Here is a 55048-nt window from a genome sequence, read left to right on the forward strand (position 1 = left end):
ACTCCCACCCGATGGCCAAGATGCAGGTCTTGGAGTACCTCGAGGTCACGGGCCGGGCCCAGATGGACCCGCTCGAGCCCGGCGAGTACGCGCTCGTGGTGGAGGTCGACGGCCACCTGGCCGGGCGCCTCCCCCTCACCGTCCGCGCGGTGGAGAGCGGCGACCCCTTCAACCCCGCCACGATCTCCGCCTTCGACGGGCCGTGGCGCACGCTCGGCTATTTCTCGGTGCGAGCGGACGAGACGGGCGGGGTGTCGGACCGGCCCGCCGAGTTCACGTTCTGGATCGACCCGCACGACGCGGGCGGGGGCGACGCGCAGGTCCGAGTCGAGCTCGTCCAGCGGGGCGACGTCGTCGGGTGCGTGGGGATGGGCGCCGGGGACGGGCCCCAGGCCTACCCGGGCCGGTTCGTAAAGCGCACCGCGCAGTTCCGAAAGCGCGCGGGCTGCGACGACGACACGCCCAACCTCCCCTCCTGGGGGGCGGACGGGTGGGAGCCCGGAACGGTCGTCCGCGTGGTCGCCGAGGCCGACGGCCGCGTGATCCAGACGTACCCCGTGCGTGTCGACGAGGCCGGCCGGCTCGCCGCCCACCCCCGCAGCGCCCTGGACTACGAGCCGCGCGCCGACTTCCTCACGCCCCGGACCATGACCGGGAGTGGCGGCACCCTCAGCTTCGTCGACCACGTCTTCTGGGTCGAGGCGGAGTAGCCCGTTCATCCTCCCTCCAAAAAAATCCTTCCTCCCATGCGCACGTCCCTTCTCGCCGCCGCCCTCGCCCTCGGCGCGGCGGCCCTCGCCCCGTCTGCCGACGCCCAGCGCAGGCCGCCGCCCCGCGATTCGACCGACCGTGTCGAGCGCCGCGCCGACGAGCCTCTCCGCTCGCGCCAGGTCCGCCGCCCCCGGTTCCGGAGCGAGCAGGGCGCCCGGGACCACGCCCGTCGGACACGCGAGGCCCGCCGCGACACGACCGACCGTGCCCGCCGAGACCGGGCCCCCCACCCCCGTGGCCAGCGCGCGCGCGCCGGGCGCCCCAACCGCACCGGAGCCCTCCTCGACACGCTCGCGCTCGGGCACTCGGAGGCGGCGCCCGGGGACGCCAATGCTCGGCGGGGGCGCCAGCAGGCCCGACGCCAGCGGCGCGGGGGCCCGCCTGACCGGGACATCTCGACCATGCAGGACATCGTGCCGCGGACGGGCCAGGACACCCCGCCCGACGAGGGCGGCTACATCATCGACGACTGGATCTGGGGCGCGCAGGACGCCGACCGCGAGCCCCGCCCGGAGGCCGACGGCCAGGCCGCCCGGACCCAGTCCCCCCCCCCGCGTGCGGGCACGACGACCGTCAGCGGCCGACGGATCGGGCAGAACCCCGCCGGCCCCGGCGGCGCCCCGCCCTCGGCCGACGACTACGACCGCGCCGACCCCCCCAACGACAACCGCCCCGACGGCTACGAGTACGGGGTCGGCTACGTCGTCTCCGGGCCCACGACGCCGACCCTGATCTCGGGGGCCGGCGGCCCCGACCAGATCGACAAGGAGCCCGGCAACGGGGCCATGCTCTACCTCGTCGGCGGGGCCGAAGAGGCCGACGCCCCGTGCGCCTTCCTCTTCGGCTGGGCCCGCTGGAACGACCCCCGCAATGGCCGCCAGCAGTACTTCGAGACTACGACCGACCGCTGCGACGACAAGGGCCCCTGGTGGAGCTCGGGCTGGACTGGTGACATCTATGAGTCGAAGTACTTCTCACGAGAAGAGGGCCATCCCGATCCTTTCGAGCCGTCCGGCGACGACGCCCGGCACGTCGCGGGTGTCCCAGCCCGGGAGTTCGACGTCGCCCCGACCGACCCCCAGCCTATTCGGGCCGCCCACGCCGTCCAGGCGTGCCTCAACCGGGCCGGCGACCGTCTCAAGGGGCTCCGCATCTGGGGCGCCCACGTCGGCCGGGCCGAGCCGGGGTCGGTCGAGCCGGACGGCGCGCTGTTCGGCGAGTTCGAGCGGCCGAACTGCCACGAGTGGGCGGCCAAGCGGTCTTGCCCCGAGGGGGAGGTGGCCATCGGGGTCACGGTCCACGGCGACGAGGGCCGCGAGTTCGAGGCCAGCGGCGTGAGCCTGACCTGCGCCGCCCCGCGCCCGATCGACCTCGCGTTCCCGATCTACGAAGACTGATGCGCGCGCTCCTCCTCGCCCTTGCGCTCGCGGCGGGGTCGGCGTGCGCCCAGCCCGTTGGCCCCGCCCGCCTCGGGCCCGATGCGGCGTACGCCCCGGCCACGCCTCACGCCGTCGCCCACGTCGACGGGCTGGCGGTCGACTCGGGCCGGGTCTACGGCGCCCGGCCGATCCCGTACCGCGTCTACTACCCCGAGGGCGTCGACGGCCAACTCCCCGTCGTGGTCTGGTCCCACGGCGGGGCGCCCGGCAAGCGCGACCCCGCCACGAGCGGGCCCGTGTGGGGCCGCGTCCTCGCCGGCGCCGGCTACGCGTCGGTCCACCCCGCCCACGGGCCGCTCACGCGCGCCGAGCGCGAGGCCCAGTGCGCGGCCATCGGGGTCACGGCCTGCGAGACGTTCAAGTTCAACGACTGGCAGCGGCCGCGCGACCTCACGTTCCTCCTCGACCACCTCGCCGCGCTCGACCCGGCCGCCGCGCCGTGGGCCGCCCGCCTCGACCTCTCGCGGCTCGGCGTCGTGGGCCACTCGGCCGGCTCGGGCGCGACGGCCACGCTCGCCGGGGCCGTCCGCCGGTGGGAGGGCGCCACGCTCCGCCACGCCGACGACCGGCCCCTCGCCTTCGGCCTCCTCTCGCCGCAAGGCCGGGGCGACGGCGGCTTCTCGGAGGGCTCGTGGGCCGGCATCAGGCGGCCGGTCTTCTTCGCGAGCGGGAGCGAGGACGGCCCCACGCCCGAGGCCCGGCTCGACCCGTTCCGTGGCGTCTCGTCGGACGTCGCGGTCCACTACTGGGTCGAGCACCCCGGCGCCCAGCACACGCTCTTCGAGCTCAAGGAGCGGGCGTGCCTCCGTGCCACGCGCGACCAGCGCGTCTGCCGAGCCCTCGCCGAGCCGCTGGCCCAAGCCGTCGTCGGCTTCCTCGACGCCTACGTCCGCGGCGACGCCGGGGCGCGGGTCTGGCTCGACGCGCTCGAGCCGTCCCCCACCAGCGCGGCGACCGTCCTCCGGCGGTAAGCCCCCGTCGCCGGCAGCTCTTCGCCCAGCACACACAGGCCCACCCCACCGAGGTCCTCCATGTCACGCATACCCATCGCTTCTCTGACCGCCGCCCTCCTCGCTCTCATCCTCGTCCCCCTCCTCACTGCATGCGGTGGAGGGGACACCGCCGACGTGGCCCCCGCGGCGGCGGCCGACCCCGGATCCTGCGCCTACGTCGACACCGAGGCGCTCGCCTCCCGCCTCGGCGGCACGCCGACGACGGCGCCCGGCCTTGACGGCGCCTGCACCCTCACCCTCGACGGCACTGACCTCGCCACCGTCACGGTCGCCGGCTTCGACCCGGCAGCCTACGACGCCTACGTCGCCGAACTGGCCGACGCCAACAACATCGGCAACACTGGCGTCGAGGGGAAGCTGTCCGACGACCGCTCCGTCGCTCGGGTCGGCGACCACCTGATCACCGCCGAGCTCCTTGGCGGCGACCGCACGTTGCCCTTCTGGATCGACGTCGTCTGGGCCGAGGTCGCGGAGGGCTGACGCACGAGGGGACGGCGGCCGACGCGACCGTCGGCCCGGGCGTCGTGGGGCAGTCCCGGGAAGCCACGTCGGCGCGGCCCCCCGGATCCGTGGGCTTAGCCGACGACCTCGCAGGACTCGAGGTCGACTCGGTCATGCTTGACGTGGCTTGACCACCCGACGCTGGGCGCGACGCGCCCACGGACGGTCACGGCCGGCGCCGGGTCGCCGCCCGCGACCGCGTCGTGGTCGATGTCGGGGCCGGAGCAGATGACGAGGGCGTCGCCGTCGGCCACGTCGAGCCGCGCCGGGCGGTCGCCGATCCCCTCGGACGCCCGCTCGAGCGAGCCCGTGACCGTCGCGACGCGGCCCCGCCACCGGCGGACCCGGTCGATCACGTCGCCAACGGGCTCGCCGTCGTCGGCGCCGACCGCGACCTCGCAGTCGTCGAGGCGGTGCTGGTCGCGGTCCAGTCCCTGGAGGCGGCCTCGGAGCACGACCGGTGTGGTCGCCCCGGCCGTGTCGGACGGCGCCTCGGGAGGCATGCAGCTGACCTCCGGGAGGTCGGAGGCCGTCTGGTTCGGCTCCGCTGTAACGGCGGTGGGCCACCTCAGGGCCCCGCCCGGGATCGGGTTGTGGACGTACCCCCTCACAGCGATCTCGCCGAACACGGCCCGGAGAGAGTCGACGAGGGCCGCCGCTGGGATCGCCTCCCCGCCCGCAACCGGCGGGGCGTCGGAGAGGGGGAGGGCGTCGGGGTCCGAGCGGTCTCGGGGAGCGCGTTCGGTGGCCGGGGCCTCGGCGGAGGGGGCGGGGCCGGCGTCGCTGCCGCACGCGGCGACGAGGAGGGCAAGCGGGACGAGGAGGAATCGCATAGCGGGGGTGAGCGGTGGACCCCTTCCTGCCCCGTCCAGGGCCGGGTCGGATCACGCCCCACCGACGCCCCCCAACTGGGCGGCCGGCGTCACACGGCGAGCTCGCAGTCGACCGCCTTGAGTGCTCCCGTCTTTACGCCGCCCAGGCCGCCCGCCCGGGGATCGACCCGAGCCCGGAGCGTGACGGTCGGCCGCTCGCTCATGAGCGCGAGGTCGCGGGGCCCGACGCCCTCGGGGAGGTAGTCGGCCGCAGGGTGCGGGCCGTAGCACCGCACGAGCGCGTCCCCTTGGCCCACGTCGACCTGGGTAGGCCACCCCTGGCCGGTCACCTCGAACGCGCCGCGGAGCTCACCCCGCAGAGTCACGTCCCGCCCCCCGGCCCACTCCCGGACGCGTCCGACATAGGCGCCGACGGGCTCCCCGCCGTCCCCAGGCTGGATCTCGCAGTCCGTGAACCGGAGGGTTCCCTCCTCGATGGCCTGGAGGTCCCCCCGAAGCGTGAGCGGATAGCCGGTCCGGTTCGCGATCGGCTCCCTGTTGACGGGGCACCGGACGCCCCCCTCGTTCTCGCCGCCGGGGTAGACCGTCACGAAGACGTCGAGGGTGTCGCCCGCCCTTTCCGACGGGTACCCCGTAACGGCGACGTCGGAGAACAGGGCACGGACCGTGTCCACAAGCGCCGCGACGCCGACCACGTCGCCCCCGGCGATCGCCGGCCCGAGCGACGTGAGCTGTGCGGGCGCCGCGTCAGGCGGGGGCGGGTCGGCGGGAGCGCCCCCGTCTGGGGCACAGGCAGTGAGGGTAAAGACGAGGGCGAGGGACAGGGCGAGTCGCACGGGTGCGGCGGGAGCATGGGTATCCATCCCGCCCCGTCGGCCCGGGGCGCGGATCACGTATCTGCCACCCGCTGCCTCGTGCCGGGCGCCGAGGGGTCTGGCCGCGCCCTGTGCCGAGGGGATGCTCTCGCATGCGACCCCGAACGGGACGCCGTCCCGGTCTCAGCAGGACGCCCTCCACTTCCGTCTGCCCGACCGGGCGCCTCTCGGGCGTCCGCTCAGGCGCTTACTCGGCGGCCCCGCTGTCGGCGAGTCCCGCCCCCGCCCGGCGCACCTGCCAGCCCCGCGCCGTCCGCGTCGCCGGCAGCGGCCCCAACCCAACAAGCCCCCGCCGGTTCACCGCTGGACCGTCCCGAACCGACGCCCCGCTGCTGGTCCCCGCCATCCTGCCGAGCGCCGAGCCCGGTCCCCCGCCCACGGCGGCATACATGGAGGTCGCCGGGGTGTGCGTTAAGGAGTCGGTGGGCCGGGCAGACCCGGGCGGCCGGCCCACCGAGATGTCGCGTTGCGTGGGGGCGTAGGGGGGAGGTGAACTCGCGGTTGGCGGCCATGAACGAGACCGTGGACCTGTACCGTGACGTCTCCGCACGTACACAGTCAACCCCCGACGGGACCTCGGCGCATTCGTCTCCAAGAGGGGATCCGAGTTGAGCTGTCAAAAGGGGGGCCCGTCCCGAACGCGTGACGGCCGTTCTCCAGAATCGTCGATTCTGAGCCGCATCGGAGGTCAAAGGTCGGCCGCCGGTGCCCGCGCCCCCCACTTCCGTCCATAGGGGGACACCCCGTTAGGACTCCGGCCCGTAGCGCGGGCTCGTGCCAGTGGTGGCATTGGCCGGTTCGACACCTTTCAGGTTACGGCAATCCGACGAGACGGGCCACGTCCCGACCCCCACACCCCTTACCGCCGACTCGGACGCCTCGGTTCCGAGCCCCGGGAGGGGTCTCCTCAGCCCTCCTTCCGAGGGCGACGAGGGTCGGGCACTCCGCCCGACCGCCCGCGCTGTGGAGCGCGGGCCGCCGCCGACCCCGGCGGCTTCCCCACCCGCACGTGCCCGCCCCGGACTCCCCCGGCCGAGGTGCGCGCGGTCACTACACCGGCCGAAGGGCCGAACGTCATGACTCATTCACCACCCCGGGACGAGGTCCGCCCCGCCGACCCGGTCGCCGACCCGTTCTCGGGGCCGGCCGTCCCGCTCCTCCGCCTCCGACGGCCCGGCCGTGAGGCCATCCCGCCCGAGGCCTGCCTCCTCGGCCCCCGCTGCCTCGTCTGCCGCTGGCGCCGCGAGGGGCTCCTCGACGTGGAGCCGGAGCGTCGGGCCGCCTGAGGCCCCGGCGCGTCTCGCGCCACCCACCCGCTGGCAGGGCCAGCGCCGTCGGACCCCTCCGGCCCCCTCCGCCAGGGCTCGCCTGGCACCCGCCCGCACGTCCGCGGGCGGCCCCACGAACGGCGACCGGCCATCCGGACCGAGTCGCCCCAGCTACGTCCACGAAGGACGACAACCATGAGCTACCACACCACCCTTCCAGGCTACGGCGACGCGTGCCTCTGCGGGAGCTACGGCCCCTGCCGCTGCGCTCCGGGGCCCGACGTCGACGCCTACTACGAGGCGTCGTACGAGGCCGGCTACGACCACTGCCTCGCCGACGGATACTCCGAGCGGCCCCTCACCGAGTGGGTCTACCGAACCGGGTACCGCGTCCGCTACGAGCGCGACGCTGACGGTCAGCAGCGCGTCTCGCACGTCATGACGGCCCTCCGGTTCGCCGAGTTCACGTGGCGGCATTACCACCGGACCGAGGCCGCCTACGGCGTCTGGTTCGAGCGGCAGTACGGGTTCGACCTCGCGAGCTAGCTCGCCGGCTTCGACGACGCCGGGGCCGGCCTGCCGAGCGTGGTCGACGACCCCGAGCGGCACGCGCTCTGCGCCGAGGCGCTCGACAGCTACGAGCCCGCGCCCGACCTCTACGACGAGCGGCTCGGCCCGTGGCCGGCCCCGGCCGAAGTCGACGACTGGCTCCTGTTCTAGCGCAGCGCTAACCACGCGGTGTAGCCACCCACTGCGGCGCTCGCCGCGACGGGCCATGGCCCAGGACCACACGGTCCGAACACACTGACGCCCGCCCCGGAGCTCCCGAGGCGGGCGTCGCCATGTCTGGCCGGTCGGCCAGATCGCCGAGCCGGGAGGGTCCCGGCCGGCTGCCGGCGACCGCGCTGTCTCTAGCAGCACGGCGCCATCACCACGACCGGGGGAGGCCCCGATCACGATGACCAACCACACCAACGTACACACCACCCCCACGACCGTCCACGACGACGGGGCCCGCAACACCGAGTCCGGCATGCGGATCGCGCCCGACGAGGCCCGCGCGGCCGAGGTCGCCGCCCAGGCCGGCCGCTGGCTCTCCCTCGCGACGGAGAGGACCCGGATGCGCCCCGAGACGCTCCTCGCGAAGGCCCTCACCTCGGCCACGTTCAGCGCGGTCCACCGGACCTCGTCGCTCGCCGTCCCATCGAAGCTCTCGGGCAAGTCGCGGCACCAGCGCGCGCTGTGGGCCCTCGTCCGGGACCCGGCCGAGCCGTGGGCCCCGCTCACCGTTGACGTCACGTCCGAGACGATCACCGCGAGCCTCGGCGACGAGGCCCTCGGGACGCTCCTGTCGAAGCACCTCGGGTGGGTCCGCCCGCTCGTCCCGTTCGGGCTCACGGTCCACCTCGCCCGCGTGACGGGGAGCGAGACCGGGGGGTACACGCTCGGGGCCAACGTCGTCCTCGGCCACGTCGGGCGCGCGCTCGACCGGCTCCTCGACGCGCTCGGTGAGGCGGGCGGCCCGTCCGTCGGTGGCGACGGCGCGACCGCCGAGCCTCCGCCTGCCTCGCTCGGCCTCGTCGTCCGTCCCGAGGCCGACGTCCTCCGCCCGGGCTACGACGCCCAAGACGTCGTGCTCTACCGGCGCGTCGACGGGACCGCCTGCGCCTCCGTCGACCACGTCCCCCGTCACAGGCCAACGGGGATCGAGTGGGGCTACGCGGGCTCCGGCCCGGCCGACCTCGCCCGGTCGGTCCTCCTCGCGCTGACGGACGAGGCCACGGCGGAGGCGCTGTACCAGGCCTTCAAGGCCGACGTCGTCGCTCGGGTCCCGCAGGCCGGTGGCGTCCTCCGCGCGACCGACGTCCGGGCCTGGGTCGCCGCCCAGACCGACCGCCCGACGGCCGCCAAGCTCCCCCATCCACCGACCGAGAGGCCGGCGCCCCACCGTGGGGCGCCGGCCTCTCTCCATTCCAGACCGACTCATGAACAAGATCACGACCGCCCCGAACCAGCTCGCTCTCGGGCTCACCACTCCCATCATGTCCATGGCCCAGCGCGACGCGCGGCCCAACCGCCAGGCCCGGCTCGACGCCGCGAAGGCCGTCCTCGCCCGCGGCCTCGCCGGCGTCCGCGACGACCCGAAGGCGCTCGCGGCCTACCTCGCCTTCCGCGCCCGCTTCCACGACTACAGCCCCCGGAACACCATGCTCATCTTCCTCCAGCGCCCGACGGCGAAGTACTGCATGGGCTTCCGCTCGTGGACCAAGCACGGGCGCCGGGTGCTGAAGGGCGAGCGGGGCCTGACGGTCCTCGCGCCGATCCTCCGTCGGCCTACGGAAGGCGATGTCGCGGCCGGGCACGACCCCGACGACCGGGTCCCCGTCGGCTTCCGGACGACGACGACGTTCGACTACGAGCAGACGGAGGCCGTGTCCGACGACGCCCTCGTCTAAACGCCGCCGATCCCGAGGCTCGACGCCGCCGGGCCCGAGGGGCTCCTCGCGAGGCTCGAAGCGGTGGCAGAGAGCATCGGGTGCGCGGTCCACTACACCTCGCTGGGCTACGCCGACGGGTGGTACCGGGAGGCCGACCGGACCGTCTGCGTCCGGGCCTCGCTCTCGCGGGCCGACCGGTGCTCGGTCCTGTGCCACGAGCTGGCCCACGCGGTCGCCCACACCGGCGACCGGGGGACGAGCCGTGCCGCGAGGGAGCTCCAGGCCGAGGGAGCCGCGTACGTCGCGCTGGCCGCGCTCGGCCTCAACACGGCCCGGGCGAGCCTGCCCTACCTCAAGAGATGGGGCGACGACGACCGGATGGCCGCGGAGCTCGACGCCGTCGACCGGATCGCCAGCCGGCTCCTCGCGCTCGTCGACGACGCGGCCGAGACCGCCCGCTAGGCCACCCGACACCGGGCACAGCGCCCGGCCATTCATACTTCTTGACCACCGACCGACAGGCCGGGCTCCCACCGCGGGGCCCGGCCTGTCATCGTTTCCGACAGACCCATGACCCCGAGCCACACCTCCCTCTACGCGAACACTTGTTCGCCCTCCAGGCGCCCCGAGCCGACCGGCCTCGGCCACACGCTCGACCTGTTCACCCAGCCCGCCGACCGTCCGCGGCTCGACGTCCCCGTGTTCTCTGTCCGCCTCGTCCGAGAGCGGAGCCACGAGACGGCCGTCGTCCGGACGCCGGCCAACGCGGCCCGCCTGTGCTGCGAGCTCCTCGACGGGTACGACCGGGAGGTCTTCCTCGCCGTCGCGCTGTCCACGGCGTCCCGAGTGATTGGCGCCCACGTCTGCCACGTCGGGACGGTCGACGCGAGCGTGGCCAGCCCCCGGGAGGTCTTCCGCTTCGCGATCCTCTGCAACGCCCGGAGTGTCCTCGTCGCCCACAACCACCCGAGCGGTAGCCTCGAGCCGTCGCGGGCCGACGTGGCCGTGTCGAAGCAGCTCAACGCGGCCGGCGAGGCCGTCGGGGTCGGGCTCGTCGACTCGCTCGTCGTCGGGTACGCCGGGGCGTACACGTCGCTCACAGAGCGTGGGCTCCTCTAGCGAGCCACGGTAGATCCAGCGCGCGCCGGACAGGCGGCCTCCCGCTCACCTCCCTCGACGGCGTACGGGAAGACGCGGGGCAGGGAGTTAGCGGACGCTGTTTCCCGGACGGGTTGCTGAACGGAATCGGCCGCACCAGGGCCGGTGAGGGTGGACTGGCGCAGCGCCGGCGAAAGGGGCCGTTAACCGGGCGGCCACCCCAGGTCTCGGACGTAGGCCTCCGCGAGCCCGGCCGCATCGCCTCGTCGACTACCACAGCGGTGCCAGCCGCGTAGCTTTGATCGTACCGCCACCGGCCGCAGGCCGCTGAACGCCAGCCCGTCGTCCCGCTTGCGAACGAGTTGACAGCCCCCACATGACGTCCATCGCGAACGTGTTTACTCGAGCCCGGGCTGGAGCGTTGCTGATGCTCGTCAGCGCCGGGCTCGCCCTCGTCGGCGCGGTCCTGGCCGCTCGGGCGGGGACGCGTTTCGATGCGTGGTACTGGATGCCCGTCGTGTACGGAGCGGTGATGGTGGGGGGCCTGGTGTGGGGGGGCATCCGGCAAGGCTACTCGGGCGAGGCCGTCCCGCCCCCACCTCCCTCCGGCGACCCGACTCGGGACGTGACCGCCTGGGTCGACCGGTGGAGCAGCGGGTACGGCCTGCCGCCCTGGCAACGCGTCACCGGAGCGCTCGCCACGATCCTGACGGCCGTCGCCGGGTTGATCATCGCGGCGGCGACGGGGGAGGTCTTCCTCGAGATGCCGTTCAGCTGGTGGGCGATCGGGATGGGCATCCTGATCGTCGTCGGTGCGGTCGGGCTCACGAAGGCGCTGCCGAAGCGAGACGGTTGATCGGAGGGAATAGAGGGACGACAAGCACGCGCTGAGCCCTTGGGCGGCAAAATTGCGACCGGTCGGCGCGTTCGTCTGAGGCGGGCCGTCGGCACGTGTGACGATTCCGGGCCTCGTGCGAACCACGGGAACACCCGCCCACGCTCCCGTGCCCCGACTCCAGACCGCGCTCGCCCTCCTGCTCTTCGCCGGCCCCGTCGCCGCGCAGCCCCCGCCCCCCTCCGGCGAGCTGCTCCTCTTCAACGCGCGCCTCGTCGACCCCCGCACCGACGCGGTCCGGACGGGGGCGCTACTGCTCCGAGGGGACACGATCGCCGCCGTCCTTGACGCTCCGCCGGCGGAGTACGACGGCCCCGACTCGACGTCGCAGGGCGCGCCGTGCTCCCCGGCCTCCTCGACCTCCACGTCCACAGCTACGGCAACCTCTCGCCGTCGGGCGTCGAGACGCTCGGCACCGAGGGGGCCGCCCGGCGGATGCTCTACGCTGGCGTGACCGGGTTCCTCGACCTGTTCGCCGACGAGGACGCCATTTTCGCCCTCCGCGACCGCCAGCGCGCCGCGACCGGGCCTGAGAGACGAGACGCCGCGGACGTCCACGCCGCTGGACCGCTGCTCACCGCGCCCGGCGGCTACGGCACGCAGATGGGCCTGCCCACGCGGACCGTCGCGACGCCGGACGAGGCGCGGCGCGTCGTCGCGGCGCTCTCCGAGCGCCGCCCGGACGTGGTCAAGCTGGCCTACACGACAGAGACCGGCTCGTTCGCGTCGATGGACCGGCTGACGATGGAGGCCGTCGTCGAGACCGCACGCGCGCTCGATCTGCGGACGGTCGTCCACGTCGACTCGTGGGCGAGCGTGGTCGATGTCGCCCGGGCGGGCGCGTCGGCCGTGACGCACCTCCCTCCGGCCCCCGTGCCCGACGCCGCCGTGGAGGCGATGCGGGCGCACGGCACCGTCGCCATCCCGGCCCTGGCGGGCGAACTCGGGCTCTCCGACCTCACGACCCGCTCGTGGCGCGACGCGCCGTTGCTCGCCGCCGTCGCCTCGCCCTCGGTCGTCGCGGGGTACTCGGCCCCGCCCGGGCCCGGCCTCGAGTCCACGGTCCTGGGGCAGCGTGAGGAGCGGGCCGCCCGCCTCGCCGCCGTCCGGGCGCTGCACCGGGCGGGCGTCCCCGTCCTCGCCGGGACCGACGCGGGCGCTCTCGGGACGGTCCAGGGGTTCTCGCTCCACCACGAGCTGGCGCTCCTCGTCGAGGCGGGGCTGACGCCCCGCGAGGCGGTGGCCGCGGCCACGACCGAGGCGGGCGCGTTCCTCGGTCGGCGGGTCGGGCTCCGGGTCGGCGACCGCGCCGACCTCGTCGTCCTCGCCGCCTCGCCGCTGGACGACGTGCGCCGGACGCAGGACGTCGAGCTCGTCGTGTCGCACGGGCGCGTGGTCGACCGCGAGGCCCTGCTCGGCCCGCTCCCGGCGGAGCCGCTGACCGGCCCCCTCGTGGACGACTTCGCCTCGGACACCCTCACGAGCGCGCTCGGGACCGCGTGGCGCGTCGTGACCGACGAGGCTCTCGGCGGCACCTCCGCCGCCGAGGTCTCCGTCTCGGGCGGCGTGCTCCGCGTCGAGGCGTCCCTCCGGCCGGGCTCGGCGGGCATCGGGTTCGTCGAGCTCGTCCTCCCGCTCGACGCCGCGGGCGCCATGCGCGACGTGTCCGGCTGGGACGGCGTCCGCCTCCGTCTCCGCGCGCTGAGCGGGCCGCTCGCGCTCAAGCTCCAAACCGCCGACGTCGGCAACGTCGACTACCACGCCGTCGTCCTGGAGCCGAGCGCGACGGCGCAGGAGCTGACCCTCCCGTTCTCCGGATTCCGTCAGCTCTGGTCGGAGCAGGTCCCGTGGACGGGTCGCCGCGTGCTCGCCGTCGCGCTGTCGTCGGGGGGGATGGAGGCGGCCGAGGTCGCCTACGAGGTCGAGGCGGTCGAGTGGTACCGTGACGACCAATGATCCTCTCCGTGCTCTTCTCCCGCTCTCCGGGCGACTCCCCGCAGGCCCGGTTCGAGGCCCTCCTCGACCGGCACTCCGGGATCGTCCGCAAGGTGGCGGCGACGTACTGCCGCTACCCCGAGGACCAGCGCGACCTCGCCCAGCAGATCACGGAGCACCTGTGGCGCGCCTTCGGGCGCTACGACCCCGACCGGCCGTTCTCGACGTGGGCCTATCGGGTCGCCCTCAACGTCGCCATCTCCCACGTCCGGCGGGCCGCCCTCCGCGACCGGACCGTCGAGTCCTACGACGCCCTCGACCACGAGCCCGTCGACGCCGCGACGCTCTCGGCCGACGACGACGACCGCGTCCGCGCCCTCTACCGCGTCGTGGACCGGCTGGGCGCGTTCGACCGCGCGCTCCTCCTGCTCCACCTGGAGGGCTACCGCAACGGCGAGGTCGCCGACGTCCTCGGCCTCTCGGTCACGAACGTGGGCACGCGCCTGAGCCGCCTCCGCAAGCAGATCCGGGCCGACCTCGCCCCCCGGCCGCCCCTCACCGACCGCACCCCCCTCCCATGACGCTCGACGACCTCAAACTCGCCCTCGACGAGATCGACCGGCGCCTCGGCGCGAGCGAGGCGGCGGACCGCGCGCAGCGCGCCCAGGCCTCGCTCCGGCGCTCGCGCTCCGCGCTCGGCCCGCTCCGGTGGTCGCTCTGGCTGGAGGCGGCCTTAAGCGGCGCCGCGACGGGATTTCTCGCCTGGTTTCTCGCCGTCCACGCGGCGTCCCCGTGGCCCGCGGTCGCGTCGGCCGTGCTCCTGCTGGCGCTGAGCGCCGCGTACCTGATCGCGACGGTCCGCCAGCTCGAACGACTGGGCCGGCTCGACCCCGCCGCGCCGGTCGTCGAGGTGCAGGGCCATCTCGCGGCGCTGAACGCGCTCCGGAGCCGGGTCGTCCGGAACGTCCTGCTGGCGGCCCCGCTCGTCTGGCTCCCCGTCGTCGTCGCGGCCGAGTGGGCGGCCGGGGTCGACCTCGTCGCCGGGACGAGCCCCGCCTGGGTCGTCGCCAACCTCGCGCTCGGCGTGGCCGTGCTCGGCGGCGGCCTCTGGGTCGCTCACCGCCGGCCCGAGTGGGTGGCGGCGTCGCCGTGGCTCCGCCGAACGGCCGACCACCTCGCCGGGCGGAGCCTCCGCCGGGCACGCGAGCACGCAGACGAGGCGGCCGCCTTCGAACGGGACCTCGGCAGTTGACGGAGGAGACGCTTCCGCAATGATGACATGTCGCACGGATCCCGAAGGTCCCCCGAGTGGATCGGCCACTCGGGCGCGAACGGCGCGATGGCCCTTTACAGCTCCGAACGCGACCTGTACGTCGTGGGGGCGCTCAATCAGCTCGACGAGCCCGCACGGACGTCCTCCCTGATGCCGAAGGTCGTCGCCGCCGCGGCGTGAGGGGGCGGCGCGCCGCCCCAGGTCACGGGCTCCGCGGAGTGGGGTGCGGGGCCGCCGTCGCCCTCCGCCTCCGGCACGTCCACCGCGAACAGCGCCACCGGCCGCTCCTTCCCCCGGAGCACCTGGTCGCCGACCGGCCGGAGAGTCCACCCGTCCGTCTCCTCGAGCCGCGCCGCTAGCGCGTCGCCCACGAGGACGTCCTCGCCGAGCGGTTTGCAGAGGGCCTGGATACGGGCCGTCTGGTTGAGCACGTCGCCGGTGAACACGATCTCCTTCTTCAGGGCGCCGATCTCGCCCGTCGTCACGTCCCCTGTCTGGACCCCCGCCCGGAGGTCCGGCGCGACGCCGAACTCTCTCTCGAACCAGCCCGCCCGCGCCCGGAGCGCCGCCCGCATCGCGAGCGCGCACCGGACGCCGTTGGCGTCGCGGAGCCCGGCCTCCTCCGGCCACGACACGACGATCTCGTCGCCGATGTACTGGTACACCTCGCCCTCGTGCCGGACGACCGCGTCGGCGAGGGCGTCGTAGTACGCCCGGAGGAACTCGAAGTACCGGGCGTGGCCCAGCCGCTCCGTGATGGCCGTCGAGGACTTCATGTCGGAGAAGAGGAACACGCGCCGCTCCCGCTTCGGCGTGTGGTACCGCCCCGTGAGGAAGTTGGTGAGGACGCGGGCGCCCAGGTGCTCGCTGATCTCGGCGTAGAACAGCGAGACGACGAGGGACGCCGTGATCTGGACGCCCGTGCTCAGGCTCTCCATGCTGACCGCGAACGCCCCGAGGCGGTCCCAGACGCGGGCGTCGGCCAGCCCGGTCCCCATCTCCATCGCCGCTGCGATGGGGTAAAGGACGACCACGACGACGGTCAGGAACGCGACGTAGAACAGGGTCTTGCCGACCAGCTTGGCCCCGAGGCTCCTCGCGGCGAAGGCCCGGTTCAGGAACAGCAGTTCGACGACCCCGACGAGGCACCCGACAGCGAACGACGCCAGGCTGGCGAAGACGTAGATCCCGGCGTCGAGTTGGATGCCCTCGTGGGAGTCGGCCGAGAGGCTCCCGACCGCCGCGTAGTTCGAGACCGAGAACACGTGGTCCACCAGGAGCCAGATCACCCCGAAGGGGGCGACGCGGCGGACCGTGCGCCGGGCGTTGGGGGAGAGTCGGGTGCTCATGTCACGTCGCCCGCCGAGGGCTGGCGTAGACGTCGGGGGCATCGCGCGGCGACGAGCACAGCGACGACCGCTCCGAGAGCCTCGGGGACCGGGAGAGCGGGGGGACGACGAGGCGGGACATGCGACCGGAGGGCGTGCGGATGCGTCCGGCCCACGCGGTCTCTGTGCTGTGGCGGAGAGCGTCCTGCGGTGGAATAAACGGAGACCGTGCGGAAGAGCGCGCGAGAGACCGCCCCGGCGTGGGATGTCGCCCCGGACCCCCTACGGGAGCTGAAGGATGAACGTCGAGCCGTCCGCCTCGACGCTCTCGACCGTGAGCGCGCCACCGTGGCCCTGGACCACGATGTCGTGGGCGAGCGAGAGCCCGAGGCCGATGCCCTCGCCCGGCGGCTTCGTCGTGAAGAACGGCTCGAACACCCGTGCCCGGACGGCCTCCGGCATCCCGGTCCCGTTGTCGGCGACGCGGATCTCGACGCCCCCGGCGTCCCGCCGCGTCGAGACCGTCACCGCCGGGACGTACCCGTCGCCCTCGGCCTCGGCCCGCTGGCGGACGGCGCCGAGCGCGTTGTCGACGAGGCTGACCACGACGCGGTCGAGATCCTCCGGGACGGCCTCGACCGCCCCGGCGTCGGGGGCGAGGTCGAACACGAGGGCCGGCCCGGGCAGGGGGCGGCGGGCCGTCGCGGCGTGGAGGGCGCGGGACGCCGACTCCTCGACGAGCCCGTTGAGGTCGACCCGCCGCCGCCGGCTGGAGCCACTCCGGGCGTGCGCCATCATCGCCTGCACGATGGCGTCCGCCCGGCGGCCGTGCGCCTCGATCTTGGCCACGTTCTCGCGGAGGTCGCCGAGGAGGGCCGCCCGCGCGCCGGGGTCGCCCTCGGCATCGACCTCATCGAGGAGGTCTCGGGACACGCTGGCGAAGCCGGTGACGAAGGTGAGCGGGTTCTTGATCTCGTGGGCGATCCCGGCTGTCAGCGCCCCGAGCGAGGCCATCTTCTCCTGCTGGACGAGCCGGTCCTGCGCCCGCCGGAGGTCGGCGAGGGACGCCTCGAGGCCGGCCGCGTACTGGTCGGCGCGCCCGCGGGCCGCCTCCGCCTCGCGCCGGGCCGCGTCGAGGTCGGCGGTGTGGCGGCGCTCGGCCGTCACGTCGCGGACGACGGCGACGACCTGACCGCCGCCGGCGCCCTCGTCGAGCGGGAGGAGCCGGGCCTCGAAGTCCCGACGCTCGTCGCCGAGCGGGAGCGTGTACTCGATCCCGACCGGCTCGCCCGTCCGGGCCACCTCCGCGAGCGCGTCGGCCGTCAGCGCGCCGACGTCCGGGGGCAGGACGTCCGGCATGGGGCGGCCGAGGAACTCGTCCGGGGGCGCGTAGAGCCCGAACTGGCGGCCGGCCCGGTAGTCGCGGATCGTCCCGTCGGCGTCCATCCGGAAGTAGAGGTCGGGGAGCGCTCGGAAGACGGCCTCGAGCTCGCCCGTCCGCTCGCGGAGCGCCCGCTCGGTCGCCTTCCGCTCGGTCACGTCGAGGAGCGCCGTCGCGAGCGCGGGCTCGGCGTCGAACGCCAGCGGTTGGACCGTGAGGGCGACCCACCGCGTGGCCCCGTCGGCGCGCCGGATCCGGAGCTCGTGGTCGCGGACCTCGCCCCGCTCGCGGACCGCGTCGAGGACGCGGGACCGGTCGGCCGGGTCGGCGTAGAAGTCCGGCGTTGTCCGCCCCGCGAGCCCCCCGGTCTCGACGCCGACCAAGGCCTCGAGGCGGGCGTTCGCGTAGAGGACCGCACCGTCGGCGACCCGACTGATGAGGAGCGGCGTCGGGCAGGCCTCGACGATCGCGCGGAACCGGACCTCGGCCCGCGCCAGCTCGGCCGTCCGCTGGGCGACGCGCTCCTCCATCTCGTCGTAGGCCCGCCGGAGCGCGTCCTCGGCCTCGACCCTCTCGGTCACGTCGTGGCACACGCCGAGCAGCCGGACGGACCCGTCCGGGTCGCGGAGCACCTCGCCGGCGCTGTGGAGGACGCGGACGGCCCCGTCGGGCCGGACGACGCGCTCCTTGAACGCGAACGTGTCGCCCGTCGCGACGGCCCGCTCGACCTCTGCTCGGACGCGGGCCCGGTCGTCGGGGTGGACGCGCTCGAGGTAGGCCGCGAAGCTGGCCCCGAACGCGCCGGGCTCGAGCCCGTAGATCCGGTACAACTCGTCCGACCACGTCACGCGGTCGGCTGCGGCCTCCCACGTCCACCACCCGAGCCCGGCGAGGCGCTGGGCCTCGGCGATCAGTCGGTCCCGGAGGGCGGGCGGCATCGCGCGGACGTAGCTCGCGTCACGTGGGGCGGTGCCCCGGACGGCGGCGCCACGAGGAGGCACGGAGGGGGACAGGGCTCGGGGCATGGAAGTGGCCGTCAGCGGGCGAAGGTCACGCGCCGCGTGAGCACGTGGGGTCGGCGGCGGGTGGCCCGAGGGCGAGGGCGGGAGACGAAGCGAGGAGAACGGCGGCCGCCGCGAGGAGCGCGCGGATCGCCGGAGGCGTACGGAAGCATATGGGGGTGAGGGCACCGCGCGGAGCGCGGGCCGTCGGGCCGACGGCAGGCGTGCGGCGGCGTGCCGGACACGGTCCCACGCTAGGCCGGCGCCGGGCACGCTGGCATGGGCGCCGCCGCCCATTTCCGCCGCGCTACCCGGCCAGCAGGCGCGCCGCGATCGCCTCGCGGCCTCGCCCCGTGAGGTCGAGCTTGGCCATCGCGCTCTCGACGTGGTGCCGGACCGTGTGGGTCGAGACAAACAGCCGCTCGGCGATGGCCTCGTTCGAGAGGCCCTCGGCTACAAGGAGCGCGACCTCGGCCTCCCGCCGCGTGAGCCCCAGCGACTGGCGGACGGCGTCGGCGGACGGGAGCGCGGCGGCGAGGCCGCGCGGCTCGACGGTGACGAGGAACGCCTCGCCGTGCCCCAGCGCCCCGGCCGGGAGGAGCGCCGCGCGGAGGGCGTACGCGGCCCGGGCGGTCCGGGCCTCGGCCGTCGGCGGCGTCACGGCCGGGGCGTCGGCGCGGCGGGCGAACGCGAGGGGCCGGAGGCGCGCCGCCAGCGCGGCGAGGGCGACCTCGACGTGGGGCGCCTCCGGGTCGGCCGCCAGCAGGGCCTCGAGCGCGCCGTTCCGGTGGAGCGGGGCGCCGTCGGCGCTGAACGCCGCGAGCGGTTCCGAGACGGCGTCGAGGGCAGCGCGGCTCGCGCGCAGCCGCGTGTGGGCGTCGAGCCCGGCCTTGAACGCCGGGAGCAGCACGCGGAGGGCCGGGAGGTGGTCCGTCGGGTCCGGCTCGCGGTGGAAGGTATGCGTGCCCAGCATGTAGCTCCCCTCGGGCCGCGCGACGAAGAGGGCGTGGGTGTCGCCGGCCCTCAGCGGGCGGAGCACCTCATCGTGGAACATCGACCGCCACGCGACGCCGCCCCCGCCGAGGAGGTGGTCGGCCGTGTGCATGTTCCAGACCTCGACCCCGCGTCGGACGAGCGCGCGGTGGAAGAGGGGGAGGATGGGGTCCGGCGACGTGCCCCCGCCCAGCCAGGCGGCCCCCGTGAACGGCTCGATCAGGTCGCCGAACTGGGGGTCCAGCCCCGTGTATGCGACGAGCCGCTCCTGCCCTGGGAGGTAGAACGTCGCGCTCTCCGCGCCGACGACCTCGCAGACGGCCCGCATCGACGCCTCGCGCCAGTCGTCGGCGTGGTCGAAGGCGAGCGGGGCGAGGAGGGCCCGGTTGGCGGCCTCGAGCCGAGCGAGGTCGGCCGCGGAGAGGGGGAGCGCCATGGCGGACGTGCCCAGGACTGCGGCGAGCACGACGCGGGAGCTTACAGCGTGGGCCCTTATGCTGCAATACGTGGGCGGCGCGGACGGGCGGTTTCCTCGGCGCCCGCCCGGCGGCCGGTCAGGGGCCGCCGGGCAAGGCTCCACGGGCCCGCTAGCGCGCGCGGTCGAGCCGCCGGGTCACCGGGCCGCCGTCTCCCGTGAGCCGGGCGAGGTACGCCCCTGCCGGGAGCGACCCGACGGCCACGGGGACCGCCACGCGCTGGCCCGCCGAGACCGGCCCCTCGTAGAGCGTGGCGACGCGCCGGCCGAGCACGTCAAACAGCTCCAGGCGGACGGTCTGCGCCCGGTCCGACGAGAACCGGAGCGTGGTCGTGGCGATGGAGGGGTTGGGGAAGGCCGGACCGAGGACGAGGGCGCCGGCCTGCGGCACAGGCTCGGCCGGCGTCGCCACGCCGCCCTCGTACCGCGCGAAGTAGTTGAGCCCGGAGACGCCGCCGATGCTGCTGTACCCGCCGCCGGCGTAGAAAGCCGCGCCGTCGACGGCGATCGCCAGGACCGTCCCGTTGCCGACGCCGCCCGCCAGCGGCTCCCAGGTCGCACCCGCGAGGCGGGCCACGCCCATCACCGCGACGCCGCCGGCCGTCGCGAAGCTGCCGCCGATGTAGAGCTGGCCGCCCCCATCGAACGCGACGTCGCGGACGGCCGTGCCCGCCCCGGACTCGCCCGCGACGCCGCCGGCCACGCCGGCCCACGCCGAGCCGTCCCACCGGGCGAGGTGTTCCACGGTGCCGCCGTCCATCTCGGTGAAGTAGCCGCCGGCGTAGAGCTCGCCCGTCGGGCCCACCTCCAGCGTGTAGACCACCGCGCCGACGGTCTGCGTGCCGCCGCCGAGCGCGCTCCAACTCGTGCCGTCCCACTTCGCGACGTTGTTCGCCGCCACGCCGCTGACCGTCCGGAAGGAGCCGCCGACGTAGAGGTTGTCCTCGGCGTCGAGGGCGAGCGAGTAGCCCGTGTTGTTGAGGCCCTGGCCCCCACCGGGCACGGTCCACGCCTGGCCGTCCCATTGGAAGATGGCCCGTGGCGAGCCGCCGCCGACGAGGTTCATCCCGCCCGTCACGTAGACCGTCCCCTCGCTGTCGACGACGAGGTCCTCGGGCGGGTTGTTGAAGCCGGGGCCCATCGCGGCCCAGCTCGTCCCGTCGTAGCGCGCCACGCGCGTGGCGGCGACGCCGCCGATCTGTGTAAACCGGCCGGCGGCGTAGAGCGTGCCGTCGGGGCCGATGCCGAGGGCGAAGATCCAGTCGTTGGCCCCGCCGAGGGAGGTCCACGTGCTCCCGTCCCACCGGGCCACCATGTAGTTCGGACCCGTCGAGACGGAGCCGATCGAGGAGAAGCCGCCCGCGATGTAGACGTCGCCGTTAGGAGCGATTTCGATGTCGTGGACGGTCTGAGGGACGGGGGCGCCGACGACGGACCAACTGCCGCTAGCGTGCGGGGGGGGGGGCGCTCGACGGAGAGCGCGGGCGGACCGGCGGACGGGGCCGCGAGGGCGGACGTGGTCAGGAGGCCGGCCCAAAAGAGTGCCGCGAGAGTGGGCAGAACAAGGCGTTGCATGACGAGGGGGGAGTTGGGGCGGATTGGGCGCGCGACAGGCGCCAGTGGAGGCAAGCTGGGAGCGGGGCGCCCGGGCCGCATAGGCGGGGCCGCCCATTTCCGCGCTCCCGCCCGTCGCGGCCTCAGCCGGCGGCCGAGTCGGCGGGCGCAGCCAGCCGGTCGAGGTGCTGCGGGACGAAGTCGAAGTAGGGCGTCGCCGGCTCGGCGTCGGGCCCGACGGGGCGCGGCGCGAGCTCGCCGGCCGGTCCCAGGGACCGGACGAACCGGTAGACCGCCCGGGCGTCGGCGTCGCTGAGGGCGCGGACGGCCGGCCACGGCATCGGCGGGAGGCCGCCGGCCTGGAGCCGTGCGACCCACTGGTCCTCGGTCAGCTGGTGCGTCGTGAGACGGAGGTTCTTGGCGTAGCTCGTGCCCCACGGCCCGCGGAACCCGACGGGCGAGCCCATCAGCCACAGCGAGTCGGGGAGGGCCCCGTTCGACTCGACGTAGCCGACGGCGTGGCAGTCGTTGCACCCGCCGACCTCGACGAGGTAGCGGCCGGCCTCGAGGTCGCTGGCGGCGGCGACGGCCGGGGCGTCGGACGTGGGGGCCGCCTCGGATCGGCACCCGGCGAGGAGGATCGTGCAGGAGAGGGCGACGAGGTGGAGTCGGGAGGTCATGGGAGGGCGGGGAGGGGCCCGGCGGCTAGCCGAGCAGGACGAAGGGGACGGCGCGGGAGAGCGACCCGGCCTGGAGGCGGAGGCGGTAGAGCCCGGGTGCGAGGGCGCCGCCGGGGAGCCGGGCCAGGTGCGGCCCGGCCGCGAAGGCGCGGTCGGCGAGGCAGGCCACTTCCTGGTCGAGCGCGTCGCAGACCACGAGGCGAACCGGCGCGGCGGCGCCGAGGGCGAACCGGGCGACGAGACCGACGTCGGCCGACGCGGCCTCGACGTCGAGCGCCAGGTCGGCCGGCGGGCGCTGCGCCGGGGCCGAGCGCCGGGCGCGCCACAGAACGCCCTCGGCCCCGAGCGCGAGCAGCCACCGCCGCGTCCGCGCGAGGCCGACGGGGACCATCGGGAGCCGGCCGCCGACGTCGGCCCAGGTGGCCCCGCCGTCGGCCGAGACGACGAGGGCGGGCGGCCCGTCGGCGGCCCCGTAGAGCGCGCCGGCGGCCCCACCGAGGAGGTGGAGCGGGCGGGCGGCTGCGACGCCGTCGTACACCTCGGCCCAGACGAGGACGGGGCCACCGCCGGGGACGGCCCGGTACAAACGACCGCCGACGGCGGCGTAGAGCGCGTCCCCAGCGGCCGCCAGCGTCACGCCCGGCACCTGGAGCGGGAGCCCCACGCCGGCCGTCGACCACGACCGTCCGCCGTCGGTGCTCCGGCTCACCCCGAGCGCGTGGGCCACGACGAGGCCGCCGCGCCCGGCCGAGGCCGCGAAGATGCGGAGACGCTCGCCGTCGAGCGGGAGGCCGCGCCCGGCAGCCTCCCACGCGATCCCGCCGTCGGCCGAGCGGAACACGCCGGACCGGGCGGTCCCGGCAATCGTCACGGCGCCGCGCCCGGCGAGCGCCGTCACGACCACGCCGAGGGGGGCCGGCGGTACAGGCGCCCACGCCCGCGCGGCCGCGACCCGGACGACGCCGCGGGCCGTCCCGGCGAGGACGGCGTTGTCGAGGTGGAGGAGGCCGGCCGACAGCGATGCGAGCGCGCTCGGTCCCGCACTCCACGTGGCGCCGCCGTCGTCGGAGCGCGCGAGGCGGCCGTCGTCGAGGGCCGCCACGGCCAGCGCGTCCCGCGCGGCCACGGCGCGGACGGCGTCGGGCAGGTCGACCGGGGTCCAGGGGGCGGTCATCGGAGCATCGAGGGGGACGACGTCCCGCTGGCGGTCGTCGCCAGCGGGGCGCGAGGCCGATCTGCTAGGAGGCCTGCCGGTAGACCATCCCACCCACCTCGACCCGGAAGGCGTCGGCCTCGACGTCGTAGCGGACCGAGTAGGTCGTGGGATAGTAGCCGGCCGCGGCCCACGCCGCGGGCTGCGCGAGCGCCTCTTCGTGGACGACCCCGCTCGCTCGGAGCGACTCGAAGAAGGCCCTTGTGATCATGGGCTCGACGAAGATCATCCGGCCGCCGTAGCTCCCGTAGAGGACGACCTCGGAAAAGCCGGGGCCGCCGGGCGCGTAGGTCGGGTCGGCGCCGTCGAGCCAGTGGAGGCCCATGGCCGGGACGACGGTGCCGGTCGGGTCGGCGAGGTAGCCGGCCGGGACGTAGCGGGTGTCGGGCGTGCGGGCGCCGTCGGCGAAGCCGGGGCTCCCGGGCATCCACGTCGTCCGCTCGTCGGCGGGTACGGTGTAGAAGTGGACGTCGAAGTGGGGCCGCGTGAAGAGGCCCTCGGGCTCGTGCCCGTTCGCGTTCCAGTCCAGCGAGACGTGGTCGGTCACGAGGCCGGCCTCGCGCGCGGCGGCCGGGACCGGGAGCACGTGCATGTGGTCCATCTCGTGACCGGGTCCGCCGGGGTGGGCCGGGAGGCCCGAGAGGGCGTCGCCGGTGAGGAGCACGCCGATGGCCGTGGGCGCGCCGTCGGCGTCGAGCGTCACGTAGGTCCGGGCCGAGCCGTCGCCGATCGAGACGGGGTCGCCGTAGAGGGTGTGGTCCTGGGGCGCGAGGCCGGCGACGGCGGCGAGGGCCGCGAGGAGGCCGCCGGCGAGGGCGGCGAAGAGGAGCGTGCGGAGCGTCATGGGAGGGCCCGGTAGTGGGCAGACGGTGGGCGAGCGGACCGACGCCGCTCAGGGCACACGCTAGCCGACCGGGCCGGCCCACCGCATGGGCGCCGCCGCCTATTCTCGGGGGGCGCCGACCGCGCCGACGGGGTCTCCTGCACCTCCACGGCGCGTGGGCGGTCGGCCCGACTGCCCGCGGCTCGGCCCGGGCGCGACGCGGTAGCGACTCTGGACGAGGCCGCCCGGGGACGCCTCCGTCTCGACGTGCTGGAGCCGGACGTCGCCGCCGGGCGGCCCGAACGTGGGGATGCCCGACCCCGGGAGGGCGGGCACACGGGTGAGGACCATCTCGGTCACGAGCCCCCCGCGCAGGAAGCCCTGGGTGGTCCGCCCGCCGTCGAGGTAGACGCGGCGGACGCCCTCGGGGCCGAGTCCGTGGAGGACGTCGGCGGGCTCGTCCGCCCGGACCGCGACCGTCCTCCGCAGCGCCTCGGGCACGTCAACGCCGCAGTGGCTGAGGACCACGACGCGCGTCTCGCCGTTCGGCCACGCGTCGAAGCTTCGGACGGTCTCGTAGGGGTGGCGGCTCATGACGAGCGCGTCTACCGTCGCCATGGAGGCGGCGTAGCCGTAGTCCTCGCCCGCGGCGAAACCGGGGAGCCCGTCGAGGCCGCCGTCCTCGCGCGCGACGTAGCCGTCGAGGCTCGTGACGATGTAGACGGCGGCCTCGGGGAGCGCGTCGGGCATGCGTCAGGCGGGGGCGGGCGGGGCAGCCTCCAGCTCGCCCCCGTACACCTCCCGCATTACCTCGGCGAGGTCGCGGAGGGCGCCGGCCCCGTCGCCGTCGAAGCTCGACCCGTGCATGACGGCGAGCGTTTGCGGCTGAAGCTCGGCGAGGCCGTGGAGGAGCCGCTTCGTGTTCGGCGTGTACGGGACGTAGTCCATGAGGATGCCCTCCGGGTCGGCCTGGTAGGCCAGGAGCGCCTCGCGCGAGCGGCCCACGACGTCGGCCGTCGTGATCGGCTCGACGGGGCCCGTCTGGTGGAAGAGGTCCGAGCAGAACAGGGTCCGCCCGGTCTCCTCGAAGAGCACGCCGGCGTCCCAGCCGTGCGGGAGGTGCGGCGTCGGGAGGAAGCGGAACCGGTGGCGCCCGGTCTCGAGCGGCTCGTCGGCCGGGAGCGCGCGGGGCGCCCGGGCGGCGAAGTCGGTCAGGTTGAGGAGCGTCCCGCGCACGCCGCAGACGGCCTGGGCGTTGGGCGCGATGCCGAGCCAGTCGTTGAGCGCGCCCCACTCGTCGGCCTCGAAGTGGCTCCCCGAGATCCAGCGGAGGCCGGCGGGGTCGAGGACGCTCCCCACCGCCTCACGGACGGCCGGAAACATGGCCCGGAGGCCCGTGTGGTACAGAAGCGGCTCGTCGTCGCGGACGAGGAAGTGGTTGAACTGGAGGTCGATCTCGGGGGCGAACACCGAGATCCGGAAAACGTCGGGGGCGATCTCGTCGACGGTCCACATGGCAGCGGGGGCGCCGGGCGTCGCCGGCGACGTGTGTGGGGGGGCGGGACGGACCCTCTCGGCCCGCCCCGGGGCGGGGTCAGGCCGTCGCCAGCGGCGGCTCGACGGGGATGCGCGCGGCGTTCGCCGCCAGCCACTGGCGGAACGTCTGGAGGTCCGGATTCAGCAACCGGCTCCCCTCGACGCTCCGGGCCGAGCAGAAGTCGTCGTTCGCGTCGTGCTTGACTTGGAACATGTTGCCCAGCTCGTCGGCGCCGGGGAAGCCCAGGACGCGGTACGCGTCGGGCGGGACGGCGTGGTAGCGGACCTCTTCGCCGAGCGCCTCCGCCAGCGCGGCGGCCATCTCGGCGCCCGTCGGGTGCTCGCCCGCCACGCCGACCGTCGCGCCGACGTACCGCTCGGGTTGGCGAAGGACGCCGTAGGCGCACCGGCCGATGTCCTCGGCCGCGATGCCGGGCAAGGGCCTGTCGCCCATCGGGAGGGTGAGCGTGAGCACGCCGTCCGCGCCGCGGCGCGGCTCGACCCCGAAGCCGATGAGGTTCTCCCAGTAGAACGACGTCCGGAAGAGGGTGACCGGGAGGCCGCGGCCGGTGAAGAGGGCGTCAGCCTCGCCCTTGGCGTCGAAGTGGGGCACCTTGAAGCGGCCCTGGAGCGTCGGCATCCGGCCGTCGTCGAGGGGGACCCACCGGCGGGTGTCCTCGAGCGTCGACCAGACCACGTGGCCCACGCCGGCGGCCTCGGCCGCGGCGGCCATCGGCTCAGCCTGGACGATCTCGCGCTCGCCCGAAAAGTGCTCCCAGAAGTTGGTCACGCAGAAGGCGGCGTCGGCGCCCTCGAAGGCGCGGCGGACGCTGGCGGGGTCGTCGAGGTCGGCCGCGGCGACCTCGGCGCCGAGGCGGGCCAGCTCGCGGGCCGGCGCGGACTCGGGACGGCGGGTGACGGCGCGGACGCGGAACCGCCGCGCGGGGTCGGCCAGGGCGGCGCGGGCGAGGCCGCCGCCCTGGGCGCCCGTGGCGCCGACGACGGCAAGGATGGGGGGTGCCATGCTAGTAGAGGATGGAGGGGAGGAAGGGCCCGGCCGGCTCCCCGTAGAGCCCAACGCTCATGAGCGTCGCCGGGAAGACGACGCGGAGCCTGTGCGCGAGGCACCACCGGAAGAGGGTGGCCTGACGCGTCGGAAGCAGGAAGCCGGGCCCGGGGAAGGCGTCGGCCGCGCCGACGAGCGCCATCAGCGCCTCGTCGTGCGTTCCGACCGAGTGGCCCATGAACCCGACGCCGGTCGTGTAGCCCACGAGGCGGCCGGCGCGGTGGACCACGCGCGCCGTGCCCTGACCGATCGCCTCGGCCAACTCGCCGGTCCGGTCGTGGCCGTGGACGCGCCGGCAGAGGTCGTCGCACGCCGCTCGGTCGTCGGGCGTCGCTGCGCGGACGGCGTAGCCCTTGGGCACGCGCCCGACCGCCGGCCCCTGCATCACCGCCAGCGGCTCGCGGACGCGGAACCCGAGCGATGTGTACAGCGCGAGCGACCGGCCGTGGTAGGCGGCCTGACAGAGCCGGACCCCTGCGACCCGGCGTTCGGCGGCCCGGTCGAGGACGGCCTCCATGAGCCGCCGCCCGACCCGCCCGTCCTGCGCGTCGGGCGCGATCGTAATGGGTCCGACGCCGGCGATCGCGTCGGCCTCGGTGAGCACGTTGCTCCCGACCGTCCGGCCGTCGACCTCGGCGACCACGCCGTAGCAGCAGGGGTGGCCGAACATGTGCGTGAGCAGGCCGGTCGCGGCCTCGGGCGAGGGGAAGTCGCGCGCGAACCCGTGGCGGTCGGCGATGGCGGCGAACGCCTCGAAGCAGATCGCGCCGCACGCCGCGGCGTCGTCGGGCCGGGCGCGGCGGAGCGTGAGGGCGGCGGCGGGGGCCGTGACGAGTTCCATCGGAGGAGGGGTCAGGGGAGGACCGCCCCGCTGGCGGCAGCGCCCGTCGCGAGCACGCCGCCAGCGGGGCGGCGGGTCAGCCGGCGGCGTGGCGGACGAGCCCGTCGAGCGTGACGAGGTACTGCCCGGCGTCGGCGTCGTAGCGGACGGAGTAGCGGGTCGGGTAGTAGCCCGCCGTTTGGAAGGCCTGGGGCTGCGCGAGCGTCTCCACGTGCGCCCGCCCGCTCGCCTTGAGCGACTCGAGGAACGCCCTCGTGATCATCGGCTCGAGGAACGGGACGCGGCCGTCGTAGCTGCCCCAGATGAGCACCTCGGTGAAGGTGGGGCCTCCCGGCGCGTACGTCGGGTCCGCCGTGTCGACGAGGTGGTTCCCCATCTCGGGAACGGCTGGGCCGGGCGGAAGGACGTAGCCCTGGGGGACGTACCTCGCCTCCGGCGCCCGGCCGCCCTTCTCCCCGAACTCGGGGTCGACCGGCGTCCAGGACTCCCGCTCGGCCACCGGGACCCAGTAGAAATGGAGGTCGAAGTGGGGGTACGTGAAGAGGCCCTCGGGCTCGTGGCCTTCAGGGTTCCACCCGAACCAGACGTGGTCGTACTGGAGGCCCGCAGTGCGGGCCTCGTCGGGGAGGCGGAGCGTCCACAGGCTCTCGTGGTCGTGTCCGTCGCCGCCGGCGTGCGTGGGGAGCCCGCTCAGGGCGCTCTCAGAGATGGCAACGCCGAGTGTCTCGGGGACGCCCGAAGCACCTATGCGGACGAACGTGCGGACGGTGCCGTCGCCGACGTCCGCGGCGGTTCCGAAGTGGGTGCCAGCGTCGGACGTGCCGTCGCAGCCGGCCAATAGGAGGAGCGCCAGGGCGCCGAGGGGGAGGACGGATCGGGGGTGCATGAGGCGGCGGCGTCGAGCCGCGGAGGGTCGGGATGGGCGCCGCGATGACGCGACAGTGCGAGCGTACCCGCCTCACAACGAGCGTCGCATGGGCGGCGCGGCCTATTCCCGCTACCCGGCATGGCCGCTTCCTCGAAAGGCTCCCCCAGAGCTTGTTTGGCGAGCTAACCCTGGGCGAGCGAGGCGGCGGAGCATGAGCCGGACCATCGCCGGTTTGATCAGCGCCTCGGCCAACTCAACCCGCCACTCGTAGTCCTTGGCGAGTCGGCGGTACCGGCCCAGCCACGCGAACGTCCGCTCCACGACCCGCCGTCGGGGCCGGACAACGAACCCTCGCTGCCCCGGCTCAGGCCGGACGATCTCGACCCAGACGCTCCGCTCGGCCGCCCACGCCGCGAGCGGGCGGCCGCCGTAGGCCCGGTCGGCCCACAGGAGCGCGAGCCTCGGCTGGAGCGGGCGGAGCCCGCCGAGGAGCCGCCTCGCCCCGGCCTGGTCTGAGACGTCGGCGCCGGTCACGTGGCACGCGACGACGAGCCCCTCCGTGTCGACGAGAACATGCCGCTTCCGCCCCGCCACGCGCCTCCCGCCGTAGAAGCCACGGACGAGCACCCGCCTGAGGCGGCCGTGCCCCCCGACAGCGTAGTGGCTCCCGAACAGGTCCATGACGTGGACGGCGTCCGAGCACGTTCTCGAGTGGAGCGGGGCCGCCCTTGCCGTTCTCTCGGTGTCAAGAGTTCTTGACAGCCGGCGAGAGACGCCAGCGGAGGACGTCGACGCCGGGGACCGGGTCTAGGCCGGCCGCCTCGCCCGACCGCCGCACGACGCGGCCGATCGACATCGGCGAGAGCGGCCGGTCCGACACGTTCCCGTGCCGGTCCACGCCGCGGAACAGAGGACCATCCTCGACCCCCGCCGCGCCGACCCAGTCGGAGACGAGAGCCGCCGGGTCCACGTCCCCACCCGGGACCAAGACGACCGTGTCGTCGCCGCCGTAGAGCTGGTACCGGAGCTCGCTCCGACCGGGCGTGACGTCGAGGTCGAGCTCGTCGGCCTCGATCCGCGAGAGCTCCGAGGGTCGGAGGGCGGCGCCCGCCCCGAGGGCGAGGAGCGCGCGGTCGCGCTTGCCGAGGAGCGAGTCCGGGTCGAGCGCCCCGATCATCCGGAAGACCTCCGGGGCGAGCGCCCGGTCGGCCGGGAACGCCCCCGTTCGTTCGGGCCACACGTCGCGGTCCTCCAAGATGGAGTACCTCGCTACCTCCGCCTCAAGGCGGAGCGGAAGCGGCTCGACGCCGAACTCAAGGCCCTGGAGCCCGTCATCTACTCCTCGCTCCTCGACGAGGACGGGGCGACGGCTGACGTCCTCGGCCACACGCTCTCCGTCAGGACCCGGAAGTCGTACGAGTACAGCCCCGAGGTCGACCGGCTCTCCGACGAGCTAAAGGCTCTCAAGCGCTACGAAGAGAAGGCCGGGATCGCCGCCTGTGTCCGGGCCACGGGCTACATCTCCGTCGTGACCAAGCCGCCCTTCCAACGGGCTGCCTGAACGGCTGGCGATCTACTGGTATGATTGTCCCTTAGCGTCTCGCCGCCCGGCCCCCAGATCGACTGGACTCAACCCACGTACAATGAACCTGCGTAACGCCGCCAGCACAGTTCTTCTCGCCCTCGCGCTGACCTCTTGTGACTCGGGCGGCCTCGACGCCAGCGCCGAGGCGGCTGCGCTATCGGGGAACTGGATCTCGACTCAGTCCGCACAGGTCGATCAGCACCCTGACTTGGACCTCGACCTCCAATTCTCAGCCGACGGGACCGTGTCCGGCAGCGGCACCCTCGCAAAGACCCCGGCCCGCATCGGCGATCCGATCACGACCTACCTGGACCTCGTGATCGAGGGGACCTGGACCTCCGACCGTTTCACGCTCGACGTCACCCGGAGGCTATACGCGCCGTCCTTCGCGTACACCCTCACGGTCAACCGGGCGTCGTGCCCCGATCAGAGCGGCTCCCCCGTCGGCACGTACTGCGAGGCGTCGATGACCGGCAGCGGCCAGTTCGCGAACCCCTCCTTCACCTTCTTCAACACCTTGGACTGAGGCCGGGAGAGGGGAGAGGCGGAAGCAGTTGAGCTAAGAACCCTTCCACTGGCCCTTCCAGTAGAAAAGCAGAAAGCCCCTAAGTCGTTGCGACTTAAAGGCTTTCTGCTTGTTCGTTGTACGCCCGAGAGGATTCGAACCTCTGACCTTTGGTACCGGAAACCAACGCTCTATCCAACTGAGCTACGGGCGCGTCGGGAGGCCCAAGATACGGAGGCCGGGACCGGCGGCAAGGGGACGGTCGTTGCAAGACCGCGTGAACCAGCCCGTCGCGTCTCCACGCGCACACGACAGGGAGTTGCGGGCGGGTTCACGGTGCACGCGACCACAATCCCCTAGTCTACAAGGCTTCGCACCCAGACGCCCGTGCCCGTCCGCATCGCCTCCGTCGACCCCGGATCGCTCGCCGAGACGCTCGGCTGGGCGCCGGGCGACCAGATCCTCGCCATCAACGGCGAGCCGGTCGAGGACGAACTCGACTTCCGCTTCAAGACGTCCGACGAGCGGCTGACGCTCCGCGTCCGGACGGGGGGGCAGTTGGCGGAGGAGACCGTCGAGAAGGAGCCAGACGCCGGCCTCGGCGTCGAGCTGGAGGAGTTCCGCATCAAGACCTGCGGCGACGACTGCGTGTTCTGCTTCGTCGACCAGAACCCGGTCGGCCTCCGCGACACGCTGTACTTCCGCGACGGCGACTTCCGGATGTCGTTCCTCTACGGCAACTACATCACGGTCACGAACCTCCGCGACCGCGACCTCGAGCGGATCGTCGAGCAGCGACTCAGCCCGCTCTACGTCTCGGTCCACTGCACCGACGACGACGTCCGCGCCGAGATGATGGGCCACCGGACGCTCCGCGACCGGCAGGGCGAGAAGCTCCGGTTCCTGGCCGACCACGGCATCGAGCTCCACGCGCAGATCGTTCTCGTCCCGGGCTACAACGACGGGGCCCAACTCGTCAAGACGATCCTCGACCTGTACGATTTGGAGGAGCAGCTGTACTCCGTGAGCATCGTCCCTGTCGGCCTGACGGCGCACCGGAGGGCGCTCACCACGCTCCGGCCCGTCTCGCCGTCCGAGGCGCGGCAGCTGGCCCGCCAGGTCGCCCGCTGGCAGGACTACTTCCGCGAGCGGATCGGCCGCGGGTTCGTCTACCTCTCCGACGAGGTCTACCTCCTCGCCGGCCTCGACTTCCCAGACGAGGAGGCCTACGACGGCTACCCGCTCATGGAGAACGGCGTCGGGATGAGCCGCGACTTCTTGGACGAGCTGGCCTTCCAGGCGGAGGACCTGCCGGACGCGTTGCCCGAGTCCAGGCGAGTCACGCTCGTGTCCGGGACGCTCACGGCGCCGCTCCTCCGAGACCGCGTCGAACCCGTGCTGCGAGGGGTCGAGGGGCTGGATGTCGAGGTCGTCGCCTGTGAGAACCGGCTGTTTGGCGAGGTCGTGACGGTGTCGGGCCTCCTCAACTTCAAGAGCTTCCTCGCGGAGCTCAAGCCCCGCGCCGCGGCCGGCACGCTCGGTGACCTCGTCGTGCTGCCGCCCGACTGCGTCAACTTCGAAGGGCTCTTCCTCGACAACCGCCCGGGCCAGATGACCCCCGACGACCTGAGCCGCGCGCTCGGCGGCGTGGAGGTCGTGGTGTTCGACGGCGATTGGGGAGCGCTCGTGGACCGGCTGGCGGACCCTGTCGCGGCGTAGGTGAATCCCGGCACGGTCGCTGCTCGTTGAGGGCCTCCGCTTCGATCCCGCCGTGACTGACCCCGAGATCCAGACCTCCGCCGTCCCCACGTCGGCGCCGCCGGCCGCCCCCGTCGCCTCGACACCGACCGAGGCCGACGCCATCGTCGACGCGTGGCCGTGGGCCCGGCCCTCCCGACTCACGGGCTGGCTGGAGCGGAACGACTTCCACCCGCTGCTGACGGCGTTCCTCGTCTTCGTCGCCGCGTTCCTCCTGTTCCAGGTCGTCGTGGCGCCCATCGTGCTCGCGATCGGAGTGGTCTGGGACCTCTCGCAAAACGGGGGAGGGGAGCCGCCCGACATGACGGTGATCCTCGAGCAGCTGACCACGAACGGCCGGCTCATGATGATCGCCAACACGGTCGGCCAGCTCGTCGGGTTCGGCCTGTTCGCGTGGGTCGTGGCGAAGCTCCACTCGCCGGACGCCCGCGAGTACCTCCGGATCCGAAAGCCCGACGGACCGGGGCTCGGCCTCGCCGCCGTCGGCTGGGCGACGCTGTACCCGGTCGTCCTGTGGACCGGCCAGCTCAACGAGCGCGTCCCGATGCCCGATTGGCTCCACCAGCTGGAGCAGCAGCAGGTGGATTTGTTGGAAGGTCTGCTCCTGGGAGGTGACCTCTCGACGATGTTCCTGTTCGTCGCGCTCGCCCTTACGCCCGCGATCTGCGAGGAGCTCCTGTTCCGGGGCTACCTCCAACGGCAGGTCGAGCGGGGGTGGGGGACGGCCGCGAGCATCGTCCTCGTGGGTGTCCTGTTCGGGCTGTACCACCTCCGCCTCAGCCAGGCGATCCCACTGTCGCTCTTGGGCATCTACCTCGGCTTCGTGGTGTGGGCGACGGGCAGCCTGTGGGCCGGGTTTACGGTCCACCTGCTGAACAATGGGTTCGCGGTGCTCGCTTCAGCGGTCGTCCGCGATTCGCCGGAGATGGACCTGGAGAGCCTCGAGTCGATGGGGGTGCCGTGGTATGTTGGCCTGCTCGGGATCGCCCTCACGGCGGCCGTCGTCAAGGCCCTGCTCGCTCGGCGCCAGTCCCTCGTCGGGACCACGGCCGACGCGAGGCCGGTTGAAGCCGAGCTCGTCCCCTCTCCTCCGACCTCTCCTCCCGTCCTCTCATGAAAGAGCCCGCCAGCACCCCCCACGACGACTCCCCCGACGAGCGGAGAGGCCGGACCTACGAGGGCTGGGTCTCGGTGTTCGAGTGCTCCACCGACTTCGAGGCCGACCTGGTGCGCGATCGCCTCGACGAGGAGGACATCGCCGCGGTCGTCCTCACGCAGCGCGACCACTCGTTCAACCTCAACGTCGGCGACCTCTCGCCGGTCCACGTCATGGTGAGGCCGGAGGACGAGGCGGCCGCGCAGGAACTCCTCGACCGCGAACCGCTCACGGACGAGGAACTCGAGAGGGCGGCGCTCGACGCCGACGTCCTGGCGCCCGACGCGCACGACCCCATCTCGGAGGCCCGGCTCGATTCCGGCATCGACGAGATCAGCCTCGACGTGCCCGAGGAGGAAGAGGACGACGAGGACGCCTAGGTGTCGAACTTCGCCCAGCGCGTCCTGACCGGGCTGGTCGGTGCCGCGCTCGTCGTCGCCGCGGTCCGGGCGGGCGGCTGGGTGTTCGCTCTCTTCATCGGGGGGGTGGCGCTGGCGGCCCAGTACGAGCTCTACCGGCTCGTCCGGGCCGGCGGCGTGAAGCCGCTCATCGGGTACGGGATGGCGCTCGGCGCCGTCGCCACGCTGTGGCCGCTCGTGCCCCGAGCAGGGCTGATTCTTTCGGCTGGCCTGGTCGGCCTCCTGTTCGCCGTCCTCTACCTGCGCCGCGAGACGCCCCTCCTCGACGCGGCGGGGACCGCGTTCGGCGTCCTGTATCCGGCCCTCCTCGCGAGCAGCCTCCTCGTCCTCCGATTCGCCGAGGCGAGCGGACTCGACGAGATGGAGCGGTTCTGGCTCACCACGGCCGTCCTCTTCAGCGTCTGGGGAGCCGACTCGTTCGCCTACCTCGCGGGCCGTGCGTTCGGCCGGACGCCCCTGTTCGAACGGATCTCCCCGAAGAAGACCTGGGAAGGCGCGGCGGGCGGCGCCGTGGGCGCGTTCGCACTCGTGGCCGTGTTCAAGCTGACGGTCCTCGGCACGGCCGTCTCGTGGATTGACGTCATGGCGATCGCCGTCGCCAGCGGGGTGCTCGGACCGTTTGGCGATCTGGCCGAGAGCCACTTCAAGCGGTCCGTTGGAGTCAAGGACTCGGCGGCGTGGCTGCCCGGGCACGGTGGACTGCTGGACCGGATCGACGCGACGCTCGTCGCGGTGCCGGCCGTCGTGCTCTACTTCGAGCTCACGCGGGGGCTGCTCTAGCCCGCGCCGCGCTGCGTCATTCGTCCGCCTCGGTGAGGAGCCCGAGGCGGACGAGGTTTGGGCCAGATGCGTCCCTGAGACGTGGGGCTGGATTGTGAATCACACGTTGGATGCCGCGGTGCGGAAACACGCGATGCCGCACCGCGTCAAAGCGATTGATCCACTCCGCCCTCATGCCTCGCCTGATCAAACGCTACGGGAGCCGCAAGCTCTACGACACCACCGACAGCCGCTACGTCAGCCTTGAGGAGGTGGCCGGGTTCGTCCGTTCGGGCGAGCGCGTCGAGGTGGTCGAGAACAAGACGGGCCAGGACGTGACTGCCGCGGTCCTCACCCAGATCATCTCTGAGGAAGGCCGCAACGGTCGCGGATTGCTCTCGCCCGGGTTCCTCCACGACCTCCTCCGGGTCGGCGAGCGGGCCCTCAAGGCCGGCGAGAAGGCCGTCGAGAGTGGGCTCACGCAGGCCCGCCGCGGCGTGGACGACCTCACCACCAAAGCCGTCGACCGGATCCGCCCCGGCGGACTCGTCGGCGAAGTCCGCGACGAGATGGACCGACTCCGCGCCCGCCTCGACGGGCTCGAGCGCTCTCTCTCCGAGCTGGACGACGACACGAAGACTTCCGACCAGTAACCCCCCGGACTCCGTCCGAACAGCCCCCCAACCCCCATGGCTACCACGACCACCCAGGACCTCCAGAAGGAGATCAAGAAGACCGCCGACACGGCCGTCAAGACCGCCAGGACCACCGTCGAGTCCGTCCAGCGTGACCTCACCGAGGCCGCGGGCGACGTGCAGGACGCCGCGCACAAGGTGTTCCTCGCCGGCCTCGGCGCCCTCGCGATGGCCGAGGACGAGGGCTCGAAGGCGTTCAAGAAGCTTGTCAAGAAGGGCGAGAAGGTGAAGCTGCCCGGCCTCGGCATGGACCGCGTCCGCGCCGTCCGCGCTCAGATCACTGGCGAGGCCGAGAAGGCGGCCGACGACGTCAAGGGCCGCGTCAGCGACGCCCGCTACTTTGCCGGCGAGAAGGCCGACCAGGCCGAGGCCCAGCTCAACGACACGGTGACCACTGTCATGAAGCGGCTCGGAGTCCCGACGCGGACGGAGATCTCGGAGCTCACGGCGAGCGTCGAGCGCCTCACGGCCCAGATCGAGCGCCTCAAGGAGGAGCGTGTCGCCTCCACGACGCCCACCCTCGAGGCAGTCGGCGGCGGCTGGTACGAGATCCGCCTCGGCGACGTCGTCGTCGAGAAGGTCCAGGGCAAGGACGAGGCGGAGAAGTCCCTCCTGCGCGTCCAGGAGCAGCGCGCGTAACCTCCCGCTCCGACTTCCGCCAGCGGGCGGGCGCGGACCGACCGTGCCCGCCCGTTGTCTGTCCACTCCCCCGATCCCATGCAGCTCACCGATCACCACCGGACCGGCTACGTCGGCCTCGCGCTCGCGGGCGGCGGCCCCGAGGGCGCCATCTACGAGATCGGCGTCCTCCGCGCGCTCGACGACGCCCTCGACGGGCTCGACCTCAACGACGTCCGGGTGACGGTCGGCGTCTCGGCCGGCGCCTTCGTCGGCGCGTCGCTGGGGAACGGGATCACGACCGCTCAGCTGGTCCGGTCGGTGGTGGGGGAGGAGCCGACGGAGCACCCGTTCCGTCCCGAGCTCTTCCTGTCGCCGGCGTTCCGCGAGTACGCCCGCCGCGGGCTGAGGGTGCCGCTGCTCGCGTGGGACGCGCTCCGCGAGGCGCTCGACGACCCGAAGGGAACGGGCGGGTTCCTGTCGTCGCTGGTGGCCCACCTCGGGCGCGCGCTTCCGGTGGGGGTGTTCGACAACACCCCGCTGCGGGAGTATCTCGAGGCCTTGTTCTCCGTCCAGGGTCGGACGAACGACTTCCGTCGACTCCGCAACCCGCTCTACGTCGTCGCGACGGACCTCGACTCGAGCGAGACGGTCGTGTTCGGCTCCGAGGGGGCGGACCACGTGCCGATCTCGCTCGCCGTCCAGGCCTCGACGGCACTCCCGGGGCTGTACCCGCCCGTCGAGATCGAGGGCCGCCACTACGTCGACGGCGTGCTCAACAAGACGGTCCACGCGTCGGTCGCGTTCGGCCACGGCGCGGGCCTCGTCCTGTGCGTCAACCCGATCGTCCCGGTCGACACCGCGCGGGCGGTCGCCGATGGGGCCATGCGTCGCGGCCGGCTCACGGACCGCGGGATGCCCGGCGTGATGAGCCAGACGTTCCGGACCCTAATTCGCAGCCGGATGGACACCGGCATGGCCGCCTACCGCGACCGCTACGTCGACGCCGACCTGCTCCTCTTCGAGCCGCGCCGCGACGACTACCGGATGTTCTTCACCAACGTGTTCTCGTTTGCCTCTCGGAAGGAGGTGGTCGAGCACGCCTATCGTTCGACGCTGGAGCAGCTCCGCGACCGCGCCGACGAGGTCGGTCCGGTGCTCGAGCGCCATGGCCTCCGGCTCCGCGAGCACGTCCTCGCCCGGAAGCGCTTCGACGTCTGGGAGAGCGTTGGCCTGGGGGGGGACGAGCCGCTGATGCCGTCGACGGTCGCCACGCGCGACCTCCGCGACGCCCTCGCCGACCTCGACGAGTGGCTGGGCTGAGTCGCCGAGGCGGGCGCCCTAGGCGTCCGCGATCCGGAGGTGATCGACGATCCGGCGCACGCCGGGGACGCGGCTGACGAGCCCGAGCACGTCCTCGCGCACCGCTGACGACGGGAGGGTGCCGTAGAGCGACACGGCGCCATCGTGGACGTAGACCGTCAGCCCCTTGACGGGCAGCCCGCCAGAGCGGACGCCGTCGCGGATCCGCCGCGCGACCGACTGGTCGGCCGTCGTCTTCGCCCGAGCCGCCTGGTGGCGGTCGACGAGGGCGCGGAGAGCGGGGGGGAGGCCGTAGCCGAGGACTTGGGCGCTGGCGGACAAGGGCGTGTGGGATGGGCCATCGGATCCCTCGGCAAGCGACGTGCCAGGGCGTGCGCAGCGCCGTGGTGTCGTCGATTCGGGCACGCGAGTCCCATCCCCGCTCCGTTTCGAAACGCCGGCGTTCCGTCGGTCCCGGCCGCGCCCGCCTCGGGCAGCCGGTGGTCCGACCTAGAACCCGAGGCCGCCGCCGCTGCCAAAGCCGCCCGTGCGGACCGTCGAGTTCGGCACGTCGAGGCGGAGGAAGTCGCGGAGGAACCCGCTCTTGACGTAGAGCGACACGGCGAACAGCTTCGTCACGCCGATGGGCTGCCAGTTGATCGCGAGCTCCCAACAGTGGAGGTCGCGCCGGAGCCCGAGCCGCGTCGTCGTGATCTCCATGGACGTGAGATCGACGCCGGTGCTCCCGGTCAGCGACCAGTTCTGCGTCAGCCGCGTGTTGAACTGCGACACGTCGAGCGTCGCGAGCGTCCGCCCGTCGCTGACCGCCGTCGGGGCGGTCCGGTTGATCGTGATCCCGAGGGCGACCGACCAGGGCGCTGAGTAGTCGACGTAGCCCACAGCCGCGCTCCGTGGGAGGATCGAGCTCGGGTCGTACGGGTCGCCCGGAAGCGGCGGGCTGTACACCGGACGGACGTCCGTGGCGCCCGAGCGGCGGGCCGACTGGAAGGTCCGGCTGATCTGGACGTTTGAGTTCGTGAGCCGGAGCGGCCGGCCGTTCGTCTCGAAGTACGTCACGGGCGAGGCCGTCGCCAGGGTGTCGACGGCGTAGGCTGAGAAGTTGGCGCTGCCGCTGGCGTTGAACCCGTAGGCCGTCGTCGTGAACCGCGCGGAGACGGGCCGGATGGGCTGCTGCTCCGCCGCGAAGTTGTACCCGCCCGACAAGCTCAGCGAGAGGAGCTGGTTCGTCTGGCTCCGCTCCTCGCCCGTCGAGTCGACGCGGACCGTCCGCCCCACGAACGTGTTCTGGACCGACAGGTTGAGCGCCCGCGTCGGGTCGGTCGGGATCGTCGGGTGGATCGCGTAGCGGCGCGTCCGGTTCGTGGAGTCTACCTGGACCTCCTTCACGAACCCGAACGCGGCGTAGTCGGGCTCGAACGAGAGCGACGCCTGCGGCGTGACCGTGTGGCGGATCCCGTCGAGCGCGCCGATGCGGATCGGGAAGGTCCCGTACAACTCCGTCGAGGCCGACGCGCTCAGCGCGAACCGGCGGACCGGCGTGAACCCCGGGTCGCTCGTCGTCACCACGCGGTTCAACTCGGACTCGAACGTCTGGACGACGGCCTCGTCGGCCCAGGTCTCGGTGAACGTGAGCGTCGGGCCGAACGTGAGGTTGTAGCGCGGGACCGAGAACGAGGCGTTGATCGGGACGGTCTGGACCACTTGGTAGTCGAACCGCCGCGTGTCGCAGGCCCGGTCGTCGGGGTCGGCGCAGGTCGCCTCGGCGAACGCGCTGGGGCTGAACAGCGCGTCGAGGGCGGAGACCCCGGTCGAGTCGCTGAGCGGCTGGTAGGCGAAGGCGTTCTGGGCGTTGGCGGTGTAGCTGAAGCTGATCTTCTCGTACCACCGGTCGTCGCGGCCGGAGCGGAACGGGAAGCGGCGCTGCTGCGAGAACGACACCTGCGGGAGCGTGGCCGTCGTCCGGTTGTTGGCAAAGTCCTGGAACGCCTGGACCGACGCGTTTAGCGACCGCCCGACGCTCGGCCACTGCTGAGCGTACGACACCGACGACGAGGTCGACGCCTGGAGCTGGTCGCTCACGTTGTCCGACGCCAGCCGCTGGCTGACCGACTGGAGGTTCACGCTCGCCGTGAGCCGCTGGCCCGCCGGGAACGACTGGTTGTGGCTCCACCGGAGCCCGACCGGCGTGCGCGGCGCGTAGTTCGGGTCCGTCGGCTCGCCCGTCACGATCCGCCCGTACTGGAGCCCGACCTGCCCGCTGTAGGCGTAGCGCTTGTTGTACCGGAACTGCCCGTCCAGCTGGAACGAGCCCTGCGTGCCCACCTTGCCCGTGAGCTGGGCGTCGAGGTAGTCGCTGATGGCCCAGTACCAGCCGACGTCGTCGAGAAAGATCCCGTACGCCGAGTCGCGGCCGTAGCGGAAGGGGAGGGGCCCGCTGCGCCGGCCCTCCGCCGCCGGGAAGTAGCCGAACGGGAGAATGAGCGGCATCGGCACGCCCAGCAGCTTGAGCTGGACGGGCCCCGTGAACACCCGCTCGCCGTCGACGACCTTGATCCGGCCCGCCTCGACGGCGTAGTGGGGGTGGTCGAGGTCGCACGTGGTGTAGGCCGCGTCCTGGGCGAACACGACGTGCGCGTCCTGCTGCTTGAGGATGCCGCCGAGGAGGTAGCCGTCCTCGATCTGCGTCCGCGCGCCGGTCACGCGGCCGCGGCGCGTGCGGAGGTTGTAGACGACCTCGCGGCCCGAGAACTGGCCCTCCTCGCCCTGGAACTGCGGGATGCCGACCTCGCCGGAGTCCGACGGCACACCCGACGCCCGCAGCACCTCGCGCGCCGATTCGTAGTCGACGCGGCCGGCCGAGATCTGCGCGCCCTCGTACTCTGTCTGCACGTTGCCGAAGAGCGACACCACGTCGCCCGGACCGTCCGGCTCGGCCCCGCCCCGAGGCGCCAGCGTCACGCGGAGCGAGTCGGTCGCGATGTAGCGGACGGCCCGGTCGAGTCCGCCCTCCGCGGCCGGGGCGCGGGGGACGGGCAGTGCGATGGGAGGCGCTGGGGTCTCCACCGTGTCCGGCGCCGCCCCCGTGTCGGTCCGCGGGACGACCGAGGCGGGCGGACTCGTGAGCGAGTCGGTCGGAGCGGCCAGCGTGTCCGCGACGGCGGGTGTTCCTGCCTGAGCCGTGTCGGGGACGACGACCTGGGCGCTGGCGGACGCCGCCAGCAGGAGGGCCAGAAATGGGAGGAGGCGGACCACGGGACCCGAACGGTCGCCGCGGCGGCTTCGTGCGCCCATGGCCGCGCTAGGCCGCGTCGTCGATGTGCTCGAAGACGAGGCGGGCCGCGCCGAGCATCGCCACGTCGTTGCCTCGCGTCTCCTGCACGATCTCGATCCCTTCGCAGAGCGACGGCATGGTCCAGCGCTTCATCGCGTCGCGCGCCGGGTCGAGCAGAAAGTCGCCCGCCCGCGACACGCCGCCGCCGACGACCACCTTCCGGATGTCGAGCAGGTTCACGATCGAGCCGAGGAGGACGCCCAGCTTGTGGCCGGCCCAGGTGAGGACCTCGCGCGCGGCCTCATCGCCCGCCAGCGCGGCCGCGTGGACCCGTTGGGGGGTCACGTGCTCGAGGTCGCGGCCCGACGTCGCGTAGAGGTTCGTTTCCCGGGCGAGGAGCTGATAGCGCGCGTGCCGCGAGAGGAACTTCTGCCCGAGGTAGGCCTCCAGCGCGCCCGCCACGCCGGTCCGGTCGTAGGGCCCCTCGTAGTCGATGGTCATGTGGCCGATCTCGCCCGCGGCGCCAGTCGTCCCGCGGAACAGCCGGTTGTCGACGATGATGGCCCCGCCGACGCCCGTCCCGAGCGTGACCATGATGAACGAGTCGAACGGGACGCCGGCCCCGTAGAACGCCGAGCCGAGGGCCGCCGCGTTCGCGTCGTTCTCGGCGATGATCGGGCCCCGCACCTCGATCCCCGCCTCGGCCATCCGCGGGCCGATGTGGTCGGCGAGGCGGACCCGCTCCCAACCGGGGATGTTCGGGGGCTTCGTCACCGTCGTCCGGTCCATCGACACGACGCCCGGCACGCCGACGCCGATGCCCTCGACGTGGCCGTGGGCCTCGAACCCCTGCACGACCCGCTGGACGCCCTCCACGATCCGGTCGAGCACGCGCTCTGGGCCGTGCTCGGCCTCGGTCGGCAGCGTCGCCTGTCGGACGATCCCGTCGGTCCGCTCGACGAGCGCGACCTTGAGGTTCGTCCCGCCGAGGTCGACGCCGACGGCGTATTCCGGGGTGGTCTCGGGCATCTACTCCGACGCTTCGACGCGGTAGACGCGCTCGCCGGGGCGGCGCATCCCGTACTCCTCTCGGGCCACCCGTTCGAGCGTCACGTCGTCGAGGCCGGCGTCCAGCCGGGCCTCCAACGTCTCGTTCTCTTTGGCGAGCCGCTGGTTCTCGACGGTCAGCCGGTCGAGCTCGTGGGCGTAGCTCGCCCGGCGGTACACGCTGTGGCTGTCGAAGAACGCGACCCAGAGTCCGAGCCCGATCACCCCGGCGATCAGGACGTTCCGGCGAAAGCGCTTGCTCATGGCGACGGGTGGGGGGATCCCTGAAGGTAGCGAGGACCGGCGGGGCCGCCCACCACGGTCGCCCGGTCTAGAACCGGAACGCCTCCATGCCCGGGTAGATCGCCGCGTCGCCGAGGAGCTCCTCGATGCGGAGGAGCTGGTTGTACTTGGCGAGGCGGTCGCTCCGCGAGGCCGAGCCCGTCTTGATCTGGCCGCACCCGCAGGCGACCGCGAGGTCAGCGATCGTCGTGTCCTCGGTCTCGCCCGAGCGGTGGCTCATGACCGAGGCGTAGGCGTAGCGGTGGGCGAGCTCCACGGCCTCCATCGTCTCGGTCAGGGTCCCAATCTGGTTCGGCTTGATGAGGATGGCGTTGGCCGTGTCCTCGTCGATCCCCCGCTGGAGCCGCGTCGTGTTCGTCACGAACAGGTCGTCGCCGACGAGCTGGATCTGCTCGCCGACGGCCTCGGTCAGCGCGGACCAGCCGTCCCAGTCGTTCTCGTCCATGGCGTCCTCGATCGAGATGATCGGGTACTCCTCGACCCAGCCGGCCCAGAACTCGACCATCTCCTCCGACGAGAGCTTCCGGTCCGGGTCGGACTTGTAGAAGACGTACTTCCCGTCCTCGTACATCTCCGACGCGGCGGGGTCGAGCGCGATGTAGAGGTCCTCGCCGGCCTCGTAGCCGGCCTGCTCGACGGCCTCCAGGATGACCTCAATGGCCTCCTCGTTCGAGCCGAGGTTCGGGGCGAACCCGCCCTCATCGCCGACGGCCGTCGAGTACCCCTTCTTCTTGAGGACCGCCTTGAGGTGGTGGAACACCTCGACGCCCATCCGGAGGCCCTCCGAGAACGTCTCGGCGCCGACGGGCATCACCATGAACTCCTGGAGGTCGACCGAGTTGTCGGCGTGCTTGCCGCCATTGATGATGTTCATCATGGGCACCGGGAGGCGCCGGGCGTTGGCGCCGCCGAGGTAGGCGTAGAGCGGGAGCCCGGCCACGATGGCGCCGGCGCGGGCGGCCGCCAGCGACACGCCGAGAAGCGCGTTGGCGCCCAGCTTCGACTTGTTGTCGGTCCCGTCGATCTCGAGCAGCGCGGCGTCGAGCGCCGGCTGGTCGAGCACGTCGAGGCCGATCACCTCCGCCGCCAGCGTCTCGTTGACGTTATTGACGGCCGTGAGGACGCCCTTGCCGAGGTAGACGTCGTCGTCGCCGTCGCGGAGCTCGACGGCCTCGTACTCGCCGGTCGAGGCGCCGGAGGGCACGGCTGCGCGTCCCACGGCCCCGTCGTCGGTGATCACGTCGACCTCGACGGTGGGGTTGCCCCGGCTGTCGAGGATCTGGCGGGCGTGGACGGAGGCGATGACGGACATGGCGGGTCGGGGGAGGGGAGGGCCCCAAGATACCGGCGACGCCCGCCGGAGTGCCCAACGAGCCACCGTTTCGATACGCGGAATGCGGGCCGACTCCCTCCGCCTAGGCGCCAAGGGGGGCGGGACGAGGCACCAGCAAGCGTGTGGCGTCCTGCTGTCCCGGTCTTGGACTCGTGGGGGGCGGCTGTGACAAAAAAAGCCGGCCGCCCTCCGAAGAGAACGGCCGGCGAAACGGTCCGCCTCGGTGTCGAGGCGGAGCGGGTCAGGCTAGCGGACGCGCGTCGTGCACGAGCCGTACGCCCCGAGGCTGGCCGAGACCGACTGGCCCGGGCTGAAGCCCTCGAGGAAGTACTGGTCGCGCGACGGCCCGGCCCGCTCGTAGCCGGCGGCGGCGCGGCGGGCGCTGGCCGCGATCTCCGCGCTCGAGCTTGAGGCGGCCACGTTTCGGTAGATGTCGGCGAGGCACCAGTACGCGAACCGGCCCCGGAGCGACGACGGGCGGCCGACCGACTGGGCGATCAGTCCGGCGCGGCGGTACAGGCTCGGGCCGTGGTTCGGGAAGTACTCGAGCGCCCGGTTGAAGTCGGACGACGACCCGTAGGCGCTCACGCCGCGCGAGTAGAAGAAGTCGGCGCGCTGGGCGTTCGACTGGGCGTTCGTGATGGCCCGGTTGAAGAGGTCGTTGCCCCTGCCCGACTCGCCGTCGCGGTAGGCCTGGAAGGCCAGCGCGAGGAGCGTCCGCGGGTTGTCGACCTGGCTCGTGATGACGTCGAGGCGGAGGATCTGACTCCGGATCTCGGCCACGTCCTCACCGAGCGCCTCCAATCGGTCGGGTTGCTGGAGCACGACGCCGAGGAGTTGCAAGGCCTCTTGATCCCCGATGGACCCCCCTCGGAGGTCGGCGATCAGCGCCTCGACGGCCTCGTCGGAGCCGACGGAGACGCCACCCTGCTCGGCCGGGTCGGTCTCGATGTAGTCGGCGTACTGCGTGTAGCTCTGCTGCAGCGCCGCGTCGTCGAGGGCCGCGGCGATCTGGCGGATAAACTCGGCCCGGTCCGGGTTCGGCTGCTCGGCCCCGAACTCGTCGGCTGAGGCGTTGAAGAGCTGAACGATGTACCAGTCCTCGAGGCTGTCCGGCTGGGCCTCGAACGCCCGGTTGAACGCGTCGAACTGGCGCTCGGCCGCGTCGTCGTAGTAGGCGCTGTTCTGGAAGAAGAAGAAGCCCTCGCGGAGGTCGCGGAGGTACGGGTCGTAGGCGATGTTCTGGGCCCGCATCGCCTCGACGCCGGCCGCGCGGGACGCGAGCGCCGAGTCGAGGTAGGCCACCTTCTCGGTCCGGTTGGTGGAGTCGACCTGGGCCGCGAAGTCCTCGTAGATCGAGGCCATCCGGAGGTAGTTCCGGTCGTCGGGGTCCTCGCCCGTGAACAGCGGCTCGTTCTCGAGGAGCCACGTGATGTAGGGGTAGGCCGCGCAGTAGTCCCCGTTCCGGTAGTACTCGGACCCGAGGCTGAAGTTGGCCCGCGTCGTCTCCTGGATCAGGACGTACGTGTCGGCGCAGTAGTCGCCCGGGCCGTACGCCGTCGGCGTGTCGGGCACGAACGGCGTGTCGTCGCGCGAGACGTTCCCGCCGGTCGAGGGTGGCGCGCTGCACGCGGCGAAGACGCCGAAGGCGAGGAGGAAGAGGGCGAGGCGGGTCGGTCGCATGGGCCGAGGGTGTGTCGTGTCGAGAGGGGTGAGAGTGGGGCGAGCCCCGCGGAACCTAGTCGAAGCGGCGGCGGACGAACCAGCGCTCGCCGAAGTTGAGCGTCAGCGTCCCCTTGAAGAACGTGTCACGGACGAGTACGCCCTCGGCAGAACCGCGGGTTCCGACCTCGAGCCCGAGGTCGAACCGGGCGCCGGTCAGGCGGTTTGGGACCGAGACGCCGCCGGTGAGCGCGAGCGTCGTGACGTCCTCGCCGGCCGGGGCGTAGAGCCCGTTCTCGGCGTACCCGCCGATCCGGTACGACGACCGCTGGAACACGCCCGCGCGGCGGTCCCGGCCCGCCGGCGTGATCTCGAACCCGCCGCCGACGCGGACCCGGTCGCTGAGCAGGTCGAGCCCGGTGCCCGGGTCGTAGCCGCCGACGGGCAACGAGCTGTCGAAGCCGGACCACGGCTCGTACGACGCGTCGAGCGCGGCGAGCCAACGGAGCCCCGAGAGGTAGGCCACGCCCCCGCGGACGGCGAGGGGGATCGTCACGTCGCCGTCGACGGAGAGGCTGCCGTCGGGGGCGCGGAGCGTGTCGCGGTCGAGGCTCTCGCCGAGCGTGACGGTCCGCGAGGCGTCGAGGGCCGCGGGGAGTCGGACCGAGGCGGCGACCGTGAGGGCGTCGTCGTCGGTGGCGAGGTTGCGGGCCGTGACCGCCGCGCCGAGCGTGGCGGTGATCCCGCGGAGCCGCGTCACGCGCGCCTGGCGGGTCTCGAGAAAGACGTTGTCGTCGAAGTCGGTCCGCTGGAGAAGCTCCTGCGAGCCGAACAGGACGTCGGCGGAGGCGCCGAGTTGGAGGAACGACCCGACCTTCGCGCCGACGCCGGCCGAGAGCTGCTGGAGCCCGCCGGCGCCCTCCTGGTTGAGGGTGTACGGGGCCATGTCGCCCTCGACCGAGAGCGAGTCGCGGATGGCGGCCCGGTAGTTGACGCGCGAGAAGGGGCGGTAGGCGAGCGTGACGCCGAGGCGGCCGGGGAGGAGCGGGACCCCGAGGTGGAGCGACGACAGGTCGCCCGCGGTCCCGACGCTGGCCTCGTCCGTGAGCGCGTCCTCGCCGCGGACCGTCGCGAGGCTCGCGCCCGCCGAGAACGTCGTGAGCGCCTGGTCCGACCAGAGCGCCGGGTTCGACAGGTTCACGTACGTCCCGGACCGGAGCGCCGTCGCGGCGTGGCCCAGCGCGACCGACTGGGACGACCCGAACTCGACGCGCTCGCCGAGGCCGTACAGCGAGTAGATCGAGCCGTAGTTGTTCTGCCCCTGGGCCCGCGCACCGGCGCAGACGACGAGGGCGAGGAGGAGCGCGGAGAGGCGCATGGACACGAGAGGGGTCAGAGCGGGGGACACGCGAGCGGCGCGGACGTTGCTACTCCGGCGCGGAGCCGACGAGGGTCAGCGTGAACCGCGGGCCGGGGTCGGGCTGCGACTCCGGCAGGAGGAGGGGGAAGATGTCGAGCGAGGGGATCCCCGTGACGGATCGCAACTCGTACCGCTCGAAGGCCTGCGCGGGGTCGAGGAGGAGCGCTTGCACCTGCTGTGTCAGCCCCGTCGTCGCGACGACGGTCAGCTCGCCCGAGCCATCGTACACGACGCTGTCGGAAAGCCGGACGAGCTCTTCTTCACCGTCGACCGTGCGGATGCCGTAGAGGAACGACCGGCTGGCGATCGGGCGGACGAACGCCCCGTCGCGAGCCAGCGACGCGTCCAGTGGCAGCCGGATGCGGGCCCGCGCCAGCGGGGTCGACCCGATCGGCGAGAAGTCGGCGTCGAACCGGACCGCCGCGCCGGGGCTGGCGCGGACGCCGAGCGTGCCGCTGGGCACCATCGTCGGGGCCTCGGTGGCGATTGACGAGAACACCTCGGAGAGCGGGAAGCGGACCGTGTCCTCGCCCACGACGACGCGGAGCCCGGAGCCCTCGCTGGCGAACGTGTTGAACCCGAAGACGACGCCGGGCGCCGCCACGAACGAGGCCGGCACGTCAAGCGCGAAACCCTCGAAGTCGTCGTCGAAGTCGTCGCTGAGGAGGAGGGCGGCGTTCGCGCTCACCCACGCGTCGGGCAGGTCGAACCGCCGGAGCGTGTCGGACGCGACGACGGTCGTAGTCGAGAGCACGTCGCCGGTCGCGAACAGCGTGTCGGCCGGGTAGCTCGTGTCGACCTCCCAGCTGCCCTGGATCTCGCGGAGCTCGAGCGGGAGGGCCGTCGTCGTGTCGCCGTAGGCGTAGGCGCGGTCGAGCTCGAGCCACGCGTCGGTCACGTCGCCCGCCTCGGCGTCGCCGTCGAGGGTGCTGGGCTGGAGGAGGTCGACGTAGGCGACGGCGCGGGCGTCGCCGAAGACGGGGTCCACCACGCGGCCGGCGAGCACGCGCGTCTGGATCGCCGTCGTCGTGCTGGTGGACGCGATGCCGATGGCGACCGTCGTGTCTGGGACCTCCGTGTAGGTCGTCACGGGGACCGTCCGGACGTTCGGATCGAGCTGCTCCTCGTCGATCAGGCCGAGGCCGACCCCGGCGGGGTCCTGGCAGGCGGAGAGGAGGAGGACGGCCGCGGCGGCGGCGACGGTGAATCTCACGGGGGGCGGTGTCGGTCGGGGGGACGGGGCGCCTTCCCAACGACGCCCCGCCGCGATTCGCATGAGGGCGCGCCGAAAGGGACGACGGACCTCCAGCCTAGCGAGTCTGCGAGGCGCCCGACCGGGCGGATCCTGCAAAAAAGCGACGCGGCCGGGCGTCGCTGCCCGGCCGCGTGCCGTGTGGGAGGGGCGTGGGGGCTACGCCGCGAGGGCTGGTCCGAGCGACGTGTACAGCTCGGCGGCCGTGTCGGCGACGGCCTCGGGGTCCTCGCTGAGCGTCGGCCCGGTGGGCTCGCCGTCGGCGGCGCGGTCCGAGCCGGCGTAGGCCGCGGCGTCGGCCGTGTCGAGGCCGATCTGGCGCATCGTCTTCCCGGCCCAGCCGGCCGGCAGGCCGAGGCCCTCGGCCTCCTCGGCCGTGAGCGTGTGGCTGTACCCGTCGTCGCCCTCCGGCGTGTAGACGGTCCGGACGCCCGACAGGACCTCGCTGTCGCCGAGCTCCTCCTGCAAGACGTGTGGCACGAACGAGCTGATCCAGCCGGCGGCGTGGACCACGTCGGGTCGCCAGCCGAGGTTCTCGACGGTCGAGAACGCCGCGCGCGCGAAGAAGAGGGCGCGGGCCGGGTTGTCCTCGAACACCTTCTCCGACTTCCGCTCCTGGTGGAGCCCCTTCCGCTTGAAGAAGTGGACGGAGTCCATGAAGTAGACCTGGAGCCGGATGCCCGGGATCGAGGCCACCTTCACCTTGAGGGTGTCCTTGGCGTCGCCGGCCTCGATCTCGGCACCGGACAGGCGGATGACTTCGTGGAGCCGGTTCCGGCGCTCCGACACCACGCCGTAGCGGGGCATCAGGATGCGGGGCTCGACGTCTTTGTGCTCCTGGAGCGCTTCCGGGAGGACCCGGAGAACCTGGGAGACCTCGGTGGTCTCGGAGAACGGGGCGACTTCTCCGGCGACGAACAGTACTCGCATCGATGGGGGACGGTGGGACCTCGATTCGGCGCGTGAAAACTAACTCCGTTGGGGGGGGGGCCGCCACCGTGCTCGCCGAGGCGCTCGTATCATGGTCGCTCGCCCGGCCTCCGACCCGTGACCAAAGCTCAGATCGTCGACCGTATCGCCGAGGCCACCGGCCTCACCAAACTGGAGACGGAGGCCGTGGTCGACGGGTTCATGCACACCGTCCTCGACGCCGTGTCGGAGGGCGACCGGGTCGAGCTCCGAGGATTCGGCACGTTCAAGTCCGTCGAGCGCGCGCCCCGCACGGCGCGCAACCCGCGGACCGACCAGCCCGTGCCGGTCCCGCGCCGGATGGTCCCCGTCTTCAAGCCCGCCCAGGAGTTCCGCCGCCGCGTCGAGGAGGAGGGGGCCGAGCGGCTGGTGGGTGCGGAGGACGACGCCTAGACGACCCATGCCGGCCTGCGACTCGTGTGGCGCGAGCCTCGACCCCGAGGCCACCGTCTGTGACCTGTGCGGCACGCCCGTTGCCGCGACCCCGTCGGTCTCGGCGGACCCGCCGGCCGAGTCGGTCGAGGCGGAGGGCCAGCCGCGGGCCGGAGCGGCCTGCCCCGCATGCGGCCACGTGAACCCGCCCGGGAGCCGCTTCTGCAACGCCTGTGGCGCCGACCTCCCCGTCGAAGCGCCGACCGCCACACCCGCCCCCGCGGCTCCGACGGCGGGCGAGCGGCCGTCGTCGGCCGCCGGGAAGCGCGGGCTGATGGTCGTCGGCCTCGGCGTGCTCGCCGTCGTCGCGCTCTACGGGCTGACGCTGCTCTCGCCCCGCGACGCCCCCGAGCCGGCGCCGGCCACCGAAGAGGTCGGGGAGGCCGCGCCGATTCCCGAGGGGGCCCCCCCGCTTCCGGACTCGCTCCAGGCCGCGGCCGACCGCTTCGCCGACCTGGGGACGGCAGAGGGGTGGTACGAGTCCGGCCGGTACTATCTCACGGCGGCGTTCAACACGGTCCAGACCGACCCCACGTCGAGCGTCCGCTGGGCGCGGCGGGCCATCGAGGACTTCGAGCGGAGTCTCGCGCTCGAGGAGGATCCGCAGGTCCGCGTGGCCCTCGCCGAGGCCGCGACCTTCGACCCGGCGGATCCGATGCGTCCGATCCAGGAACTCCGCACCGTCCTCGACGCGGATCCCGACAACCTCGACGCCACGTTCCTCTTGGCCGAGCGGCGCCTGATGATCGGCCGCGTCGACAGCGCACGGGTGGCGTTTGAGCGGATCGTGGAGATCGCCCCGCCCGGCGCGCCGGTTCGACAGCGGGCGGAGGCGGCGCTCGCCTCGATGGGCCCCGCCGGCGGGTGACGCGCGCCGCGCTCGGCCTCGCCGTCGCGCTTCTCGGGGGCTGCGCGCGCGACGACGGCGCCGCGCTCGTGTTCGCCGCCGCCTCCACCGTCGACGTCGTCCGACACGTCACCGAGGCGGAGACGGCCGCGGGGCGGCCCGCCTCGGTGAGCGTCGCGGCCTCCTCCGTGCTGGCCCGCCAGATCGCTCAGGGCGCCCCCGCCGACGTCTTCGTGACCGCAGATCCGGACTGGATCGACTGGCTCGTCACCCAGGGGGTGGCGCTCATCGACCGTCGTGAGGTGGCCCGTGGACGGCTCGTGGTCGTCGGCCCCGCAGACGCACCCTCGACCCGTTCCGTCGCCGACGCGCTCGCGATGGCCGAGCGGATCGCGCTCGCGGACCCGTCGCACGTGCCTGCAGGGGCCTACGCGGAGACCTCCCTCCGACGCCTCGGCGTCTGGGACGAGGTCGCGCCGCGCGTCGTGGCGGCGGGAGACGTGCGCGCCGCCGTCGCGGCCGTCGAGACCGGGACGGCGGACTGCGCCGTCGTGTACGCGTCGGACGCTCAGGCCTCGTCCCGCGTCCGGGTGCTCGCCGAGGTGCCGGAGGCGGTCACGCCGCCCATCCGCTACGAGGCGGCCCTTCTTGACCCCAGCCGCGGCCGGGCCGTCTTCGACGCGATCGTCGGAGCAGGGGACGTGTGGCGAGAGGCCGGGTTCGACCCCGCTCGCCCATGACGCCCGCCGACTGGGACGCCGTCGTGATCAGCGTGCGCGTCGCCGTCGGGGCGACGGTGTTGGCGGCCGGGCCGAGCCTCGCGCTCGGGTGGTGGCTCGCTCACCGCCGCGGCCCGTGGGCGAGCGTCGTCGAGTTCGTCGTTCTCCTGCCGCTCGTCCTTCCCCCCGTCGTCACCGGCTACGCGCTGCTGCTCGTCCTCCCGCGTGGGGTCGCGTTTACGTGGGGGGCGGGCGTCATCGCGGCAGCGATCGTCGGTCTCCCGCTGTTCGTGCAGCTCGCGCGAGCGGGCTTCGAGGCGATCGACCGCGACCTGCTGGACGCCGCCCGGGTTGACGGCGCGGGGCGGTGGGCCGTGGCCCGCGCCGTCGTCGCGCCTCTGGCGGCGCCCGCGGTCGCGGCCGGCGCCGCGCTCCACTTCGCCCGGGCCCTCGGCGAGTTCGGAGCGACGCTCGTCGTGGCCGGCAACCTCCCGGGGCGGACGCAGACGGTCCCGCTCGCGCTGTTCAGCCGGCTCAACCAGATCGGCGGCGAGGCCGCGTCGATCCGGCTCGCCGTCGTCGCCATCGTCCTCGCGGCGGTGAGCCTGGGCCTCTCCCGCGTGTTGCTCCGTCGGTGGACGATCGGGGCTGCACCGTAGCTTGGCGCGTCTGCCGCCCTCCCCATGCGCATTGCCGCCGTCGTCCTGCTGATCGCCGTCGCCAGCGGGTGCGCTGCGACCGCCCCCGCCTCGGTGGTCGCGCCGAGCCCCGCGGTGGTGGTCGCCGTCGAGCCCCCCGCGCCGCCGCCGGTCCCGGTCGCCGAGCGTCCCGAGGTGGTCGAACTCGCCCCGCTCGTCCCGCCGCCCGTCCCCGAGCGCCGCATCGAGCGGCGGTCGGTCTACGAGCAGGCGGGGGTGACCGAGTGGACCCTCGCGAACGGGCTCACGGTCGTGTATCTGCACGAGCCCAACGCCGACGTGTACCGCGCTCGCGTCCAGGCGCCGACGGGTTGGGTGTCGCTCCCAGCGTCGATGCGCAGCGTGTTCGAGGAGGGCGGCGCCGCGACGTGGGGCGGACTCCTGGCCTCAGTCGAGCCGCGGCGGCGGGTCGCCGTGGCCGAGGCTGAGACGCTGGCGGAGCTCGTCGGATCGGTCGAGGCGCTCTTTACGCGCCCCTCGGACCCGCCCGTGTCGGAGGCGATCGCGAGCGCCTTCGACCGGCCGTCTGATTTCGTCGTCGTGCTGTCGGGCCCGGTCGAGCGGGAATGGGTCGAGCCCGTTATTGCAACTGCCCTCGCACCCCTCCGCGGGCGCGACTCCGAGTTTGGGCCCCTCCTCGAGACTCCGGAGCCGATCGCGTCGGCGAGTCTCGTCGCCGAGATCAACGCCGGATGGGACGACCTCCCCGCCATCGTCTTGCTGAGCCACCTCCTGGCCGATCGGAGCGGGAGGGGAGACGCCGTTCGCCTCGACTTCGACGCCCCACGGCGAGTGGCGCACGCGCTCGTCGACCCCTCGGGGGCAGGGGCCGACGTCTTTCGCCCCGCCTCGGACGACGCGATCCGCGTGGCCCGGACCGAGAGCGCTCGTGCGGCGGCCTCTCCGGAGGGGCGGATCCTCGCGCTCGCGATCCTCTACGAGGTGCCCGGCAACGTCCGCCCGGCCCGCCCGCCGTCGGACGCGCTGACGCTCTCCGACCGGATCGAGCGTACGCCGCCCGCCCGTGTCGTCGACCTTCTCGGTCGCCTCGCCCAGGCGGCCGTCGTCACGGCCCCGCCGCCCCTCCCATCTCTCCCCGAGTGACCGTGGACCCGCTTTTCACAGACGACGAACGCGAGCGCATCCGGCTGGCCGTGGCCGAAGCCGAGACCCGGACGGCGGGCGAGATCGTCCCCTACGTGGTGCGCCAGAGCGGGGACTACGACGTCGCGACGTGGCGGGCCGCCTCTGCTGGGGCGCTCCTCGCAGGGACCCTCGCCCTCGCCGTCGCGTGGCTCAACGACGGGTGGGGCTGGGGCTGGCTCTACTCGGCCTGGGCGCTCGCACTCGTGATGGCTGGGGGGGGCGTCCTCGGCGCGTTCCTGACGCTCCTCGACCCGGTCCGCCGGGCCCTCGCGGGGGCCGAGCGGCTCGACACCGCCGTGCACCGACGCTCGGCCGTCGCGTTTCTCGAGGAGGAGGTGTTCGACACCCGCGACCGGACCGGCATCCTCCTGTTCGTGTCGCTCTTCGAGCACCGGATCGAGGTCGTCGGGGACGCGGGCATCAATGCGAAGGTGGAGCAGCACGAGTGGGAGGAGGTCGTCGACCTCATCCGCACTGGCATCCGCGGGCAGTCGTTGGCGGACGGGCTCGTGGCGGCGATCGAGAAGTGCGGCGACCTCCTTCATCGTCGCGGCGTCGCCGTCCGCCCCGACGACACCGATGAGCTTCCGGACGACGTCCGCGTGCGGGACGAATGAGGGCGGGGGGCCTCCTCGCAGTCCTCCTGCTCGCGGTGCCTGGGGCCGCAGCGCTCGACGTCCCCCCGCTCACCGGTCGCGTCGTCGACCTGGCCGACGTTCTCGACCCGGCCACCGAGGCGGCCCTGGTCGCGCGGTTGGCGGCGCACGAGGACAGCACGTCGAATCAGGTCGTCGTCCTCACGATCCCGTCGCTCGAGGGTGAGATTCTGGAGCCGTACGCGACGCGCGTGTTCCGGACGTGGGAGCTCGGCCAGGCCGACCGCGACAACGGCATCTTGCTCCTCGTCGCCGTCGCCGACCGCGAGCTCCGGATCGAGGTCGGCTACGGGTTGGAGGGCTCGCTCACCGACGCCACGTCCGGGTCGATCATCCGGGCCGAGATCGTCCCGCGGTTCCGCGACGGCGACTTCGACGCGGGCGTCGTGGCCGGGGTCGACGCGATCCTGGGAGCTATCGACGGTAGCTACGCGCCCCGGCCGCTCGCGGGTCTCCGCGACGGTCAATGGAAAGAACTGATCCTCTTCGGCGGCATGACGCTCCTCTTCGCGCCCTTCTTTCTCGTCCCGGCGGTCCTCCACGGGTTCACGTGGGAGACGGCCCGCGTGCAGACCATCACCGGCTCGGTCTTCGTCCTGTTCATGCTGGGGATGCCGCTCTTCGTCGCCACGGACTCCGCCCTGCTGACGCTCAGCATCTCGATCGGCGTTCTCCTCGTGCTTCTGCTCCTGTGCTTCCTCGCGGACCGCATTCTGGAGGCGAACCCGAAGCTCCGTGCTTGGCGGGAGCACTGGCAGAAAAAACAGGCCGCGTTCAAACGGGCGCGCTCCCGTGGGGCCACGACGGTCGTCGTCGATGGTCGGCCGTACTCCGTCCCGACCTCGTCGTCGTCGGGCGGGTTCAGCGGCGGTGGGGGCTCGTCCGGTGGCGGCGGCGCCTCGGGGAGCTGGTGACGGCCGTCTCGGTCGGTATGTGACCGAGGCAGACTGGCCGGAGCTACAGCGCCTCGATGCGGAGGAGCGTGCCGTCGACGTCGCGGAGGTAGATCGCGGCCGGCGTTTCGGTGTACCGGATGCCCTGGAGGTCGAGGCGGGCGCGGAGGAGCGTGACGGTCCGCCGCGGCATCCCGAAGGCGAGCTCGTGCACGCCGCGGGCCGTCTCGTCGTCGGACTCGACGAGCTCGAAGACCTGGTGGCCCTCGGCGTCGAGCATCTGGGCCCGCGGCTGCGCCGTCATCGGGTGGACGCCCAGCCCGCCGAGCGTCAGCCCCAGGGCGGTGACGTAGAAGTCGAGCGCCTCGTCGAACCGCGTCGTGCGGACGCAGACGCTGCGGAGCCAGATCGCGGAGCTCGGCTTGCGGAGGGCGCGCTCGGCTTGGCGATACGCGGAGTCGAGCGTGGCGGAGGTGGGAGACATGTGGCGGGCGTGCCGGGGAAAGAGAGTGATCGACGCACAGTCTCCTCCACCGGTTATGCCAGCGTTTCTCCGACCCGTTCACCGCGCGCTGGTGGAACGATCCCGCCCAGATCCTCTGGCCTAAAACACGGTGCCTCCGTCGACGGATGCCTGCCTAGGCTCCGGAGAGCGGTCGGGGCCCGTCATCGTCCCGATCCAGCGACGACAGTCGGCGTCGATCCCGAGGGCGTGGGGCCCACCCGTGACGCCCGGTGCGTCGAGGCCCGTCGCGTCCAGGGAGCTGGGCCCGGTCAGGCTGCACGCGGTGAGTACGAGAGAGCAGACCCGAACGAGAGCGGCACTCATTTAGGGGCGGTGAGACCGTCCAACGCTCGCCCTCGGGTCTCCGACCGGCGTCCCCTCCGCAGGGGAGCCCACCCCGCTCCGCCTCGCCGCCGAGGCGGGCGGGGCTACATGAACCCCAGCGTCAGCCGGGCCTCGTCACTCAGCATCTCCATCGAGTACGACGGCACGAACACGAGGTCGATCTTCGCGTGCGCCACGCCCTCCAGCGCGTTGACGCCCTGCTCGACCTCGGCCGGCAGCGTCTCGGCGGCCGGGCAGTTCGGCGCCGTCAGCGTCATCTTGACCGTGACGTCCTTGCCGTCGGCCTCGGGCGCGTCCTCGATGGTCCAGCCGTAGATCAGGCCGAGGTCCCAGATCGGGACGGGGATCTCCGGGTCGTAGATGGTCCGCATGACCTGGACCATGCCGTCTTCGAGCTCGGAGAGGTCGTCGGCCTCGCGGCCGTCGCGGAGGAAGTCGCGTTCCATGGGTCGTTGGACGTGCGGGGTGAAACGTGGAGCGTTCGACGCCGCACGTTCCACGTGTCTACTTCAGCCGCTCGGCGATGCGGGCGTCGAGGTGGTCGCGGACGGCCTCGATCGGCACCATCTCGACCACGTCGTGGGCGAAGGCGTAGAGGAGCATCGCCCGCGCGTCGGCCTCGGAGACGCCGCGG

Annotated in this window: 57 protein-coding genes, 1 tRNA gene and 1 pseudogene (2 of these 59 only partly in view); 30 read left to right on the top strand and 29 right to left on the bottom strand. The window is 73.2% G+C overall.

Going from position 1 to position 55048, the window contains the following annotated elements; all coding sequences use genetic code 11:
- The 4 genes in view from BSZ37_RS12725 to BSZ37_RS12740 are tightly spaced (at most 60 nt apart) and all read left to right on the top strand, a layout consistent with a single transcriptional unit that may run on beyond the window.
- Positions 1-710, top strand: the 3' portion of a protein-coding gene (locus tag BSZ37_RS12725; protein WP_095510908.1) for a hypothetical protein. It extends 394 nt beyond the left edge of the window; the window shows 710 of its 1104 coding nt (coding positions 395-1104); its start codon lies off the left edge, out of view; its stop codon occupies positions 708-710.
- 36 nt (positions 711-746) lie between these two features.
- On the top strand, positions 747-2168 hold the full coding sequence (locus BSZ37_RS12730) for a hypothetical protein (protein WP_095510909.1): 1422 nt from the start codon (positions 747-749) through the stop codon (positions 2166-2168).
- Positions 2168-3181 (top strand): alpha/beta hydrolase family protein, encoded by a 1014-nt coding sequence (locus BSZ37_RS12735; protein WP_095510910.1) that lies wholly within the window; start codon positions 2168-2170, stop codon positions 3179-3181. Before BSZ37_RS12730 ends, BSZ37_RS12735 begins: the two co-directional genes overlap by 1 nt.
- A 60-nt stretch (positions 3182-3241) precedes the next feature.
- Positions 3242-3703: a hypothetical protein gene (locus BSZ37_RS12740; RefSeq protein ID WP_143537654.1), complete on the top strand. Its 462-nt coding sequence runs from the start codon at positions 3242-3244 to the stop codon at positions 3701-3703.
- 95 nt (positions 3704-3798) lie between these two features.
- On the opposite strand, the gene BSZ37_RS12745 is transcribed toward BSZ37_RS12740, so the two are convergent.
- The gene (locus BSZ37_RS12745) at positions 3799-4557 is read right to left on the bottom strand and encodes a hypothetical protein (protein ID WP_095510912.1); all 759 of its coding nucleotides are present in this window, start codon (positions 4555-4557) and stop codon (positions 3799-3801) included.
- 89 nt (positions 4558-4646) lie between these two features.
- Positions 4647-5393 (bottom strand): hypothetical protein, encoded by a 747-nt coding sequence (locus BSZ37_RS12750; RefSeq protein ID WP_143537655.1) that lies wholly within the window; start codon positions 5391-5393, stop codon positions 4647-4649.
- 1115 nt (positions 5394-6508) lie between these two features.
- Here BSZ37_RS12750 and BSZ37_RS12760 point away from each other — a divergent pair.
- The 11 genes and pseudogenes from BSZ37_RS12760 to BSZ37_RS12800 all read left to right on the top strand — a co-directional run bounded on the left by BSZ37_RS12760 (position 6509) and on the right by BSZ37_RS12800 (position 14318).
- Positions 6509-6718 (top strand): hypothetical protein, encoded by a 210-nt coding sequence (locus BSZ37_RS12760; protein ID WP_095510915.1) that lies wholly within the window; start codon positions 6509-6511, stop codon positions 6716-6718.
- 177 nt (positions 6719-6895) lie between these two features.
- A complete protein-coding gene (locus BSZ37_RS12765) occupies positions 6896-7246 on the top strand; it encodes a hypothetical protein (RefSeq protein WP_095510916.1) in 351 nt (116 codons plus the stop codon).
- A gap of 39 nt (positions 7247-7285) precedes the next feature.
- On the top strand, positions 7286-7420 hold the full coding sequence (locus BSZ37_RS22660) for a hypothetical protein (protein WP_281253030.1): 135 nt from the start codon (positions 7286-7288) through the stop codon (positions 7418-7420).
- A gap of 400 nt (positions 7421-7820) precedes the next feature.
- Positions 7821-8522 (top strand): annotated as a pseudogene (locus BSZ37_RS22860) (DUF6166 domain-containing protein); the annotation flags it as partial.
- Positions 8523-8685: 163 nt separating this feature from the next.
- Positions 8686-9156, top strand: a complete 471-nt coding sequence (locus tag BSZ37_RS12770) for an ArdC family protein (RefSeq protein WP_095510917.1) — start codon at positions 8686-8688, stop codon at positions 9154-9156.
- Positions 9157-9219: 63 nt separating this feature from the next.
- Positions 9220-9600: an ImmA/IrrE family metallo-endopeptidase gene (locus BSZ37_RS12775; protein WP_179299623.1), complete on the top strand. Its 381-nt coding sequence runs from the start codon at positions 9220-9222 to the stop codon at positions 9598-9600.
- A 108-nt stretch (positions 9601-9708) separates the two neighbouring features.
- Positions 9709-10257, top strand: a complete 549-nt coding sequence (locus tag BSZ37_RS12780; protein WP_095510919.1) for a JAB domain-containing protein — start codon at positions 9709-9711, stop codon at positions 10255-10257.
- 355 nt (positions 10258-10612) lie between these two features.
- The gene (locus tag BSZ37_RS12785) at positions 10613-11092 is read left to right on the top strand and encodes a hypothetical protein (RefSeq protein ID WP_143537657.1); all 480 of its coding nucleotides are present in this window, start codon (positions 10613-10615) and stop codon (positions 11090-11092) included.
- Positions 11093-11470: 378 nt separating this feature from the next.
- Positions 11471-13087, top strand: a complete 1617-nt coding sequence (locus BSZ37_RS12790; protein ID WP_095510921.1) for a CIA30 family protein — start codon at positions 11471-11473, stop codon at positions 13085-13087.
- Entirely contained in the window at positions 13084-13647 is a 564-nt protein-coding gene (locus BSZ37_RS12795; RefSeq protein ID WP_095510922.1) for an RNA polymerase sigma factor, read from the top strand. Before BSZ37_RS12790 ends, BSZ37_RS12795 begins: the two co-directional genes overlap by 4 nt.
- Positions 13644-14318 carry a hypothetical protein gene (locus BSZ37_RS12800; RefSeq protein ID WP_095510923.1) on the top strand — a complete coding sequence of 225 codons (675 nt, stop codon included), beginning with the start codon at positions 13644-13646 and terminating at the stop codon, positions 14316-14318. The genes BSZ37_RS12795 and BSZ37_RS12800 overlap by 4 nt, the downstream gene beginning before the upstream one ends.
- A 137-nt stretch (positions 14319-14455) precedes the next feature.
- On the opposite strand, the gene BSZ37_RS12805 is transcribed toward BSZ37_RS12800, so the two are convergent.
- From BSZ37_RS12805 to BSZ37_RS12870, 14 genes are all read right to left on the bottom strand, one after another.
- The gene (locus tag BSZ37_RS12805; RefSeq protein ID WP_179299624.1) at positions 14456-15688 is read right to left on the bottom strand and encodes an adenylate/guanylate cyclase domain-containing protein; all 1233 of its coding nucleotides are present in this window, start codon (positions 15686-15688) and stop codon (positions 14456-14458) included.
- Between the two features lie 261 nt (positions 15689-15949).
- A complete protein-coding gene (locus BSZ37_RS12810) occupies positions 15950-18049 on the bottom strand; it encodes a PAS domain-containing protein (RefSeq protein WP_179299625.1) in 2100 nt (699 codons plus the stop codon).
- Positions 18050-18356: 307 nt separating this feature from the next.
- Positions 18357-19508 carry a helix-turn-helix transcriptional regulator gene (locus tag BSZ37_RS22665; protein ID WP_281253031.1) on the bottom strand — a complete coding sequence of 384 codons (1152 nt, stop codon included), beginning with the start codon at positions 19506-19508 and terminating at the stop codon, positions 18357-18359.
- 121 nt (positions 19509-19629) lie between these two features.
- Positions 19630-20832 (bottom strand): T9SS type A sorting domain-containing protein, encoded by a 1203-nt coding sequence (locus BSZ37_RS12820; protein WP_143537658.1) that lies wholly within the window; start codon positions 20830-20832, stop codon positions 19630-19632.
- A 382-nt stretch (positions 20833-21214) separates the two neighbouring features.
- Positions 21215-21751, bottom strand: coding sequence for a cytochrome C (locus tag BSZ37_RS12825; protein WP_095510927.1), 537 nt, complete (start codon positions 21749-21751; stop codon positions 21215-21217).
- A gap of 25 nt (positions 21752-21776) precedes the next feature.
- Entirely contained in the window at positions 21777-22925 is a 1149-nt protein-coding gene (locus BSZ37_RS12830) for a WD40/YVTN/BNR-like repeat-containing protein (protein WP_095510928.1), read from the bottom strand.
- Between the two features lie 64 nt (positions 22926-22989).
- Positions 22990-23808 carry a DUF5602 domain-containing protein gene (locus BSZ37_RS12835; protein WP_095510929.1) on the bottom strand — a complete coding sequence of 273 codons (819 nt, stop codon included), beginning with the start codon at positions 23806-23808 and terminating at the stop codon, positions 22990-22992.
- 99 nt (positions 23809-23907) lie between these two features.
- Positions 23908-24537 carry a dihydrofolate reductase family protein gene (locus BSZ37_RS12840; RefSeq protein WP_095510930.1) on the bottom strand — a complete coding sequence of 210 codons (630 nt, stop codon included), beginning with the start codon at positions 24535-24537 and terminating at the stop codon, positions 23908-23910.
- Between the two features lie 3 nt (positions 24538-24540).
- Positions 24541-25302 (bottom strand): oxygen-binding di-iron domain-containing protein, encoded by a 762-nt coding sequence (locus BSZ37_RS12845; RefSeq protein ID WP_095510931.1) that lies wholly within the window; start codon positions 25300-25302, stop codon positions 24541-24543.
- A 79-nt stretch (positions 25303-25381) separates the two neighbouring features.
- On the bottom strand, positions 25382-26347 hold the full coding sequence (locus tag BSZ37_RS12850; protein WP_095510932.1) for an NmrA/HSCARG family protein: 966 nt from the start codon (positions 26345-26347) through the stop codon (positions 25382-25384).
- A gap of 1 nt (position 26348) precedes the next feature.
- Entirely contained in the window at positions 26349-27230 is an 882-nt protein-coding gene (locus tag BSZ37_RS12855; protein ID WP_095510933.1) for a GNAT family N-acetyltransferase, read from the bottom strand.
- 76 nt (positions 27231-27306) lie between these two features.
- Entirely contained in the window at positions 27307-28116 is an 810-nt protein-coding gene (locus tag BSZ37_RS12860; protein WP_095510934.1) for a DUF5602 domain-containing protein, read from the bottom strand.
- Positions 28117-28227: 111 nt separating this feature from the next.
- Positions 28228-28860, bottom strand: a complete 633-nt coding sequence (locus BSZ37_RS12865; RefSeq protein ID WP_143537659.1) for a transposase — start codon at positions 28858-28860, stop codon at positions 28228-28230.
- Entirely contained in the window at positions 28844-29485 is a 642-nt protein-coding gene (locus BSZ37_RS12870; protein WP_095510936.1) for a site-specific integrase, read from the bottom strand. Before BSZ37_RS12870 ends, BSZ37_RS12865 begins: the two co-directional genes overlap by 17 nt.
- A 256-nt stretch (positions 29486-29741) precedes the next feature.
- On the opposite strand from BSZ37_RS12870, the gene BSZ37_RS12875 reads away from it, so the two are divergent.
- Positions 29742-30209 (top strand): hypothetical protein, encoded by a 468-nt coding sequence (locus tag BSZ37_RS12875; RefSeq protein WP_095510937.1) that lies wholly within the window; start codon positions 29742-29744, stop codon positions 30207-30209.
- A 119-nt stretch (positions 30210-30328) separates the two neighbouring features.
- Here the strand turns inward: BSZ37_RS12875 and BSZ37_RS12880 are convergent.
- Positions 30329-30402, bottom strand: a tRNA-Arg gene (locus BSZ37_RS12880).
- Positions 30403-30575: 173 nt separating this feature from the next.
- On the opposite strand from BSZ37_RS12880, the gene BSZ37_RS12885 reads away from it, so the two are divergent.
- The 7 genes from BSZ37_RS12885 (at position 30576) to BSZ37_RS12915 (ending at position 36916) form a co-directional block, all read left to right on the top strand.
- Positions 30576-31907, top strand: coding sequence for a DUF512 domain-containing protein (locus BSZ37_RS12885; protein WP_095510938.1), 1332 nt, complete (start codon positions 30576-30578; stop codon positions 31905-31907).
- 52 nt (positions 31908-31959) lie between these two features.
- Positions 31960-33063, top strand: coding sequence for a CPBP family intramembrane glutamic endopeptidase (locus BSZ37_RS12890; RefSeq protein ID WP_095510939.1), 1104 nt, complete (start codon positions 31960-31962; stop codon positions 33061-33063).
- Positions 33060-33482, top strand: a complete 423-nt coding sequence (locus BSZ37_RS12895; protein ID WP_095510940.1) for a putative signal transducing protein — start codon at positions 33060-33062, stop codon at positions 33480-33482. The genes BSZ37_RS12890 and BSZ37_RS12895 overlap by 4 nt, the downstream gene beginning before the upstream one ends.
- A complete protein-coding gene (locus BSZ37_RS12900; RefSeq protein ID WP_095510941.1) occupies positions 33483-34301 on the top strand; it encodes a phosphatidate cytidylyltransferase in 819 nt (272 codons plus the stop codon).
- Positions 34302-34474: 173 nt separating this feature from the next.
- Complete coding sequence (locus BSZ37_RS12905; protein WP_179299626.1) at positions 34475-34933, top strand: polyhydroxyalkanoate synthesis regulator DNA-binding domain-containing protein; 459 nt, start codon at positions 34475-34477, stop codon at positions 34931-34933.
- Between the two features lie 36 nt (positions 34934-34969).
- Positions 34970-35614, top strand: coding sequence for a phasin family protein (locus BSZ37_RS12910; RefSeq protein ID WP_095510943.1), 645 nt, complete (start codon positions 34970-34972; stop codon positions 35612-35614).
- A 78-nt stretch (positions 35615-35692) separates the two neighbouring features.
- Entirely contained in the window at positions 35693-36916 is a 1224-nt protein-coding gene (locus tag BSZ37_RS12915; protein WP_095510944.1) for a patatin-like phospholipase family protein, read from the top strand.
- A gap of 18 nt (positions 36917-36934) precedes the next feature.
- On the opposite strand, the gene BSZ37_RS12920 is transcribed toward BSZ37_RS12915, so the two are convergent.
- The 9 genes from BSZ37_RS12920 to BSZ37_RS12960 form a co-directional block, all read right to left on the bottom strand.
- Positions 36935-37237: a BON domain-containing protein gene (locus BSZ37_RS12920; RefSeq protein ID WP_179299627.1), complete on the bottom strand. Its 303-nt coding sequence runs from the start codon at positions 37235-37237 to the stop codon at positions 36935-36937.
- Positions 37238-37405: 168 nt separating this feature from the next.
- Positions 37406-40168 carry a putative LPS assembly protein LptD gene (locus BSZ37_RS12925; protein ID WP_095510946.1) on the bottom strand — a complete coding sequence of 921 codons (2763 nt, stop codon included), beginning with the start codon at positions 40166-40168 and terminating at the stop codon, positions 37406-37408.
- Positions 40169-40214: 46 nt separating this feature from the next.
- Entirely contained in the window at positions 40215-41216 is a 1002-nt protein-coding gene (locus BSZ37_RS12930) for an ROK family protein (protein ID WP_095510947.1), read from the bottom strand.
- On the bottom strand, positions 41217-41498 hold the full coding sequence (locus tag BSZ37_RS12935) for an FtsB family cell division protein (protein ID WP_095510948.1): 282 nt from the start codon (positions 41496-41498) through the stop codon (positions 41217-41219).
- A 67-nt stretch (positions 41499-41565) separates the two neighbouring features.
- Positions 41566-42849, bottom strand: coding sequence for a phosphopyruvate hydratase (eno, locus tag BSZ37_RS12940; RefSeq protein ID WP_095510949.1), 1284 nt, complete (start codon positions 42847-42849; stop codon positions 41566-41568).
- A 267-nt stretch (positions 42850-43116) separates the two neighbouring features.
- On the bottom strand, positions 43117-44553 hold the full coding sequence (locus BSZ37_RS12945) for a hypothetical protein (protein ID WP_095510950.1): 1437 nt from the start codon (positions 44551-44553) through the stop codon (positions 43117-43119).
- A gap of 55 nt (positions 44554-44608) precedes the next feature.
- Positions 44609-45910, bottom strand: a complete 1302-nt coding sequence (locus tag BSZ37_RS12950; RefSeq protein WP_095510951.1) for a hypothetical protein — start codon at positions 45908-45910, stop codon at positions 44609-44611.
- 49 nt (positions 45911-45959) lie between these two features.
- A complete protein-coding gene (locus BSZ37_RS12955) occupies positions 45960-47165 on the bottom strand; it encodes a hypothetical protein (RefSeq protein WP_095510952.1) in 1206 nt (401 codons plus the stop codon).
- A gap of 198 nt (positions 47166-47363) precedes the next feature.
- A complete protein-coding gene (locus BSZ37_RS12960) occupies positions 47364-48134 on the bottom strand; it encodes a glycogen/starch synthase (protein ID WP_095510953.1) in 771 nt (256 codons plus the stop codon).
- Positions 48135-48251: 117 nt separating this feature from the next.
- Between BSZ37_RS12960 and BSZ37_RS12965 the strand changes: the two genes are divergently transcribed.
- From BSZ37_RS12965 to BSZ37_RS12995, 7 genes are read left to right on the top strand one after another with little or no spacing between them, the layout of a single operon-like run.
- Positions 48252-48566: an HU family DNA-binding protein gene (locus tag BSZ37_RS12965; RefSeq protein ID WP_095510954.1), complete on the top strand. Its 315-nt coding sequence runs from the start codon at positions 48252-48254 to the stop codon at positions 48564-48566.
- Positions 48567-48573: 7 nt separating this feature from the next.
- Positions 48574-49473, top strand: a complete 900-nt coding sequence (locus tag BSZ37_RS12970; protein WP_095510955.1) for a zinc-ribbon domain-containing protein — start codon at positions 48574-48576, stop codon at positions 49471-49473.
- On the top strand, positions 49470-50192 hold the full coding sequence (modA, locus tag BSZ37_RS12975) for a molybdate ABC transporter substrate-binding protein (protein ID WP_095510956.1): 723 nt from the start codon (positions 49470-49472) through the stop codon (positions 50190-50192). Before BSZ37_RS12970 ends, modA begins: the two co-directional genes overlap by 4 nt.
- The gene (locus tag BSZ37_RS12980) at positions 50189-50830 is read left to right on the top strand and encodes a molybdate ABC transporter permease subunit (protein ID WP_095510957.1); all 642 of its coding nucleotides are present in this window, start codon (positions 50189-50191) and stop codon (positions 50828-50830) included. The genes modA and BSZ37_RS12980 overlap by 4 nt, the downstream gene beginning before the upstream one ends.
- 24 nt (positions 50831-50854) lie before the next feature.
- A complete protein-coding gene (locus tag BSZ37_RS12985) occupies positions 50855-51973 on the top strand; it encodes a hypothetical protein (protein WP_095510958.1) in 1119 nt (372 codons plus the stop codon).
- A 2-nt stretch (positions 51974-51975) separates the two neighbouring features.
- A complete protein-coding gene (locus BSZ37_RS12990) occupies positions 51976-52632 on the top strand; it encodes a TPM domain-containing protein (RefSeq protein ID WP_095510959.1) in 657 nt (218 codons plus the stop codon).
- Positions 52633-52667: 35 nt separating this feature from the next.
- Entirely contained in the window at positions 52668-53585 is a 918-nt protein-coding gene (locus BSZ37_RS12995) for a TPM domain-containing protein (protein WP_179299629.1), read from the top strand.
- 43 nt (positions 53586-53628) lie between these two features.
- Here the strand turns inward: BSZ37_RS12995 and BSZ37_RS13000 are convergent, their stop codons facing one another.
- From BSZ37_RS13000 to sufD, 3 genes are all read right to left on the bottom strand, one after another.
- Positions 53629-54048 (bottom strand): VOC family protein, encoded by a 420-nt coding sequence (locus BSZ37_RS13000; RefSeq protein ID WP_095510961.1) that lies wholly within the window; start codon positions 54046-54048, stop codon positions 53629-53631.
- 449 nt (positions 54049-54497) lie between these two features.
- Positions 54498-54860 carry an iron-sulfur cluster assembly protein gene (locus BSZ37_RS13010; protein ID WP_095510963.1) on the bottom strand — a complete coding sequence of 121 codons (363 nt, stop codon included), beginning with the start codon at positions 54858-54860 and terminating at the stop codon, positions 54498-54500.
- A 58-nt stretch (positions 54861-54918) separates the two neighbouring features.
- On the bottom strand, positions 54919-55048 hold the end of the coding sequence (gene sufD / locus BSZ37_RS13015; protein WP_095510964.1) for a Fe-S cluster assembly protein SufD. It continues 1181 nt past the right edge of the window; only the last 130 of its 1311 coding nucleotides appear in the window; the start codon falls outside the window, past its right edge; its stop codon occupies positions 54919-54921.

Source organism: Rubrivirga marina (assembly GCF_002283365.1).
GTDB classification, from domain to species: Bacteria; Bacteroidota; Rhodothermia; order Rhodothermales; family Rubricoccaceae; genus Rubrivirga; species Rubrivirga marina.

Excerpts from the sequence above, each read along its gene's own strand:
- BSZ37_RS12730 (WP_095510909.1), top strand. The coding sequence starts at position 747 with ATGCGCACGTCCCTTCTCGCCGCCGCCCTCGCCCTCGGCGCGGCGGCC.
- BSZ37_RS12735 (WP_095510910.1), top strand. The coding sequence starts at position 2,168 with ATGCGCGCGCTCCTCCTCGCCCTTGCGCTCGCGGCGGGGTCGGCGTGC.
- BSZ37_RS12740 (WP_143537654.1), top strand. The coding sequence starts at position 3,242 with ATGTCACGCATACCCATCGCTTCTCTGACCGCCGCCCTCCTCGCTCTC.
- BSZ37_RS12745 (WP_095510912.1), bottom strand. The coding sequence starts at position 4,557 with ATGCGATTCCTCCTCGTCCCGCTTGCCCTCCTCGTCGCCGCGTGCGGC.
- BSZ37_RS12760 (WP_095510915.1), top strand. The coding sequence starts at position 6,509 with ATGACTCATTCACCACCCCGGGACGAGGTCCGCCCCGCCGACCCGGTC.
- BSZ37_RS12765 (WP_095510916.1), top strand. The coding sequence starts at position 6,896 with ATGAGCTACCACACCACCCTTCCAGGCTACGGCGACGCGTGCCTCTGC.
- BSZ37_RS12770 (WP_095510917.1), top strand. The coding sequence starts at position 8,686 with ATGAACAAGATCACGACCGCCCCGAACCAGCTCGCTCTCGGGCTCACC.
- BSZ37_RS12780 (WP_095510919.1), top strand. The coding sequence starts at position 9,709 with ATGACCCCGAGCCACACCTCCCTCTACGCGAACACTTGTTCGCCCTCC.
- BSZ37_RS12785 (WP_143537657.1), top strand. The coding sequence starts at position 10,613 with ATGACGTCCATCGCGAACGTGTTTACTCGAGCCCGGGCTGGAGCGTTG.
- BSZ37_RS12795 (WP_095510922.1), top strand. The coding sequence starts at position 13,084 with ATGATCCTCTCCGTGCTCTTCTCCCGCTCTCCGGGCGACTCCCCGCAG.
- BSZ37_RS12800 (WP_095510923.1), top strand. The coding sequence starts at position 13,644 with ATGACGCTCGACGACCTCAAACTCGCCCTCGACGAGATCGACCGGCGC.
- BSZ37_RS12805 (WP_179299624.1), bottom strand. The coding sequence starts at position 15,688 with ATGAGCACCCGACTCTCCCCCAACGCCCGGCGCACGGTCCGCCGCGTC.
- BSZ37_RS12820 (WP_143537658.1), bottom strand. The coding sequence starts at position 20,832 with ATGGTGGCCCGGTGGGACGGGAGCACGTGGACCTCCCTCGGCGGGGCC.
- BSZ37_RS12825 (WP_095510927.1), bottom strand. The coding sequence starts at position 21,751 with ATGACCTCCCGACTCCACCTCGTCGCCCTCTCCTGCACGATCCTCCTC.
- BSZ37_RS12830 (WP_095510928.1), bottom strand. The coding sequence starts at position 22,925 with ATGACCGCCCCCTGGACCCCGGTCGACCTGCCCGACGCCGTCCGCGCC.
- BSZ37_RS12835 (WP_095510929.1), bottom strand. The coding sequence starts at position 23,808 with ATGACGCTCCGCACGCTCCTCTTCGCCGCCCTCGCCGGCGGCCTCCTC.
- BSZ37_RS12840 (WP_095510930.1), bottom strand. The coding sequence starts at position 24,537 with ATGCCCGACGCGCTCCCCGAGGCCGCCGTCTACATCGTCACGAGCCTC.
- BSZ37_RS12845 (WP_095510931.1), bottom strand. The coding sequence starts at position 25,302 with ATGTGGACCGTCGACGAGATCGCCCCCGACGTTTTCCGGATCTCGGTG.
- BSZ37_RS12850 (WP_095510932.1), bottom strand. The coding sequence starts at position 26,347 with ATGGCACCCCCCATCCTTGCCGTCGTCGGCGCCACGGGCGCCCAGGGC.
- BSZ37_RS12855 (WP_095510933.1), bottom strand. The coding sequence starts at position 27,230 with ATGGAACTCGTCACGGCCCCCGCCGCCGCCCTCACGCTCCGCCGCGCC.
- BSZ37_RS12860 (WP_095510934.1), bottom strand. The coding sequence starts at position 28,116 with ATGCACCCCCGATCCGTCCTCCCCCTCGGCGCCCTGGCGCTCCTCCTA.
- BSZ37_RS12875 (WP_095510937.1), top strand. The coding sequence starts at position 29,742 with ATGAACCTGCGTAACGCCGCCAGCACAGTTCTTCTCGCCCTCGCGCTG.
- BSZ37_RS12895 (WP_095510940.1), top strand. The coding sequence starts at position 33,060 with ATGAAAGAGCCCGCCAGCACCCCCCACGACGACTCCCCCGACGAGCGG.
- BSZ37_RS12905 (WP_179299626.1), top strand. The coding sequence starts at position 34,475 with ATGCCTCGCCTGATCAAACGCTACGGGAGCCGCAAGCTCTACGACACC.
- BSZ37_RS12910 (WP_095510943.1), top strand. The coding sequence starts at position 34,970 with ATGGCTACCACGACCACCCAGGACCTCCAGAAGGAGATCAAGAAGACC.
- BSZ37_RS12915 (WP_095510944.1), top strand. The coding sequence starts at position 35,693 with ATGCAGCTCACCGATCACCACCGGACCGGCTACGTCGGCCTCGCGCTC.
- BSZ37_RS12930 (WP_095510947.1), bottom strand. The coding sequence starts at position 41,216 with ATGCCCGAGACCACCCCGGAATACGCCGTCGGCGTCGACCTCGGCGGG.
- BSZ37_RS12935 (WP_095510948.1), bottom strand. The coding sequence starts at position 41,498 with ATGAGCAAGCGCTTTCGCCGGAACGTCCTGATCGCCGGGGTGATCGGG.
- eno (WP_095510949.1), bottom strand. The coding sequence starts at position 42,849 with ATGTCCGTCATCGCCTCCGTCCACGCCCGCCAGATCCTCGACAGCCGG.
- BSZ37_RS12945 (WP_095510950.1), bottom strand. The coding sequence starts at position 44,553 with ATGCGACCGACCCGCCTCGCCCTCTTCCTCCTCGCCTTCGGCGTCTTC.
- BSZ37_RS12950 (WP_095510951.1), bottom strand. The coding sequence starts at position 45,910 with ATGCGCCTCTCCGCGCTCCTCCTCGCCCTCGTCGTCTGCGCCGGTGCG.
- BSZ37_RS12960 (WP_095510953.1), bottom strand. The coding sequence starts at position 48,134 with ATGCGAGTACTGTTCGTCGCCGGAGAAGTCGCCCCGTTCTCCGAGACC.
- BSZ37_RS12970 (WP_095510955.1), top strand. The coding sequence starts at position 48,574 with ATGCCGGCCTGCGACTCGTGTGGCGCGAGCCTCGACCCCGAGGCCACC.
- BSZ37_RS12980 (WP_095510957.1), top strand. The coding sequence starts at position 50,189 with ATGACGCCCGCCGACTGGGACGCCGTCGTGATCAGCGTGCGCGTCGCC.
- BSZ37_RS12985 (WP_095510958.1), top strand. The coding sequence starts at position 50,855 with ATGCGCATTGCCGCCGTCGTCCTGCTGATCGCCGTCGCCAGCGGGTGC.
- BSZ37_RS13000 (WP_095510961.1), bottom strand. The coding sequence starts at position 54,048 with ATGTCTCCCACCTCCGCCACGCTCGACTCCGCGTATCGCCAAGCCGAG.
- BSZ37_RS13010 (WP_095510963.1), bottom strand. The coding sequence starts at position 54,860 with ATGGAACGCGACTTCCTCCGCGACGGCCGCGAGGCCGACGACCTCTCC.